At 39.0% G+C, this 57,671-nt stretch carries 46 protein-coding genes and 1 tRNA gene (1 of these 47 running past the window's edge); 19 read left to right on the top strand and 28 right to left on the bottom strand.

Going from position 1 to position 57,671, the window contains the following annotated elements; translation table 11 throughout:
- Positions 1–91: 91 nt before the first annotated feature.
- The 3 genes from C4F40_RS16960 to C4F40_RS16950 all read right to left on the bottom strand — a co-directional run bounded on the left by C4F40_RS16960 (position 92) and on the right by C4F40_RS16950 (position 2,630).
- The gene (locus C4F40_RS16960; RefSeq protein ID WP_196940607.1) at positions 92–718 is read right to left on the bottom strand and encodes a TlpA family protein disulfide reductase; all 627 of its coding nucleotides are present in this window, start codon (positions 716–718) and stop codon (positions 92–94) included.
- A gap of 261 nt (positions 719–979) precedes the next feature.
- Positions 980–1,162 carry a hypothetical protein gene (locus tag C4F40_RS16955; RefSeq protein ID WP_196940606.1) on the bottom strand — a complete coding sequence of 61 codons (183 nt, stop codon included), beginning with the start codon at positions 1,160–1,162 and terminating at the stop codon, positions 980–982.
- A 115-nt stretch (positions 1,163–1,277) separates the two neighbouring features.
- Positions 1,278–2,630, bottom strand: coding sequence for a hypothetical protein (locus C4F40_RS16950; RefSeq protein ID WP_196940605.1), 1,353 nt, complete (start codon positions 2,628–2,630; stop codon positions 1,278–1,280).
- Between the two features lie 330 nt (positions 2,631–2,960).
- Here C4F40_RS16950 and C4F40_RS16945 point away from each other — a divergent pair, with 330 nt between their 5' ends.
- The 4 genes from C4F40_RS16945 (at position 2,961) to C4F40_RS16930 (ending at position 6,025) form a co-directional block, all read left to right on the top strand.
- Complete coding sequence (locus tag C4F40_RS16945) at positions 2,961–3,350, top strand: VOC family protein (RefSeq protein WP_196940604.1); 390 nt, start codon at positions 2,961–2,963, stop codon at positions 3,348–3,350.
- 445 nt (positions 3,351–3,795) lie between these two features.
- Positions 3,796–4,920, top strand: a complete 1,125-nt coding sequence (locus C4F40_RS16940) for a lipid II:glycine glycyltransferase FemX (protein WP_196940603.1) — start codon at positions 3,796–3,798, stop codon at positions 4,918–4,920.
- Positions 4,921–5,104: 184 nt separating this feature from the next.
- Positions 5,105–5,629 (top strand): GNAT family N-acetyltransferase, encoded by a 525-nt coding sequence (locus tag C4F40_RS16935; RefSeq protein WP_196940602.1) that lies wholly within the window; start codon positions 5,105–5,107, stop codon positions 5,627–5,629.
- Positions 5,630–5,698: 69 nt separating this feature from the next.
- A complete protein-coding gene (locus C4F40_RS16930; protein WP_231390106.1) occupies positions 5,699–6,025 on the top strand; it encodes a DUF1456 family protein in 327 nt (108 codons plus the stop codon).
- A gap of 408 nt (positions 6,026–6,433) precedes the next feature.
- On the opposite strand, the gene C4F40_RS16925 is transcribed toward C4F40_RS16930, so the two are convergent.
- On the bottom strand, positions 6,434–8,281 hold the full coding sequence (locus C4F40_RS16925) for a rhamnogalacturonan lyase family protein (RefSeq protein WP_196940601.1): 1,848 nt from the start codon (positions 8,279–8,281) through the stop codon (positions 6,434–6,436).
- A gap of 339 nt (positions 8,282–8,620) precedes the next feature.
- Between C4F40_RS16925 and C4F40_RS16920 the strand changes: the two genes are divergently transcribed.
- A complete protein-coding gene (locus C4F40_RS16920; RefSeq protein WP_196940600.1) occupies positions 8,621–9,052 on the top strand; it encodes a putative signal transducing protein in 432 nt (143 codons plus the stop codon).
- A gap of 693 nt (positions 9,053–9,745) precedes the next feature.
- Here the strand turns inward: C4F40_RS16920 and C4F40_RS16915 are convergent.
- Positions 9,746–10,021: a hypothetical protein gene (locus C4F40_RS16915; RefSeq protein WP_196940599.1), complete on the bottom strand. Its 276-nt coding sequence runs from the start codon at positions 10,019–10,021 to the stop codon at positions 9,746–9,748.
- 224 nt (positions 10,022–10,245) lie between these two features.
- On the opposite strand from C4F40_RS16915, the gene C4F40_RS16910 reads away from it, so the two are divergent.
- The gene (locus tag C4F40_RS16910; RefSeq protein WP_231390105.1) at positions 10,246–10,614 is read left to right on the top strand and encodes a hypothetical protein; all 369 of its coding nucleotides are present in this window, start codon (positions 10,246–10,248) and stop codon (positions 10,612–10,614) included.
- A gap of 82 nt (positions 10,615–10,696) precedes the next feature.
- Here the strand turns inward: C4F40_RS16910 and C4F40_RS16905 are convergent, their stop codons facing one another.
- The 3 genes from C4F40_RS16905 to C4F40_RS16895 all read right to left on the bottom strand — a co-directional run bounded on the left by C4F40_RS16905 (position 10,697) and on the right by C4F40_RS16895 (position 12,871).
- A complete protein-coding gene (locus C4F40_RS16905) occupies positions 10,697–11,671 on the bottom strand; it encodes an ROK family protein (protein WP_196940597.1) in 975 nt (324 codons plus the stop codon).
- 136 nt (positions 11,672–11,807) lie between these two features.
- Positions 11,808–12,191 carry an iron chaperone gene (locus tag C4F40_RS16900; RefSeq protein ID WP_196940596.1) on the bottom strand — a complete coding sequence of 128 codons (384 nt, stop codon included), beginning with the start codon at positions 12,189–12,191 and terminating at the stop codon, positions 11,808–11,810.
- Between the two features lie 161 nt (positions 12,192–12,352).
- Positions 12,353–12,871 carry a DinB family protein gene (locus tag C4F40_RS16895; RefSeq protein ID WP_196940595.1) on the bottom strand — a complete coding sequence of 173 codons (519 nt, stop codon included), beginning with the start codon at positions 12,869–12,871 and terminating at the stop codon, positions 12,353–12,355.
- A 327-nt stretch (positions 12,872–13,198) separates the two neighbouring features.
- Between C4F40_RS16895 and C4F40_RS16890 the strand changes: the two genes are divergently transcribed.
- Positions 13,199–14,416: a metallophosphoesterase gene (locus tag C4F40_RS16890; RefSeq protein WP_196940594.1), complete on the top strand. Its 1,218-nt coding sequence runs from the start codon at positions 13,199–13,201 to the stop codon at positions 14,414–14,416.
- Between the two features lie 159 nt (positions 14,417–14,575).
- On the opposite strand, the gene katG is transcribed toward C4F40_RS16890, so the two are convergent.
- Complete coding sequence (gene katG, locus C4F40_RS16885; RefSeq protein ID WP_196940593.1) at positions 14,576–16,858, bottom strand: catalase/peroxidase HPI; 2,283 nt, start codon at positions 16,856–16,858, stop codon at positions 14,576–14,578.
- A gap of 331 nt (positions 16,859–17,189) precedes the next feature.
- On the opposite strand from katG, the gene C4F40_RS16880 reads away from it, so the two are divergent.
- The gene (locus C4F40_RS16880) at positions 17,190–17,942 is read left to right on the top strand and encodes a DUF72 domain-containing protein (protein ID WP_196940592.1); all 753 of its coding nucleotides are present in this window, start codon (positions 17,190–17,192) and stop codon (positions 17,940–17,942) included.
- Position 17,943: 1 nt separating this feature from the next.
- Here C4F40_RS16880 and C4F40_RS16875 read toward each other — a convergent pair whose 3' ends face one another.
- From C4F40_RS16875 to C4F40_RS16860, 4 genes are all read right to left on the bottom strand, one after another.
- A complete protein-coding gene (locus C4F40_RS16875) occupies positions 17,944–18,594 on the bottom strand; it encodes a Rossmann-fold NAD(P)-binding domain-containing protein (RefSeq protein WP_196940591.1) in 651 nt (216 codons plus the stop codon).
- A gap of 1,086 nt (positions 18,595–19,680) precedes the next feature.
- The gene (locus C4F40_RS16870) at positions 19,681–21,171 is read right to left on the bottom strand and encodes a RagB/SusD family nutrient uptake outer membrane protein (protein WP_196940590.1); all 1,491 of its coding nucleotides are present in this window, start codon (positions 21,169–21,171) and stop codon (positions 19,681–19,683) included.
- A 13-nt stretch (positions 21,172–21,184) separates the two neighbouring features.
- On the bottom strand, positions 21,185–24,727 hold the full coding sequence (locus C4F40_RS16865; protein ID WP_196940589.1) for a TonB-dependent receptor: 3,543 nt from the start codon (positions 24,725–24,727) through the stop codon (positions 21,185–21,187).
- Between the two features lie 108 nt (positions 24,728–24,835).
- Positions 24,836–25,999: a FecR family protein gene (locus C4F40_RS16860; protein WP_196940588.1), complete on the bottom strand. Its 1,164-nt coding sequence runs from the start codon at positions 25,997–25,999 to the stop codon at positions 24,836–24,838.
- Between the two features lie 293 nt (positions 26,000–26,292).
- Here C4F40_RS16860 and C4F40_RS16855 point away from each other — a divergent pair, with 293 nt between their 5' ends.
- Together C4F40_RS16855 and C4F40_RS16850 are read left to right on the top strand one after the other, a co-directional pair.
- Positions 26,293–26,904 carry an RNA polymerase sigma-70 factor gene (locus tag C4F40_RS16855; RefSeq protein ID WP_196940587.1) on the top strand — a complete coding sequence of 204 codons (612 nt, stop codon included), beginning with the start codon at positions 26,293–26,295 and terminating at the stop codon, positions 26,902–26,904.
- A 379-nt stretch (positions 26,905–27,283) separates the two neighbouring features.
- Positions 27,284–28,408, top strand: coding sequence for a Gfo/Idh/MocA family protein (locus C4F40_RS16850; RefSeq protein ID WP_196940586.1), 1,125 nt, complete (start codon positions 27,284–27,286; stop codon positions 28,406–28,408).
- A 14-nt stretch (positions 28,409–28,422) separates the two neighbouring features.
- On the opposite strand, the gene C4F40_RS16845 is transcribed toward C4F40_RS16850, so the two are convergent.
- Both C4F40_RS16845 and C4F40_RS16840 read right to left on the bottom strand, forming a co-directional pair.
- On the bottom strand, positions 28,423–29,487 hold the full coding sequence (locus C4F40_RS16845; RefSeq protein ID WP_196940585.1) for an AI-2E family transporter: 1,065 nt from the start codon (positions 29,485–29,487) through the stop codon (positions 28,423–28,425).
- Positions 29,484–29,717: a 4a-hydroxytetrahydrobiopterin dehydratase gene (locus C4F40_RS16840; RefSeq protein ID WP_196940584.1), complete on the bottom strand. Its 234-nt coding sequence runs from the start codon at positions 29,715–29,717 to the stop codon at positions 29,484–29,486. The genes C4F40_RS16845 and C4F40_RS16840 overlap by 4 nt, the downstream gene beginning before the upstream one ends.
- A gap of 245 nt (positions 29,718–29,962) precedes the next feature.
- On the opposite strand from C4F40_RS16840, the gene C4F40_RS16835 reads away from it, so the two are divergent.
- Together C4F40_RS16835 and C4F40_RS16830 are read left to right on the top strand one after the other, a co-directional pair.
- Positions 29,963–30,916, top strand: a complete 954-nt coding sequence (locus tag C4F40_RS16835) for a helix-turn-helix domain-containing protein (RefSeq protein ID WP_196940583.1) — start codon at positions 29,963–29,965, stop codon at positions 30,914–30,916.
- 152 nt (positions 30,917–31,068) lie between these two features.
- A complete protein-coding gene (locus tag C4F40_RS16830; protein WP_196940582.1) occupies positions 31,069–31,836 on the top strand; it encodes an SDR family NAD(P)-dependent oxidoreductase in 768 nt (255 codons plus the stop codon).
- A gap of 88 nt (positions 31,837–31,924) precedes the next feature.
- On the opposite strand, the gene C4F40_RS16825 is transcribed toward C4F40_RS16830, so the two are convergent.
- The 4 genes from C4F40_RS16825 to C4F40_RS16810 form a co-directional block, all read right to left on the bottom strand.
- A complete protein-coding gene (locus C4F40_RS16825) occupies positions 31,925–33,346 on the bottom strand; it encodes an efflux transporter outer membrane subunit (RefSeq protein WP_196940581.1) in 1,422 nt (473 codons plus the stop codon).
- Between the two features lie 25 nt (positions 33,347–33,371).
- Positions 33,372–36,578, bottom strand: coding sequence for an efflux RND transporter permease subunit (locus C4F40_RS16820; RefSeq protein WP_196940580.1), 3,207 nt, complete (start codon positions 36,576–36,578; stop codon positions 33,372–33,374).
- 23 nt (positions 36,579–36,601) lie between these two features.
- Positions 36,602–37,771, bottom strand: a complete 1,170-nt coding sequence (locus C4F40_RS16815; RefSeq protein WP_196940579.1) for an efflux RND transporter periplasmic adaptor subunit — start codon at positions 37,769–37,771, stop codon at positions 36,602–36,604.
- A gap of 112 nt (positions 37,772–37,883) precedes the next feature.
- Positions 37,884–38,483 carry a TetR/AcrR family transcriptional regulator gene (locus tag C4F40_RS16810; protein WP_196940578.1) on the bottom strand — a complete coding sequence of 200 codons (600 nt, stop codon included), beginning with the start codon at positions 38,481–38,483 and terminating at the stop codon, positions 37,884–37,886.
- 309 nt (positions 38,484–38,792) lie between these two features.
- Between C4F40_RS16810 and C4F40_RS21625 the strand changes: the two genes are divergently transcribed.
- From C4F40_RS21625 to C4F40_RS16800, 3 genes are all read left to right on the top strand, one after another.
- Positions 38,793–39,011, top strand: a complete 219-nt coding sequence (locus tag C4F40_RS21625; protein ID WP_231390104.1) for a hypothetical protein — start codon at positions 38,793–38,795, stop codon at positions 39,009–39,011.
- Between the two features lie 29 nt (positions 39,012–39,040).
- Positions 39,041–39,265 carry a VF530 family protein gene (locus C4F40_RS16805; RefSeq protein WP_196940577.1) on the top strand — a complete coding sequence of 75 codons (225 nt, stop codon included), beginning with the start codon at positions 39,041–39,043 and terminating at the stop codon, positions 39,263–39,265.
- A 64-nt stretch (positions 39,266–39,329) separates the two neighbouring features.
- Positions 39,330–39,406, top strand: a tRNA-Pro gene (locus tag C4F40_RS16800).
- A 231-nt stretch (positions 39,407–39,637) separates the two neighbouring features.
- Here the strand turns inward: C4F40_RS16800 and C4F40_RS16795 are convergent.
- Positions 39,638–40,084, bottom strand: a complete 447-nt coding sequence (locus tag C4F40_RS16795; protein WP_196940576.1) for a DoxX family protein — start codon at positions 40,082–40,084, stop codon at positions 39,638–39,640.
- A gap of 160 nt (positions 40,085–40,244) precedes the next feature.
- Here C4F40_RS16795 and C4F40_RS16790 point away from each other — a divergent pair, with 160 nt between their 5' ends.
- Positions 40,245–40,814, top strand: coding sequence for a YiiX/YebB-like N1pC/P60 family cysteine hydrolase (locus tag C4F40_RS16790; RefSeq protein WP_231390103.1), 570 nt, complete (start codon positions 40,245–40,247; stop codon positions 40,812–40,814).
- 56 nt (positions 40,815–40,870) lie between these two features.
- On the opposite strand, the gene C4F40_RS16785 is transcribed toward C4F40_RS16790, so the two are convergent.
- From C4F40_RS16785 to C4F40_RS16765, 5 genes are all read right to left on the bottom strand, one after another.
- Entirely contained in the window at positions 40,871–41,914 is a 1,044-nt protein-coding gene (locus C4F40_RS16785) for a ferredoxin--NADP reductase (RefSeq protein WP_196940574.1), read from the bottom strand.
- A 106-nt stretch (positions 41,915–42,020) separates the two neighbouring features.
- Positions 42,021–45,086 carry a translation initiation factor IF-2 gene (infB, locus tag C4F40_RS16780; protein WP_196940573.1) on the bottom strand — a complete coding sequence of 1,022 codons (3,066 nt, stop codon included), beginning with the start codon at positions 45,084–45,086 and terminating at the stop codon, positions 42,021–42,023.
- A 102-nt stretch (positions 45,087–45,188) separates the two neighbouring features.
- The gene (gene nusA, locus C4F40_RS16775) at positions 45,189–46,427 is read right to left on the bottom strand and encodes a transcription termination factor NusA (RefSeq protein WP_196940572.1); all 1,239 of its coding nucleotides are present in this window, start codon (positions 46,425–46,427) and stop codon (positions 45,189–45,191) included.
- A gap of 2 nt (positions 46,428–46,429) precedes the next feature.
- Complete coding sequence (gene rimP, locus C4F40_RS16770; RefSeq protein ID WP_196940571.1) at positions 46,430–46,894, bottom strand: ribosome assembly cofactor RimP; 465 nt, start codon at positions 46,892–46,894, stop codon at positions 46,430–46,432.
- A 98-nt stretch (positions 46,895–46,992) separates the two neighbouring features.
- Positions 46,993–47,769: an XRE family transcriptional regulator gene (locus tag C4F40_RS16765; RefSeq protein WP_196940570.1), complete on the bottom strand. Its 777-nt coding sequence runs from the start codon at positions 47,767–47,769 to the stop codon at positions 46,993–46,995.
- 101 nt (positions 47,770–47,870) lie between these two features.
- On the opposite strand from C4F40_RS16765, the gene C4F40_RS16760 reads away from it, so the two are divergent.
- On the top strand, positions 47,871–48,188 hold the full coding sequence (locus C4F40_RS16760) for a GIY-YIG nuclease family protein (RefSeq protein WP_196940569.1): 318 nt from the start codon (positions 47,871–47,873) through the stop codon (positions 48,186–48,188).
- 63 nt (positions 48,189–48,251) lie between these two features.
- On the opposite strand, the gene C4F40_RS16755 is transcribed toward C4F40_RS16760, so the two are convergent.
- Positions 48,252–51,431 carry a peptidase MA family metallohydrolase gene (locus tag C4F40_RS16755; protein WP_231390102.1) on the bottom strand — a complete coding sequence of 1,060 codons (3,180 nt, stop codon included), beginning with the start codon at positions 51,429–51,431 and terminating at the stop codon, positions 48,252–48,254.
- A gap of 37 nt (positions 51,432–51,468) precedes the next feature.
- Positions 51,469–53,826: a transglycosylase domain-containing protein gene (locus C4F40_RS16750; RefSeq protein ID WP_196940568.1), complete on the bottom strand. Its 2,358-nt coding sequence runs from the start codon at positions 53,824–53,826 to the stop codon at positions 51,469–51,471.
- Between the two features lie 225 nt (positions 53,827–54,051).
- Between C4F40_RS16750 and rpoN the strand changes: the two genes are divergently transcribed.
- On the top strand, positions 54,052–55,515 hold the full coding sequence (gene rpoN, locus C4F40_RS16745) for an RNA polymerase factor sigma-54 (RefSeq protein WP_196940567.1): 1,464 nt from the start codon (positions 54,052–54,054) through the stop codon (positions 55,513–55,515).
- Between the two features lie 24 nt (positions 55,516–55,539).
- Here the strand turns inward: rpoN and C4F40_RS16740 are convergent, their stop codons facing one another.
- Positions 55,540–56,517: a bile acid:sodium symporter family protein gene (locus C4F40_RS16740; RefSeq protein WP_196940566.1), complete on the bottom strand. Its 978-nt coding sequence runs from the start codon at positions 56,515–56,517 to the stop codon at positions 55,540–55,542.
- 142 nt (positions 56,518–56,659) lie between these two features.
- Here C4F40_RS16740 and C4F40_RS16735 point away from each other — a divergent pair, with 142 nt between their 5' ends.
- Positions 56,660–57,671 carry the 5' portion of a pyridoxal phosphate-dependent aminotransferase gene (locus C4F40_RS16735; RefSeq protein ID WP_196940565.1) on the top strand. 134 nt of this gene lie beyond the right edge of the window, so the window shows 1,012 of its 1,146 coding nt (coding positions 1–1,012); its start codon is at positions 56,660–56,662; its stop codon lies beyond the right edge, outside the window.

Genomic DNA, 57,671 nt, shown 5'->3' with positions numbered 1-57,671 from the left:
AAACCCATAAAAGACGCGGAAGAGTATAATACTCGTTATGCCGGTGTTGGCTCTGGAAAGACCACAACAGTGCAGGAAAAGAAAACCCACGCTATTCCTTTATCAGTTCTTCAATCTGTTTTAAGAATTTGTCTGATGCGTAATTCGCAAATCCCGCATTGTGATACCTGATTTTTCCGCTTTTATCTAGCACAACTGTTGTCGGCAATACTCCGGCGTAAACTTCTTTCGGAACATTTCCATTAACCGTAAACAAGGGTACTGCATATTTTTCCTTCTTCAGATATGCTCTGCCCGTGGCAAGGTCATCGTCTTGGTTGACTGTCAAAAAGAAAACATCAGGGTTGTCCTTGAACTTCGAATAAAGCGTTTCTATGGACGGGAATTCTGCCCGACAAGGGGGACACCATGAAGCCCAAAAGTTGATAAATACTACCTTACCCCTTAATGACGACGTATTTTGAACGCCTCCATTTTCATCGGAAAAGTCAAAATCAACATTAGCTGTTTTTTTGCTATCCGAGACTTTGGTATCTATACTCGCATTAAAAAAGCCTGTTGCCATTAACTGCCGAAGCATGAATGATTTTGCATTGGGGCTGACGAACACTACCCCGATTAAAATTACCATCAGTACCGTAAAACCGTTCTTTTTGATGTATTGCCACAGCTTATTTGCTGGGGCTGTTTCTTTGGAAACTTCTTTATTGTTCGACATCACTTGTTTTTATCTGTTAATTTCTTTTGATCAACTCACTAAGAGCTGTGATTATTTCTTGTATTTTATACTTCCTCCCTCTGGTTAGCGGAACCACAAAATTCAAGTGTAATTCTTTATTCGAACGCCGTGGCTTCGAAAGCCCACCCGAATGTAACGTATAAAACCTTTCAATTATAACAATCGTAATCGATATATACAACGGTGAGAATCCACGGCCGTCACCATGGACAGAGAAAACGATAAAAATTAATTTACACCTTAAGCATTAACCACAGCAATGCACATTATGTTGGAGGTCGTCACCTGTGTGTCGCTAATCGGATACTTCGCCGGTGTTGACGAATCGACCGGAAGACGGTTTTTACCAGACGAAAACTGCATTCCGTTATCCTGTCCACAATCGACTTCAGCGATTAATAGGAAAAAAAATAAAGTTTTCATCGTTATTTTTTCTTATTACAATCAGCTACGAAAATAAGCATCTTTACTACATTACAAAATAGTGGTTTTCCAGGATATACCAATATGGACAAACGAGAATATCCCTGCTATTCCGTTAATCCTGCTTATCAAAAACAACATCCAGGACATTGTTTCGTGTAAAATCCGTGCTCAGGTGAAATTTCTGTTCTTTCCCATCGGCATGGATAATCAACACGGCCGTGTTGGGCGGAATCCGTCCTAGGTTTTCCGCCCGGAAAACGATCCGGTTGCGGCCACGTTGCAGCGAAACGCCGAATCGCCTTCCTTGCCGATTTACTTCCATCCTTTCGGTAATCACCGCACCATTTACCTCCAGAGAAATGATATCACCATCTTCCATCTGCTCATCGCGAATCTCCATCATCAACGTTCTCGTGCTAGCCTTTAGTTGACCAATGCGCTGATCGCGCCGCCCTTTCACATATGTAGGCATCTTCTGTATCGGCGGTTCCTGTGAGTTGATACGTGGCACGTCGGGTACTGATGTAGAAGCAGCGCCGGACTGTGAAGTCTCACCCGCTACCGGCTGGTATTGGAAACGTGCCACCATGACCGTTGCATATGCATTAGCATGGGCACTGAAATTAAAGCCATACAACTGGCCGCTGTCGCCAGGAGTTCCAATGATAAAATTGGCCGTATTCGGCGGCATATCACCGTAGTTGTCCGCAAAAAAAGCAAGGTAGTTTTCTCCAGAATCCAACGTAATGATATCTAACGCAATCGCCTGCTCCAAAGGTATCCGATCGGCTAGGACATTGCCATTGTGTACAATAGTTACCGTATCCCGATCGTACCGCTCTTCATCCTGGATGGTCAAGCTTAACACCTGCCCTTCGCTCACGATCGGATCGTACACCCCGTAATAGATGGTATCCGTGTTTACGATACGCCAGGTATCCGGATGTGTCCATGGTGTACCGTCTACGCGCCTCAGCGCGATATCCTCCCGATACATGAAATCACGTAGAAAGACTTTTGTATTGGTATAAAACTCATTATCATAGAGTCCCCTCATGAAGATACCAAAATTATCCAACCAAAGCCGCTTTAACACCATTTCCGTTCCATCCTCTCCCTCTTGGTATTCCAATACGCCATTTAGGTACATCATCCATGGGCCGAGGCCAAACGGTTCTTCCAGCACCGGATATTTGTTTCGGCCGATCGCCAGTTGTTCCTCATTTTTCTTTACGAGGAGCAGCTCATATTCTCCTCTGAATGAACCGTATATCAACTCTAACTTCGCCGGATACAACATTTCAGCTGTAGGATCGGCGATACGAAGCTTCATATCAATTGCCGTGATATGCGGCCATGGCTTGTACTGCATAAACCAGGTTCCAGCCCACCGAGATTGCAACGAAGCCATCAATGGCAATGCTATCACCCAAATCAATAATAAACATATAACTCTAATACCCATTGTTCACAAAGTAATTGGCTGTCATTGAACCCAGCTCGTCGTGATGAGGTTGCTCCCTTGATTTATCCATCAGAGACCGAATCGCCCCTAAGCCCTTCGGCGGCAATAATGCCCAAAATGACGAATGTATGTTTACGCTACCCATAGTACAAAATTAAGTATTATTCAAGGAGAAGCATTGGAATAATCCAATCCTAAAGAAAACATTTCACGACAACCGACCAATCGAACGATTGTAAAATATGTTTTGCAAATAATCAATTTCCTGTCTTATGCCAAGTCGATAGCTATTGATTACGCGTAAATTTGTAACAACAATTAAAACAACATATGATAACAAAAGCAGCACAAATAACGATTTTAGTAAAAAATTTAGAGGAAGCAAAAGAATTTTACACGGAGAAATTAGGCTTTAGTGTGTGTGCCGATCAAATGTTTTCTTTAGACTGGCGTTACGTGACGGTAGCCCCACAAAACGACAATGCAACAGTATTTGAACTTGCTGTAGCGGAGACTCCCGAACAGCAAAAGCTAATCGGAAATCAATCAGCAGGGCAAATACTTGTCATGTTTCAATCTGACAATATCGAAGGCGATTTTATGAGGATGAGGGAGAAAGGCGTCATCTTTCACGGTACACCAACGACAGTGCCAGGAGGCAAAGGTGTGGGTTTTGAAGACTTGTATGGAAATCAATTTGATCTGTACCAGCCGGATTGAACGAATGATAGCAATATGATTCGAGTATTTTTGAGAAGTTGCTAATCAACAAGAATCAAACATGAATAGACTGGAAAAAAAACATGTGTTGACCCGTCAACGAAAAGTGAACATCTATAATTAACAAACTGTTAGCTCTGTACGCCGGAAATAAGGACTAAATATACCTATCTCACTATAAAAACAGACATGGATTATAAAAAACGCGAAAACTATTTAAACACGGGAGACCGGAAAAAATGCTTGAGTTTATTGCGGCGGAGACTTTTGAAACTGGGCTGGTACAACTACGTTACGAACTACAAAAATAAAAGACAAGCCACTGACACGGACTTTGTGCCATTGGAATGGAGTCAGAATTTTCTGTTCTTGCACGTTTTTGACAAATCAATATCAAAATATGGCTATGTTTGCCGCTTTTGGGGTATACTTAGTTAACAAGGGAATGATAACAGACATTGAGGAGAAAGATATCAAACAGGTTTATAAAACATCTGTCATGCAACAAACAGCTTACTGGTCTGAAGTGAAAAAACTTCAAGGATTACGATCAAGGGCTTTTAATTTCAAAACCAAACCATGCAACCTTTTCGTGGATGCTGTTGATGAATCATACTTCATTGGGGATTTACTGGTGATCATCCAATCCATCGACAAAACACACTGTATAGCTTACGTTCCTTATGGCCCGGAGGTCGAACCTTCCGAAGAGTTTCAAGGCTTCTTTCTGGAACAGCTTTCTGAAGGATTGAAAGATTTTTTACCAAAAAATTGTATTATGATCCGCTACGATCTCTCGTGGGAATCGTTGTGGGCAAAAGATGAAACGTGTTACCATATCGATGGCACTTGGCTTGGAGCTCCAGATTATAACATTCAAGAAATGCGGTTAAATTTTAATACCGAAAACTGGCGCCTCAAAAAAGCAAATACCAATATTTTGCCTTCCAATACCATTTTTATGGATTTGAAAAAGGAACAAGATATCTTATTGTCGAGGATGAAACCTAAGACACGCTACAATATCAAGTTATCGTCTAGGAAGGGTGTCGTAGTTCACCTTTTAGGCTTAGAAAGCTTGGATATTTGGTATAATCTGTATCGTGAAACTGCCGTTAGAAATAATTTTGTATTACACGATATCAGCTATTTCAAAATCATACTGTCGGCCAAAGCTAACGACACACTATCTCCTGCTGATGTCTACCTGCTAGTCGCCAAGGCGGATGATAAACCCTTGGCAGCTATGTTTTTGGTAATTTCTGCGCAAAGAGCAACTTATTTATATGGTGCGTCTTCGTCTGACAACAGAAACTATATGGCAACTTACTCTTTGCAATGGCAAGCTATGTTATTAGCTAAAGAGAAAGGTTGTACGGAATATGATTTTTTCGGGGTGTCTCCGCAGGCGGACCCTGCTCATCCGATGTATGGTTTGCACCGGTTCAAAACCGGCTTCGGCGGCACAATATTTCATTGTATGGGATGCTGGGACTACCCTCTTGATGAAAGCAAATACAGATACTATGCTTCGACGGAATTCCGAAACCAAAGCTATCATATGACATGATTTCGCGTACTTAAACGGGCTATTCGGTGGTTGCCATCTTCTTTCCTGCTTTACGGATTACAGTGAGAAGTTTAGGCACAACGGTCTGACTACATTTTGGTCTACTTGTATTTGAGTGAACAAGTGATTGAACCCTAAGCCGCGAAACCTTATGGACATCCAGAGAATAACACATAGACAAGAAATGAAAAGTATTGAAATAAAAAAAGTAACGATTAACGACATTGTCCAATTACAAAAAATTGGGAGACAAACTTTTCAGGAAACCTTTTCATTAGGAAATACCATAGAGAATATGACAAAATATTTAGACGAAGGATTTTCTATTGGGAAACTCACCACCGAACATAGAGATGACGACGCTGAATTTTATTTTGCAGCGCTTGACGACAAGGTAATTGGTTACTTAAAATTGAACTTTGGACAATCACAAACAGAACTTAAAGAGGACAAAGCTCTTGAAATCGAACGTATTTACGTATTGAAGGAGTTTTATGGAAAAAACGTTGGACAATTACTTTACAACCAAGCAATACAATTAGCGAGGCAGAAAAACGTTGACTATGTTTGGTTAGGTGTTTGGGAAGAAAATCCTAGAGCAATAAACTTTTACAAGAGGAATGGTTTCGTTGAATTTGACAAACACATTTTCAAGTTAGGCAATGACGAGCAGACCGACATAATGATGAGATTAAAACTGAAAGACTAATTCTATCACAAAGAGAACTAAATACAATTTATAAAACAACATTAGAAATCAATTCACGGCGATCCCAGAATGAGCGTAACGAACTCGACGCTCGTTAAATACAACAATCTGGCTTCTGTGATTGCAGCAGTAATTCCTTTTTCTTACATTTACACCATGAGCAACAATGATATTATGAAAAAGCTCCGCGTGGCTTTAAAATTCACTGATGACGATATTGTTGAAGTGTTATCATTAGTGGATTTCAGAGTGACTAAAACTGAACTGAGTGCAATATTCCGCAAAGAAGACCACCCAAATTTTAAACCTTGCGGCGACCAATTGCTCCGAAATTTCCTTAACGGGCTGATTATCTACAGGCGCGGGCCCCAATCCCGCTCTAATTCGAATGCTTAACTTTATTCCTAAAAAGATCTTCTCTAAACATATTTATTTGCTAAGCATATGCTATATAAAATAGCTTTGCAAATGACTATATCCATTTTTCTTGGTACTGCACGGATTCTACAATCTCTCCATCCTGTAATTAGTTCAACTTTTCTATCCCGCTATCGTATGCAAAATATAACTTTTAAGAACTGCCATTCTACCCTTTAACATTCAAATGAACGAACTGAAACAAATTGGTCTGCAAGTTGATATCATGAGAAACAAATATCTATTTCTACCCAATCACCTGTCCATCGTTGTTATCTGGCATTGACAAAGACTGGTAAACGAATTTAAATTTACACCTCTCCCCGGTACTCCCACGAAGTAAGGTGTAAAAAGAGCAAATAATATTATTGCTCGTTGGAAGCATCATTAATCTCCTAAATAATATGACGGGATTGGTGCTTGAGGATATCCTTGCGAGCGCTGAAGCACATAACTCCTGTAAATTGGATCCTGCATTAATGTTACTTTACGATCCTTCGCCGGAATATGGGTATGATAGATCCTCAGTTCACCGGGTAGCGCTGTAACGACCTCTTCACGCCAATCTCCAAACAGATCCGCAATCATAAGAATATCTCCGTATAGGCCATCTGTAATTTTCTTCCCTTTCCAATACCCTATGGACTGACTTCTTCCGCCCGACGTAGATTCTGCACCCCAGCGATTATCATCGCCGAAAAACAATTGACGAATATTTCCGGAGCCCCACCAAATCCAATTTCGACAGGGCGGAACATCTTCATTAGAAGCCAGTTTTTCTCCCTGTGCACTCAACAGATATTTATCTGTTGAACCTCCTTTTCTATCTTCTGTGGCAAAGCATTCTAATCCGGGGTTCGACGGATCGATATCTGCCACCATTCCATCACCAACATGAAATGTTTTATGCCCGATACCCCAAATTCGCTCTCCTGTATTGGCATCAACAGTTGAAACTCCGTAGCCGTTATCTAACCAAGGTTCGATGGCTAAAAAGACTTCTAATCCCTTTCTTTCGGGATCGATGTCTGTAAGATATGCTTTATCAGAATGTCCAAGACCGGTCGACCATCGCAAAGTTCCATTACTGTTTAGCATACAAGAACCCAATAAAATTTCGTCCTTTCCGTCTCCGTCGACATCGCCAGAAACCATGTTATGCGCTCCTTGGCTTCGAACAACCGGATTCTCCTCATCTCCATCCCATCGCCACAGTTTTTCTAACTTTCCATTATTCAATTGCCATGCATCTACTACCATTAATCTGTAGGTACCCCGAGCCGAAAGTATACAAGGTGTCTTTCCATCTAAATAGGCCATACCGATTTGATTTCGATTTTGACGATTCACATTGCCGTATCTATCATTTCGCTCCGGCCAATCGACACGGGCGATCTCTTCTCCAGTCATACCATCCCATATGGATAAATATTCGCTCCCTCCATACACACGACCTTCATCATTCTTCAAAAAGTCATCCCCTGCTGTTTTTAATGCCACTTCAGCTTTTCCATCCCCGTCAAAATCATAAACGATAAAGGGAGAGTACCATACGCCTGGTTCGATACCTGGTCCTAAATCCTTCGTCCATAAATACGTACCATCATGTAAATACGCTTCGATTTTATACGTTGTACCATCATTTGGATTAACAACTCCCGGATCCACATTGCTATTCGGATGGCGGATGATATAATCATACTGCCCATCACCATTTAAGTCAGCAACGGCTACACGACCAGCGGTAATATTTGGATCTTTCAGTTTTATACTGCGATAATTCGCTTCATTTACAGCACCTTGAGTTAATGCTACTTTTTTACTTAACGTTATTTCTTCACCTTGAATAATTTCTACCCAGTATAGCGCACTATCGTTTTCGATTTTAGTATCCACAAAATCAGTTGTTTCTGTTATAGGATTTTTATTCAGCTTTTTCGCTACATCATTAACGGAACGGTATACATTAAATGCCACAGTTTCATTATCTGACTTTAACAATCTCCAACTGACATGAACCGCATTACTATCTGTGACACGAGCTAATGTCAGTCCGCGATCCAATCGTTCTTCCACCCTTTTTCCCGCAAATCCCTTCACCTCGGGCTTTGTGGCATGGTTGGGGGTTAAGATCTCGTACATATAATTGCGTTCTCTGGAGTCTTGTGAGAAAGTGGGGGTATTCAACACAAAAATCAGTGTGAAGCTCCAAAGGATCATTATATAGTTCATCATCGGCATATTATTTAAGACTCATTTATATTCTTATCGTTTATACTGGTATTCACGAAGTTATTCTTTTACATATTCGAACGCAACCTGTACTATCCTGTTTTAACAATCAAGTAGGTGTTCGATTAATAGACAATATTTACCAAAATCACTTGAAAATTCACAGGATGGCGATTAAAGTTTTGCTTTAAGAAAAATTGATTTCGGTATTAGATACTTGTACATATGGACTAGGTGTTAGAAAAATTCGCTATTTTTAGAGAATATAGCACTTCGGAAGCGGAGGAAAAACGATAGAATAACGTGAACAACTGGCGAAACGACCTTATTATACGATAAAAAATGGGATTTATAACACTTAAAACATTTGATAGCTATGTCGACGCACACTTGTTGAAAACCAAGCTGGAGAGTGAAGGTATCCCAGCTTACTTATTTGATGAACACATAAATGCACTAAATCCACTGTACAGCATTGCTACCGGTGGAATCAAATTAAAAATTAATGAATCTGACATTGACAATGCTATACAGATAATCCGAGAAATCGAAAACACCAAATATAGTAATGACGACAATGAGATAATAAATTGTCCGTCTTGCGGTTCTGAAGAACTATATAACAGCTTTAAGTCCATGAAAGGAATAAGAGGTTTATTCTCCGCGTTGGCTTCTTTTCTGTTCATGATATTTCCGCTCTATTTTAGAGTTGTATATAGATGCAAAAGTTGCGAACATGAATTTAAGCCTGAGAAAAAACACATAGTTATATAGTGAATTCTATGGAATGGATCGACCGCTCTCGATATGTCCCATTAGACTACTGTTCCCACTATACAGGAATTTATACTTTTGAGACGAACAAAGTTAAAAGATTTGACTCTTTAGCTGTCAACAGCATCATTCCCCAAGTCTTAAAAAATCAAATCGAGCACTTGATTATTGACCTATTGAAGTCGGCGGGAATAGTTCCTATCTCTCACTGCCAAGGTTAACCTATGAAAACCCATTCGCTTTGCTTAGAGATTCCGTATATGCGGGTCTTGCGATGATACATCAATCAATATGAAAAATGCAACAGAAGGTTCCTTACAGGATGTTGAAACGATTCCGAAACCAAAAACTTATAGCCTGTTCTAAGAGAGGGACACGGATAAACATTAGACGGTCATTTTAATAGTTATTTTATATAAAACGCCGTATCATAATTTAAAAATATTACCTTACAAAAAAATCAACTCATACAAAACATTATGTCTAAAGATAAAGGAGCAAAGAACGATAACGGAAAAAAGACTGCAGTAAAAAACTTCAAAGAAAAAAGGGCTGAGAAAAAATTGAAACAGGCAGAAAAAAAACGAAAAGACTAGCATTACGATGTTTTGGAATGCAGGTTCTTTGGCTGTGGGGCTTTTAGTTGTTTAATTGATCTTTTTTTTGACACCTGCAGTCGTTCGCAACCAATTATCAATCCTGTTCTAATTCTTCTGCCAAAACCAATCTGCAAAATTTCAATATTGGACTATTTTCATCACCTATTTTCGTTTGTCTTTCTTCTTCCGTTGACGTGAAAGTAGGTTGATCTGAGTTATGAGATCGACTAACAAAAATATCGGGAATACTTTCCTCATCTTTTTTAATATTCGTTATTAAAAAGCTATTCGAACCTTTGTTCGCGATATCATACTCGAACAAAATCTCTTGGCCCGAATTTGTATAGATTGTATGTGATTTTCTTTCCATTTTTTAAAGTTGAGTTCCTTTTAGTTAAACAAAAAATATTTGCGTTAGTTTCTGAAATAATTCGTTTATTTTATACTACATCTGATTAATGTCACTCAGAAACATCTTATAATTAAATTGTAATAACAAACCTCTCTATATTTCCTAAATAATAAATTCTCAAAGGCGGAGGGGAGCCAATAAACAGCTTAGCCAGCATTCATACTATTAAAGAAAGGACATTGATGAACTTAAGCGAAGCGTTCTTGAATGCGGAAAACAGACACATCATGAAAAATAATTTGCATTTTTATTCGACAAATTTATTTAAGTTTAGCAATATGTCAGATCAAGAGAAAAATCCATATCAATTATTTACAAAAACCATTTTGTTAAACTGGAAATCACAGCATGTTACCTATATTAAAGTAGAAGAATTAACGTCTATAAATAACATCACAATGTACGAGTTAATTCCTGATTCAGAATTATTGGATGGCGATCAAGAGACGCTTTATCCTATTGAGTCAGAAGATATACTAGACATGCTGCTCCCGAATCCGAAAATCCGATTTTTAGTTCACAATGTCTATCTCGCTGACGACGAAGAGTAAAAATACAGGAAAAAGAATCTACCCTTCCCATGAAAGCGTGAGATTGTATAGCAGAGGCAGAATATGAAAAGATAATATCAATCTATTTCTTTAGTCCCAAAATTAACGCACTTGCCCCAAGGATTGCCGCGTCTGCCTCGGCAAGTTCACTGAAAACTAATCTCACTTTGTTTCTGAAGATCGGAAATAGATTTCTTTCCATATGAAGTTTAGTTGGTTTCAGGATAAAATCTCCCGCCTTGATAACTCCACCAAATAAAAGAATTGCTTCGGGAGAAGAGAACATCACAAAATTAGCCAAAGCTTCTCCGAGTTTTTGACCGGTATACCTGAATACTTCTATGGCTATCGGGTCTTCTTTAAGCGCGCACTCATAGACTGTTTTAGAATTGATAGCATCTTCTGGATATTGGTTGAGCATCGAACTTGGGAATTCTGCTCTCATCTTTTTTGCTGTAATAGCAATGCCTGTTGCAGAAGCATATGCTTCTAAGCTGCCTTCCGATCCTGTACTCCAGTGCTTTCGTCCACCTGGTTTTACTATGGTATGTCCCAGTTCACCGGCAAAGCCGTCATGTCCATAGACTAAGCTCCCATTGGCGACTATTCCGCTTCCTACGCCTGTACCCAGCGTAATCATTATAAAATCCTTCATTCCACGGGCCGCTCCGAAAAGCATTTCGCCAAGTGCCGCAGCATTTGCATCATTGGTAATAGCGCAGCGCATGTTAAATTTAGTATTCATCATGTCAGCAAACGGAATTACCCCTTTCCAAGGTAGATTGGCAGCTTGTTCAATTGTGCCGCTATAGTAATTACCATTGGGAATACCTACACCGATTCCATCAAAGTTTTCCGCTGTACCATATTTCTCGATTAAGGGGTAAACTGTATTATATAAGGCATCAATAAAATCTTCTACCTTATTGTATTTATCTGTTCTTAGGTATCCTTTTTCAAGGACTTCTCCTCTATGGTTTACCACACCAAATTTAGTGTTGGTCCCACCGACATCTATTCCGAGAGCAACACGTCCTGACAAATTTGTTAATGACATCTCTTTATTTAAAGTTCTAAATAGCCAAAACTATAAAAAAAAAGTATTAATGTTCTATTTAAAATAGTAAAAGCATCATTGTGAATGATTTTAAAGATAAATTAATTGGGTCAACCCACATAGTGGCAGATAGCTATTATGCAATAGGTTTTCTTTTTCGTTCCATCTCACTCTTCATTCGATTATCATTTTCTGTCAATCGGAATTTCACAATTCTTTCCACTAATTCATAAGGAATAGGTTGGTCAAGTGGAAATTGAACAGAACCTCTTCCTTGTTTATATGTTGAAAGTGCTTCGCTAAATTCACTATGTCCAGAGGGTGTTGCATAAAATCCAATATGATTTTTAAACGCTGCAAAATAAACCAATGGTCTTTTATTTGTCTTATAACCCGGCATGCCGTAAGCCATCAATTCTTCTGCTTCAGGAGCGTTATCTGTAATCAATTTTCGAATTTTCCTTAGGATGTCTTGAACATCTTTTGGAAACTGCAAAATGTACTTTTCAATTTCGTTCATACTCAAATATTTTAATCCTTCTTAAGCCGAGCATCAATTACCTTTAGAAATCGATCCATCGGGTTTCTCGTTCTACTGTTATTAAAACCGGATAATACCGAAAGGCTAATGGCAAACTTAGCAAATTGTGATTAGTTCTGCACTAGGTCAAGGTGGCTATATCAATATAGAATCTTTTCGTCAACATCGTATTTCATTGCAGGATAGTTTAACAGTCGTCTCATAAGCGCCATTTGTCCACATAGATAATCCTGTCGTCCAATGCACATTCCAATGAAATTGAGTTTATCTTCCCGTATGAAGGGAACATTCATATTTATCTGGAAAATTTCCGCTAATTGTTCATCTTTTACGTCTAGTAAGCTTTGATAAACTTTTGGTGATATTGCGTGAAAATTTTCCTGCAATTCATTCAGACTTGGATAAGAAAAATGTTCATCCAATGTTTTTCCCATATAAAATAATTCGTGGTAAGGATCCTCTTCCTGAAGTCCTAACACATGTGCTATTCCATAGCGTACATTGACGAAATTGCCAGCCATCCAGATGATATGATTGGTACGACCATCGATTCGTTTCATCGCATCCTCCTCGGAAAGTCCATCCAAAACATCCAGAAAACTCTGCGTATGCATTCGGTAAGCCGGGATAATGACTTCTAATTTTGTTGATTTTGGCATGTCCATTTTTTAATAATTTTAAAACCTGTTACTACTTACCTTATTTTTATTAAAATTAGCGTATTTACCATAGCCTATACTTATCCTATGGCAAGAAATTATTATTTCAAATATGAAAGATTGCTCTTCCCATTCTTAAATTTTACTTTACCCTGAATTAATTATGTATTTTGTTGCCTATTTTTCTCCACAAAGCAGAAAAACATAAGAATAGAATTAAGTGGATCTAAGTAAGTTGTCCGTCAGGCCTCAAATCTCAGTTTTAAGAAAACATGTTATTTAGAGCATTGTTACATGAGCTCGTCTGCTTTTTAAAATAAATTATATATGACAAAACGGATTATTCTCATATTATCGCTTTTCCTGATAGGTGATATCTATTTTTATCAGGCTATCATCACCATTACACAGAACCCACTGTTTCATATCGGTTATTGGTCTGTAGATATCTTATTGATGGCTGGGATAATATCTATAATATTCATACGAAAGACAGGTGATAGCGCACAACGCTTTATAGCAATACTGATTACGGCAATGTTACTCCTGTTCATTCCTAAATTATTTTCTTTTCCCATTCTATTGGCGGAGGACATCGTCCGTCTGTTTCGTGGCTTTCCGACAAGAAGCATTTACGTAAGCGAGGCTACGCTGGCACTTGGGGGAGTGATCTTTCTAGTTATCGTTTTTGGTTTAACGCGTGGAAAGCATTTTTATAGAGTAAGAAAAGAAACGATTTATTTTCCTGACCTACCCGAGGCATTTGACGGTTTTACCATCACACAGTTATCGGATATCCATTCTGGAAGTTGGACCGATACCAAAGGCGTGCAAAAAGGTATTGATCTGGCCAATGACCAAAACAGCGATTTACTATTATTTACCGGTGATCTGGTCAATAATATGGCTTCAGAAATGGATCCGTGGATACTTAGTTTCACAAAACTAAAAGCGCCGTACGGAAAATATGCTGTTTTGGGCAACCATGATTATGGCGACTACATTAAATGGGAGAGCAGAATAGCCAAGGATGCAAATCTTAGACGTCTAAAGGAAATTCACGCTGAAATGGGTTTTAAATTATTGCTCAACGAGACCGTGATAATAAATAAACAGGGCCAAAGTATTGCGCTAATTGGTGTGGAGAATTGGGGGAAAAGTGGCTTTCATCAATATGGTGATTTGAAAAAAGCAACGGCTAATATACCCGATGACTCGTTTAAACTACTCATGTCGCACGATCCGTCGCACTGGGATGAAGTAACTATTCACAAGCAACATGTGCATCTTACGTTGGCAGGACATACACACGGTATGCAGTTCGGTATTGAGCTATTTGGCTTTAAATGGAGCCCTATTCAGTACTTCTATAAGCAATGGGCTGGCCTCTATACAAAGGATGGCAAGTATCTCTATGTAAACAGAGGGTTCGGATATCACGGATTAAAAGGTAGAATAGGTATGTGGCCTGAAATAACAGTACTTACGTTGAAACGTACGAATGACGGAATCCCCGGTGTAACGCCAAAAGATATTCTGACGTAAATGGCTGCCCGAAACTGCAACAAGGCTACAGGACGGATACCACCCTATAAAAGAAGAGGTTGCTTCCTATGTTCGTATTCAACAAACGTAGACAACAACTTCCTCTACTAGCTACCTAAAGTACTATATCTTTCTATCGTAATGGATGATTCAATTATATCAAGCTAAATCAAACCGGTCTAAATTCATCACTTTATTCCAAGCGGATATAAAGTCGTTGACAAATTTATCCTGCGCATCTGCACTTCCATAAACCTCAGCAAGAGCTCTCAATTCTGAGTTGGAACCAAACACAAGATCCGCACGAGTACCGATCCATTTTGATTCGCCGCTGCCGCTGTCGTTGCCTTCATAAACTTCCTTGTCATCGTCTAAAGCTTTCCAAACTGTATTCATTTCGAGTAGATTTACAAAGAAATCATTGGTAAGCACTTCTGGACGGGATGTAAAAACTCCATGTTTGGATCCGTCAGTATTTGTGTCCAATACACGTAATCCTCCTACCAATACGGTCAACTCTGGTGCCGTAAGTGTCAGCAGCTGTGCCCGATCAATCAGCAACTCTTCGGTAGATACATGTAGATTTGATTTGCGGTAATTCCTAAAGCCATCGGCAATAGGCTCTAGGTAACCAAAGGACTCAACATCGGTTTGTTCTTGCGAAGCGTCCATGCGCCCCGGTGTAAAAGGCACGATGGTAGCGTGTCCAGCGTCTCTGGCAGCTTTCTCAACACCGGCACAACCAGCTAGCACGATTAAATCTGCGAGCGACACTTTCTTTCCGTCTTCTTGCGCAGCATTAAATTCGCTTTGAATATCCTCCAATATGTTTAATACTTTTTGCAGTTGCGCAGGATTGTTGACCTGCCAGTCTTTTTGAGGAGTCAAGCGGATACGTGCACCATTTGCACCACCACGTTTGTCAGACCCCCGGAAGGTGGAGGCTGACGCCCATGCCGTAGAAACTAATTCCGACACCGTTAAACCAGATTCCAATACATTTGTTTTTAGGATCGTAATATCATGGTCATTTATCAATATATGGTCAACTGCAGGAATAGGATCTTGCCAAAGCAATTCTTCTTGCGGAACATCCGGGCCTAAGTAGCGTTCACGGGGCCCCATATCGCGATGTGTTAATTTAAACCACGCACGAGCAAAAGCATCCGCAAATTGATCTGGATTTTGAAGGAAATTTCTTGATATTTTTTCGTAAATGGGATCAAACCTTAGCGCAAGATCTGTCGTAAGCATGGCTGGTGCGATTCGCTTTGAAGGATCGTGGGCATGTGGCACCGTATCGGCACCCATGCCGTGCTTTGGTCGCCATTGATGTGCACCAGCCGGACTCTTCGTTAGCTCCCATTCATACCCGAACAGATTCCAGAAAAAATTATTGCTCCATTTCGTCGGAGAAGATGTCCAGGTAACTTCCAAACCACTGGTCGTCGTATCTGCTCCTTTTCCTGTGCCAAAACTATTCTTCCAACCCAAACCTTGCTCCTCGATGGAGGCTGCCTCAGGCTCAGCTCCTACTAGGTCCGAATTACCTGCACCGTGGGTTTTGCCGAAAGTATGCCCCCCCGCAATCAGTGCAACAGTTTCTTCATCATTCATCGCCATGCGACCGAAGGTATCACGTATATCTTTGGCAGCTGCGATAGGATCAGGATTTCCATCAGGACCTTCAGGATTCACGTAGATTAAGCCCATTTGCACAGCGGCAAGTGGCTTTTCTAAGTCTCGGGAATGGATAACACCATCAGCATCATCGTCCGAAACTAATACGCCTTCTTCCTTTGGCACACCTTCGGAGCCATGGCCATAACGAAGGTCGCCACCTAACCAAGTGGTTTCAGAACCCCAATAAACAGATTCATCCGCCTCCCAGACATCTTCACGTCCGCCAGCAAAGCCAAACGTCTTAAAACCCATAGACTCCAATGCCACGTTACCGGTTAGGATCATCAAATCTGCCCATGAAATTTTCCGGCCATATTTTTGCTTGATAGGCCAAAGCAACCGGCGGGCTTTATCGAGGCTCACATTGTCCGGCCAGCTATTCAGTGGGGCAAAACGTTGCAATCCTGCACCTGCACCGCCACGACCATCGCCTACGCGGTACGTGCCTGCACTATGCCAGGCCATACGAATGAACAAAGGACCGTAATGACCGAAATCTGCTGGCCACCAATCTTTTGAATCGGTCATGAGTGCATGAAGATCGGTCTTCACAGCTTCCAAGTCAAGGCTTTTAAAAGCTTCGGCATAGTTAAATTCCTCTCCCATTGGATCTGATAAAGAAGAGTGTTGACGTAGGATATTCAGTTTTAACTGATTAGGCCACCAATCACGGTTTCTAGTACCACCACCGCCTACATTCTGTTTCATACTTCCATTATGAAACGGGCATTTACTGATATCGCTTGATTTTTTTTCCATTTTTAGCAGGTTTTTATTGAATGAACGGATGTTTACTTTTTACCGTCAGATTGGACCTTTGACGATTAAATATTGCATTTTTCCTGTATGCTTAATATTTCTATCATCTCGAGCTCACTTATATCGGGCTTACTTGACATATAAAGTTAACATATTAAAAAGTGTCATCAAAATCAATTAACCCTATATTACGATAGTTAAAATCTATTATAACATTATACGTCATCACAGAGTTTCTCCATCGAACCGGTTAAACAACATAAATATATTTTGATTGTTATATCTATACAAACTTTTTTATTTACTCATAGATATATAACGACAGCTTATAATGAATCCATTATATTTCTCTGGCACGAGCGGCATTCTTTTACCATACAAAAACAAGAGTTTTTATCCTGAAACTTTGCGGCATAAAAGTAGGCTCGCTGTCTATAGTATACTATTCAACTCATTGGAAGTAAATAGTTCATTCTACAAGGTTCCGCTTTCGGCGACCGTACGCAGATGGTCGGAGGATGTAACAGACAACTTCCGATTCACGTTCAAACTATGGAGAGGGATTACCCATACGAAAGGACTTGTCTTTAATCCAGATGATATTACGAGTTTTATGAAAACCATCGATGCTGTTGGCGAAAAAAAAGGCTGCTTATTGGTGCAATTGCCCCCGTCGACCGGATTTCCTTCCTTTGCCCGCTTACAACAATTAATGGAAACAATCTCAGCAAGCAATCCTAAACAAGACTGGAAGGTATGTGTTGAATTTAGGCAAGCATCATGGTACCGAGCGGAGACATATAAATTACTGGATGCGTATGGAGTTTCGATTGTTTTTCACGATAAAAGCAGTACAGGTTTAAATATAGAACAGATGGAAACAGAATTTATTTACTTACGTTTCCACGGTCCGGATGGTGATTTCAAAGGAAGTTATGATGATGCTTTTTTAATGGAATACAGTTATTATATCAAAGATTGGCTATCATCTGGGAAAGAAGTCTTTGTTTATTTCAATAATACTATTGGCGAAGCAATTGCCAACGTGAACCTGCTGAAACATTATGTAGGGAATAGCGATTAAATTACGCCAACGCTTTAATGTCTTTGACATTAATAATCTTTTTTTGAAAATCGGCATGAACGAGACGAATCATAGCCTTAGCGACTTGTTGAAGTGTACTCGTACCATTCGGAACCAACACTATCAATAGAGGGTACATCCAACCGATATACTGATAAAGTGGTAGCAGATGTTTTTGTCCGCCTGTTGCTTTCATAAAACCGGGACGGAAATTATACACCTTTTTAAACGGCATCATTGCCAGTGTATTTTCTGTCTTTCCCTTCACACGAGCCCACATACTGCGGCCATTTTCGGTACTATCGGTACCGGCACCGCTTACATAGATGAATACAGCATTCGGATTTTGCGCCAACACCACTTCCTCAAAACGGATAGTCGTGTCGAAGGTAATCCGTGTATATTCTTCTCCCTTAAGTCCCACGCTACTAATTCCGGCACAAAAAAAACAGGCATCATATCCGTTAAGCCGTTCGTGTTCCGTCCTTAAATCCAAAAATTCAGGCACGATGTATTCTTTCAGTTTGGAATGCACGTAGTTACAAGACTTACGGCTTACACTCAGCACTTCGGTAACATATGGATTGGTAAGACATTCCAAAAGAACGCCCTCGCCTACCATTCCGGTTGTTCCTGTTAAGATAATCTTCATAAAGTTAAATAAACCAGTACTATTTAGTTAAACATTGCAAAGGCATTAAAGTTTTAATTTCCATAGAGATACGTTCCTATTTAGCTCGAGTCATTGATCAAGTGGATGCTTTTATAATAAAAAATAGCTAAGTTCGTATGATAGAAAAGAGCCGTGAATAGCATGACAAAACAGCAAAACCTTATCATACCATTAACTTTACTTTTATTACCGCTCATATCAATTACTGCCTGGTTCCTCCTAGATGGCGGTATTTCGCATGGATACAATTTCATATATTATTGGATCTGGATCATTGGATTTCTCATTGTATTTAACACCGTTGTTGCCGTTTTGCTTATTTATAAAAGTATAAAACGAATAAATACATTTGAGTATAGTCGAATATTTTATATTGGTCTAGCACTTTTAATCGGTTCAACGCTATATTTTATGGTTAATCTAAATTAGTTTTACTACTTAAAAGAGGAAACACTTGGCAATTCCACATTTGGCAAAGATGATGATGAGCACCGCTCCCACCATATTATTAAATTAAATCCAAAAAACAATCGTTAGACTAATTAAAAATCCCTAAAAAATTAAAACTATTAGACAAAAAAAATACTACAGACATCCATGTCAATACATTTTCACCATTAACATACATAAAGAAAGCTTTAAAACACACAAAATATGTTAAAAAACTGTTAAATTATTTTCATTAGACATAATAGCGCAAAAAAAACACCTCATAAACAGCATTTTAAATATAAATTCAGTTATTTTTAAAAAAAAATAAAAATTACTTGGAGTAAGTGTACGGAATACACTACCTTTGTTCTAGGTTTATAATTGGTTAGTAAAGGTCTTCAGTCTCCCCGGCTGAAGGCCTTTCATTTTTATCGACTAATTATTAAAACCAAAAAACATCAATTTGCTTTATAATAGGGCACTGCTTATTCTAAAAAAGGAATAATATCGAAATACACCATTTTGCCGGTATTATCCTATTTATCAGGGAGCTATTCTATGAAGTAGACTCCCTGAGAAAAACAAATTTGCTACCTTTTAGACACAACAACAATTATTAGACAAGACAGGACTTTAATTATAACCCTCGTTTTGTTCGTATAAATCGGGATTGATATTTAGTTCAGTTTGGGGAATTGGATATATGATATAATCCGCCTTCATTTGATTCATCGCTCCTTCATTATCTTCTATTGTAGACCAGCGATTCAGCAAGTCAATGGCTTTTCCAGATCTAACTAAATCATGCCAACGTAGGCCTTCTCCAATAAACTCTCTTCGACGTTCGGCCAACAAACCATCCAGATCGACAGCGGTTACCAGTGGAATATTTGCTCTTCTTTTAACATCGTTTACGAAGGTTATCACATCTTCTTGAGAGCCCGAAGCACCATTTAATGTACATTCTGCACGCAATAATACAATATCAGTATACCTCAAAACTATAAAATTAAGTGGCCAATCTGTCCAACGTGTACCTCTTTTAGCAGCATCTATATATTTCACCAATAACGGTCTCGCATCATATCTCCCACCAACTGTATATCCTTCTTGTACCGCAAAAGTTTTACGATTATCTTCTGCAGGATAAGTAGAAAGCAAATCCGCAGATGGAGGCCGCACCATTACCCCTCCAGCAAAGCCTGCAATTTGTTGAACATAGAGATCAGGAAGGAATAAGGATGGATATTCTCCACCTAAGCCTAGCCCACCTGAAATATATTGCACGTCAAAGATAACTTCCGCATTATTTTCATTGTCATAAGCGAAAATTTCATCATACGTATCGAGTAATCTAAACTTTTCACTTTTAATGATATCATCAAGTAAGGTAGCAGCGAGCGACCATTCATCAGTTCCAAGTCCAGGACCTTCAATACCGTATGACGGTCCAGATCTTGTCATATAAACCAATGCTAATATTCCTTTCGCTGCATAACGAGTGGCATGTCCCACCATGTTAGCATTATAGGCTTCCGGCAGATTTTCAGAAGCAAATTTTAAGTCTTCAATAATCAAAGCGTAGATGTCTTCTGCTTTACTTTGAGATGTGTTTTCGGCCTCTACCGCTGTCATCACTCTGTCGATAAGTGGAACTTTACCAAATGACCTTACGAGATCAAAGTAATAAAATGCACGCAGGAAACGCCCCTCAGCCTCCAGCCTTAGTCGAAGTGGCTCATTTAGTACTTCTGCACCATTTTTTGACAATTGATCCAGCAAGGTATTTGCCTTAAATATCCCGCTATAGTTGTCACTCCAAGACGATAGTACTTTAGAATTTGCTGCCAGTCCTGGAGAAAAATTATTGATTTCATCCCAGTAGCGTTTCCCGTCATCGGAAACCCCGTAAATATTATCAGATCGCGTTTCTGACAGATCCAATACTCTTGTAGGATAAGATTTTAAGTCTGCATAAACGGAATTAATAGCTTGTAAGAAATCACTTTCCGACTTATAAAAAACTATAGTCGTTGCATTAGATGGTGGTATTAATTCCAACTGATCTGTACAACTGCTGCTTAGCAATAGCGCAAACAGCATCATCATGTATCTTATTTTCATATTGTTTACGTTTTTAGAATGTAACATTAATGCCTGCAACAATTGATTTCGGCAACGGCATTCCACCATAATCTGCGGCAACAGGGAATTTGGAATCGCCGCTGACATTGGAAGTCTCTGCTTCCGGGTTATATCCACCATAATATTTATCTTGACCAAACCAATTCTCGATTGTTAGATACAGCCGAAGCGATTCGAAAAAGTTAGATTTACTTTTCATATTATACCCTGCAGTGATATTTCGTATACGCCAATAATTCGTTGAATACAACCAATCGGTATTATTTACCGGTGCAAAGTTGGAGGAAGCGGCTTTCCCTCTCTCTGCAGAAGCATCTGGATTTTCTGAAGTCCATCTATCGCGATGAATTCCTAACTGATTATCAGTATACACTACGCCGGTTACATCTATCGCACGTCCTAGTAAAGAATAAAGGGATCCTCCTGATTGTCCTTGAACCAACACGGATAGGTCGAAATTCTTATAACGAAAATTATTGGTAGCACCCCAAACATAAGTTGGATTCGGCTGGCCAGATACCTGCCGATCTGCAGCATTGATTACACCGTCATTGTTAACATCGACGTATCTGGGGTCTCCAACTTGTTGCCCCGGAACGATAGCCACTCCATCATCAATATCGCCCGGGGTTAAAATACCGTCTCTGTGAACTACAAAAATACTATTAATCGGTAATCCTACTTGAAGAATGGTAAATGCATTTCCACTATAATTGGAAGGTAGCGGAATTTCGATCGTAGAATTGGCTCTTCCAAGTTTAAGAATCTCATTGGTATTGTGGCTAAGATTCAAAGAAGTATTCCATTGAAATGCACCCGTAAAATTTCGAGTACTTAATTCTGCTTCCCAACCTTGATTTCTTACAGCACCAATATTCGTGAGCATGTTCCTAAAACCGGAAGCTGCAACCGTAGGAACATATAATAATAAATCCGTATTCTCTTTGGTATAATAATCGAAGGTCGCATTAATTCTATTTTTAATAAAAGCAGCATCGATACCAATGTTAAAGGTATTCGATTTTTCCCAGCTTAAGTTTGGATCTGCAATTATATCTGGTGCCAAACCTCCTACTTGGGTTCCTGCAAAACTATAATTATAACTACCAAGTGTAGAAATACTGGTATAATCGCCAATATTATTATTACCCGATTTACCCCAACTGGCCCGAACCTTTAAATCGGCAATAGCACTGATATCCCTCATAAAATGCTCTTCGGAAATCCGCCATCCAATTGAAGCTGAAGGAAACCAGCCCCATTTTGTATTTGTTCCGAAGCGCGAAGAGCCATCTCGCCTCACACTGGCAGATAATAAATATTTGGAATCATAAGCATATTGCAAACGACTGAACCACGAGAGCATGGTGTTCTCACTCTCTGTTGTATTACCGGTAATTGCAGCCGCTCCATTTAGGGTTGTGACATAAATATTTGTGTATCCACCGGCCGACGCCATGTTGGAAGTATTCAAGGAGGTATAATTATAGGAGAATCCCCCAAGTGCTGAAATATCGTGCTTATTGTCCAAAAGGGTATTATAAGTCAACGTGTTCTCATTTACAAAGGTTTTTAGCCTATATGTAGCATAGGTACCCCGCGTGATTTCTCCAGGTGTGTTCGTCCTCGAAGTAAGGTTTCCATTTACGGTATGTGGGGTGAATTTTTTGGTGCTTGCATCGGTATTATCAAGATTTAAAGAGGTTCTAAATCTAAGCTTGTCTATTATTTCGTAGTCACCAAAAAGGGTTGCTAATGTTCGGAAATTTTTCGTTAAACCAATTGTTTCTTCTGCAATTGCAACCGAACTGTTATTGGATGTACCCCACCGATAACTGTCATTATCAAATGCATTTACATTGACGCCCATATATTCTTCGGCCACTGGACTGAAGATCAAGGAACGATGAAGGAAAGCATCCTTTCCTTCTGTTGAGCCGTTACCATGCCCTGGTTCATGGAGCTCGGAATAAGTAGGGGCAATATTCATTCCTATTAATAATTTACGGGTAGGTTTAACATCGATATTCGCCCGTGCCGAGATGGGTTTGTATCGTTGGTTGATGATCGTTCCTTCTTGGTCAGCATAGTTTGCCGATACATAATATTTTACAATGTCGGTTCCGCCGCTTACGCCCAATTGATAATTTGTTGTCCTGGCCGTACGGAATAACTCATCTTGCCAGTCGATAATTCTCAATCCTGGATACCCGGGCAAGGACCACCGATCATCCAACATATACTGCGTATTAAAGCCCCCCGCTGGTAAGCCTAGTATTTCACGTCGCTCTTCCGTCGTTTGTGATGCTGATCGACCCGACCCGGATGCTTCCCACTGAGCGTTAATAACTTCTGTGGCTCTCGACATCCATTCTTCTCCACTAAGTAGGTCTATTTTTTTTACTGCCTGTGATATTCCGCCGAAAACGTTAACATTAATTTTAGGCGTCCCGGATTTACCTTTCTTTGTGGTAATTAGGACGACACCATTTGCAGCCCGTGAACCATAAATAGCTGCTGCGGAAGCGTCTTTCAAAACCTGAATTGATTCAATATCATTGGGATTGATATTATCTAATGGATTTCCATTAGTGTATCCACCATTTGAATTCTGGCTATTAACGGCCAATGGAAAACCATCGATTACATATAGTGGTTCGCTCCCTGCCGTAATAGATCCTGAACCTCTTACCTTAATACTAAATCCCTTGCCAGGTACTCCTGTCGTTTGCTTGACGTGTACACCTGCCATCTGTCCTACGAGTGCCTGATCTACACGGGTAATGGGGCGTTCGTCTATTCCTTCGGCATTAAATGTAGAAACTGGGGCAATTACGTTTGCGCGTCGTTGTGTACCGTAGCCAATAACAACAACTTCATCAAGATCTGAATTGACGGATCGTAACTTAACATTGATTTCATTCCTACCCTGAAGAGATACTTCCTGTTTCTCGTATCCTATCATAGTAAAAATCAAAATCGCATTCTCATTAGGTAATTGAAGGGCAAATCTTCCTTGTACATTAGTCGTAGTACCTAAACTTGTATTCCCTTCAATTGTTACAGAAACACCTTGCATTACGCCAATAGAATCGGTAACGATTCCGCTCACGGTAAGCTGACTAGTCTGCTCCTTTTTAGTTATTGGTGGATCAGTATTTATAGTGTGAATAGGTTTTCTTTTAATCACAATAGTTTTCTTCCTAATCGTATAATTTACAGGTTGATTAATAAAACACAGTTCCAACGCGTCTTCTAAGGACATGTTCTCGACATTTAATGAAACCCGCTTTGTTTTATTCATCGCAAACGGGCTGTAAAGTATGTGGTGGCCACTTTGTTTACCGATCTGCTCAAGAGCATTTTCCAATGAGGAATTTTTGAGAGATATCGTAACACGCTGCGCATATGTTGACGCATTTACACACAGCGTACCCAGCACTGTAAAGAAGGCTATAAGCTTCATGATCTTCCATGTTTTTAATCCGTCCCAATGGCTCCATAGCCTTGGTCGCACATCATAATTTTTGTACATTTGGTGTGTTAAGTTTAATGTGATTGTAACTCGGTTTATTCTTAATTGCATTAGCTTAATCGCCAGGAGCGCTGCAATCGTTCCTGGTATTTGCTATAAAACGACAGTTTACTCCATTACATAAATCCTCCTTCCTTCTATTTTAAAGGTAACAGTTTCTGTTAGAGCAAGCATATCTAATACTTCTTCGACCTGACCAAAACGGGATATTGTCCCAGAGAAAAGCTTTTCTTTCATATCTCCTTTATATATCACTTCCACATCGTACCACCGTGATATCTTACGCATAACACTTTGTATATCTTCCATGTTAAACACGAAATTCCCGTTCTGCCAAGCCAATACGGCATCGGGGTTAAAAGTGGCTTTGTCCACAGAATTGTGTCTTTTATCATAAATTGTACATTCTCCAGGTGTAAGGGAATATTGTTGGTTTACAACATTTAACACCACACTTCCTTCGATTAAAGACGTTTGAACCTCTTCCTCATCTGGATAAGCTGCGACATTAAAACGAGTCCCTAAAACGGTAATTTCTTGTCCGCTACTTTTTACCACGAAAGGATTTTCTGATTGCTTTGCTACATCAAAGTATACTTCGCCTTCGATTTCTACCGTACGTTTTACACCGCTAAATCTCGCTGGAAAACGAATCGATGAAGCAGCATTTAGCCATACCTTTGTTCCATCTGCCAATTCAATGTGGTATTGTCCTCCTGGGGGCGTACGAATCGTATGATAGCTTATTTTTTCGGAAGAATGGGATAATGAATTATATCTTAATTGACCTGGAGTATCTTTATGAGCTACTGCTTCGCCATCAATCGAGAAGTCGCCAATTATCAAGTCATTTAAATTAACTTCCGTACCATCCTCTAATACGAGCACAGCTTTATTCCCTCCTGGTGCAATTACCCGGTGATCATTTACGTTGCTCTTCTTATCGATAAAGATGTGAGATTCTGAAACCCAATATATGCCAAAACACATGAGAAATACGGCGACAGCGCTGTATTTGATAATGGAATAGATACGTTGGCGGGAGAAAAATAAATTTGGTGATGCGCATATATCTTGTCTTAGTTCTTCGTTTAGCAATTTTTGAAGTCTTGTTTTTACTTCATCTTTACGTCCCATCCTTGTTTCATCCCAAGAACGATCGCTAAACTCAAAGGTATCGTGATACGCCTCCAATTGTTGCAATTCGGTTGGCGTGCAATTTCCTGAATTACACTTTTCATATAATATGATATATTCTCCCTCGGTTAGCATATTCAATGGGTTTATACTTATATAGAGATTTTTTTTAGCCGTAACACACATACAAATTCTATATTTTTTTGAATCTATTTCACAAGCTGGCTTATAACAAGTTATAATCTAACCATGAGGAAGGCTGAAGGAAGATTTATCGATAGCAAGCAATTTAATTGGAAACTAATACTTGTGATAAAAATCAATTTTATCTAAGTTTGCCAATATCGCGTGTGGTAAACGCATATTTTTCTAAGCTTTTAGCACCAAATATAGATCAGCTACAAAATGAATTTACATAGGGAATGAGCATGAATGCACGTAAAAAGAAGCTTCCTGAAAATTCGACACAAACAGACCAGGAATTGTGGCATGAGGTGCAGTTCAATAACTGTGCGTTGTCTTTTTCGACGCTGTTCGATCGTTATTGGAGCACCTTATATACTTCTGCCTTTTTCTATATTGAAGATAAAGAAAAAAGTGAGGAAATTACGCACGACATTTTGCTTAATCTTTGGCAAAAAAGAGAAAAACTTCACATTCAATCATTTTCTGCTTACCTCCGTGCTGCGGCTAGGTATCATGTATACAAAGTTCTTAAAGCGCAGAAATCATCGGTAATAACTTATACCGCAGACTGGGAGCAGATAACAGTCCCACTGGTGTTAAACGAAGGGGAAAACAACATAAGACATGAAGAAACAAGTAAGTACATACTTGGAATCGTCCAAAATCTCCCGGCACGATGCAGGGAAATATTCTTACTTAGCAGAATGGACAATATGACCAATGAGGAGATTGCAGTAAAACTTGGAATTTCGAAAAGGACGGTCGAAAATCAGATTACAACTGCCTTACATTATATTAGAAGGCAACTACACGTTCTAGCAACCATAATAATACTTTTATTGAACTATTATTAGCACATCAATTTTCCGTATTCTCATGCTTCCATAGAAGTATAATATTATATTTTGGTTATCTAGTGAATAGTCCTCAGACCCCATGTCATGACACATATTACCGCCAAAGCTGTCCTAAAACGATAGAGACTATGCAAAGGATGTGATCATAGATCGTTCATATTTATCAATATCTGGTTAAACACAATATAAACATAACAAATGCACTAAAAGATTTAAGCAACAAGGGTATCATATCTGCTAAAACGGAGTAAAGAAAAGTTAAGCGATTTTGATCTGCACGTTATTATTTTACAAATAAAAACAACATATTTGCGTAGTGGTCAAAACTATCTATTGAGCACTTTGTTTACCAAATAGTTATGTTAAACCCACAAATATGAGCAATTCACGTCGTAACTTTCTCCAAAAATTAGCCTTATCGGCTATCGCTTTGCCCCTTTTACCTTCTTACGCTACTTCACATCTTGATCAGTGGTCAACAATAGATCCTCAAAAACCTGTCTTACGCGTTGCACTCATGGGATTAGGAGGTTACGCTCAGCACGTTGCCGACGCTATGCAATCCTGCAAGAGGGCTAAAATAACGGCACTGATCAGTGGCACCCCTTCTAAACTAGAAGAATGGGGCAAGAAATATAATGTACCAGAGCAAAATCATTATAATTACGCAAACTTTGATGACATCAAGAATAACCCCGAAGTCGACGCAATATATGTCATTACACCTAATTCGCTGCACCACGATCAGGTTATACGGGTAGCTAGGGCCGGTAAACATGCCATTTGTGAAAAACCAATGGCCATTAATGCAGAAGAGGGCCGCGAAATGGTCGATGCATGTGAAGCTGCGGGTGTGAAGTTATTGATTGGTTATCGTATGCGTTTTGAGCCCAATACACTTGAGGTCGTCCGCATGAGAAATAATGGCGAATTCGGAAATATCAAGTTTTTTCAAGGCCTGTCTGGATTTCGCATTGGAGATCCAAATCAATGGCGTCTTAATAAGGAATTGGCGGGCGGAGGTTCTCTTATGGATATCGGCATCTATGCAATAAATGGTGCCCGATATATGATAGGTGAAGATCCAATTTGGGTGACAGCGCAAGAAACAAAAACTGATCCGATCAAATTCAAGGAAGGAGTGGACGAAACTATTCAATTTCAGTTAGGTTTTCCCAATGGTGCCGTAGCCTCCTGCCTATCTACATACAATATGGGTTCTTTGGATCGTTTTTTTCTAAACGGTGAGAAGGGTTTTGCCGAAATGAGACCATCAACAGGATACGGTCCCATAAAAGGGCGTACAAACAAGGGGGAATTAAATCACCCACATGTGCCACACCAAACCATTCAGATGGATGAGATGGCGAGCATCATCCTGGATGGCAAAACACCCATTTTGTCGGTAGATGGTAAAGTCGGCCTCCAAGATATGAAGATTATAGATGCCATATACCGTGCCTGTGCAATCGGCCAGCGACAAGAATTGGATCTGACTTAACAGACCAAAAAAATCTACGTATCTCCAATTAAATAACCATAAGGCTTCAACGGATCTACATTGTCAAAAATCACTTTAAAAATTCCCAGTATTGGAATAAATAAGATCATTCCTGCAGCTCCCCAAACCATACCTCCCAAAAGAAGAACCATTATGGTAAATAAAGGTCCTAAACGGACTTTACTACCGGTAATATTTGGTGTAAGTACATAGCTGTCCAATTGCTGCACAACTGTAAAAAATATAGTCACGATGATTGGGACTGTGAGAGTATCTCTCGTGATCAGCGTGTAAAGCACGACTATTATTCCGCCTACTACCGATCCGATATAGGGAATCACGTTGATTAGCGCTGAAATGATAGCAAAGAATAACGCATTCTCGACACCAATTATAGTTAGGCCGGTAAAATAGATAATAGAAAGTATGAGTACTACTAAAAATATTCCGCCTACATACAAGCTGGATATCTGTGTAATTTCATCAACAATAAACTTAGTGTGAGCCACCTCTCCTGTTCCTGCGTACCTGTTTACCAATTGAAGAACAAAATTCTTGATTCGACTTCTATAAATTAGAATCAAAATCGTGTATACGGTGATAATTAGCAGATTACCCAATAAGGAAACGACGGAAAAAACCGCTCCGCGGACGAGTTTTCCAGCTGAATTAGACCATTCGGAAACTTGACTCTGTAAATACTCTTTCTGCTTTCCTTTGGATACGTTGAAATGTTCGGAAATAAACTCATGTCCGCGACCAAGCATTGTATTTAAGCGCTCGCCTAAAACCGTCATACCTGTACCTAAATTGACTAGCTCATTTATCAAGACATAAATGACTCCACTAATCACAAAAAATGTAAGCAATACCGCTATTGTCGCCGCCAGAGCTCGCTTTATCCTCCATTGTTCGAGTTTGCGACATACAGGAACCAAGAGCATTGCCATCAGACCACTTATTGCGATAGGAACTAGAAAAGCTTTTGCATAGTGGAGGATAAAAAAAATCAGCACCAGCAATAACAGCACTTGATTGAAACCACCTAAAACCGTAAATTTCTTCGTATCGGCACTCATGGCAATAACCTGTTTATCGATTCTGCTAATTTTTGATCCTTATTTGTTACTCGGTTGCCTGCATCGTGTGTAGTCAGCCAAATCTCTACTTTATTGTATTCATTTTTCCAGGTAGGATGGTGATTTTGCGATTCTGCGAGAATCGCTACACGTACCATAAAAGCGAATGCTTCCGAAAAATCGCTGAAGGTAAAAGATCTGTACAATTTGTTATCCGACTCGTTCCACATGATGAATGATTTTAAAGTCAGAACAACGAATTCGGCATAATTGTTTTAGGATATAGCTTCGTATTATATATCATCGACGTTAGCGGAATATTTATGATTTATATCTATTGCAAAACTATCTTTGAATAATTCCGTCATTTCTTTTTATTTCCTTTATAAATAAGTTTAATAATTTGCCTTTATATCAAAACGCGATTATAATTGCACCGAACGGAAAATTCATCTAAATTTGAATTTTACAAATTATGCAAACAAATCTGATTACTATACAAGATTTTTACAATGACATTTTTGGTGAATATTGTCCTCAAATAGCACGTTATCTAAAAGATCAGAACAATGTAGATATCGGACATTTTAACGTGTTTGATATTGCTACACTCTATGATAGAAAAAAAGCATCGTCAACAAAACCGACAATGCCTTACAATAGACGCACGTACTATAAGATCAGTTTGATAAAAGGTAAAAATACAGTGGAATATGCCGACAAGGTAATTACTATAGATGACTATGCCTTGCTATTTGCCACGCCAAGGATCCCGTATTGTTATGTTCCTCAAGACGTAAATCAAGCTGGTCATTTTTGTGTATTTACCAAAGATTTTTTGGCTAAGGCTAATAGCGGAATGCGTATAGACGAGTTACCTATTTTTCAACCGAATGGGGAATTCATCTATCGCATAGGTGCTAATCAGTTTAAAGAGGTAAAGCTTGTTTTCGAGAAAATGCATCAGGAAATCAATTCCGATTACATCTATAAATATGACCTCCTCCGTAACTACGTGATGGAACTCATTCACTACGGTCAAAAGCTCACACCCCTTGAAAGTGTCTCAAGTGGTATCGATGCATCTGCAAGAATTTCAACTCTTTTTATTGAATTATTGGAGAGACAATTTCCTATCTCATCGCCCTCTCAAAGCATACGATTAAAGTCGGCGATTGACTATGCACAAACGCTTGGAGTACATGTAAATCATCTAAATAAAGTGTTAAAAGAACGAACAGGAAAAACCACCACCGAAATTATAAAAGCAAGAATACTGCAGGAGGCACGAATCTTATTGAAGCAAACACCATGGAATATTTCCGAAATCGCTTACGGATTGGGATTTGAAGAAGTAGCTCATTTTTCAAATTTCTTTAAAAAGAATACGAACATATCGCCACTGTCGTATAGAGATGTAATGGATTAAAGCGCAATAATTAGATAAATCAACCCGTTCTATTAACCCAATAGCTTTAGCAAGAATACAATATTTGATTTTCGCAAATAATCCATTGAATTTTGCAACTACTTTTATTAACTAGCCACGACATTTGTATTATAAATTTTAAAACGAAAAAAATGTCAGACAACAGGAAAAAACTGGCCCTTATTACGGGAGGAAGTCGCGGATTGGGGAAAGATATGGCTTTGAAAACTGCAAAAAAAGGTTTTGATGTGATCATTACTTACAACAGCCAACAAGCCGAAGCGGAAAAGGTTGTAGCCGATATAAAAGCAGGTGGTAACAAGGCTTTTGCATTACAACTGGATGTTTCGCAAAGCAAAACATTTGATCTATTTGTAGAGAATCTAAAAACCCTATTAGAAACTGAATTCCATTCGCAGTACATTGATGCATTGATAAACAATGCTGGGTTTGGTATTCACGCTGATATGGGTAATACTACTGAAGAACAGTTTGATACAATGGTAAATGTACATTTGAAAGCGCCATTCTTTTTAGTACAAAAACTGTTTACAATCATTTTCAACGGTGGCAGTATCGTAAATATTTCGTCAGGATTGGCAAGATTTACCACTACGGGTTACGATGCATATGCTATTATGAAAGGTGGTGTAGAAACCCTTACTCGCTATCAGGCAAAATTTTTAGGAGATAAAGGGATTCGTGTAAACACATTGGCACCTGGAGCAATAGAAACAGATTTTGGTGGCGGTGCTGTGCGGGATAATGAAGATGTAAATGGAATGATAGCAGGAGTTACTGCTTTGGGTAGAGTCGGTTTACCCGATGATATTGGTAGTGTAGCCGCCTTTCTGGTTTCCGATGATTCCAAATGGATCAATGGACAACGGATCGAAGTCGCTGGTGGCGTCTATCTTTAATCTGAATAATTTGACCATAAATAACCCGATAACAAATATACTATCGGGCTATTCTTTACCAAAAACTTGATCATCTCTTCTAGATAAGTTAGAAAGCAGACCAACCACCGCCTAACGATCTGTAAAGATTCACTACTGCGGATAATTCCGCTTTCTTAATCTGCGTAAGCTCTAATTCACTTTGAAGAACATTGCTTTGCGCCGTGATTACTTCCAGATATGTAGCCATCCCTGTTTCAAAAAGTAGATCTGCATGTTGTATGGCATTCTTTAATCGATTTGTTCTATCTTGGGCAATTTGTTGTTTTTGTTTCAGTTTTTGAATGGAAATCAGTGCGTCAGAAACTTCTCCTACAGCGTTAATAACAGATTGTCTAAATACAATGACGCTTTTTTCTTGCTCTACACGAGCGATTTCATATTGTGTTTTCAGTTCCCTACGTTGCAAGACCGGTTGTGTAATACTGCCTGCTACGGCGCCAAATACAGAGGCTGGTATATTGAACCAATTGCTGGCTTTGAGTGCATTGACACCTGCTTCCGCACTTATCACTATCGAGGGATACATTTTAGCTTTTGCGGACTGTTGATATGCCTGTGCTGCAGTGGCAGCAAGCTCAGCCTGCTTAACATCAGGTCTTTTACTCAATAGTTCTGCAGGTATACCAACATCCACGTAAGAAGGTAAAACAACCGTATTAAGCTTTCCCATAGTATGGATTCCCTGCGGTAATCTTCCACTGAGAATTTGGATAGCATTTTCCTGAATCTGAATCTGCTGTTCAAAATCCGGTATCAATGATGCGGCTGCTAATTTTTGAGCTGCAACTTGCTCTACCGCAAGTAGGCTGATATCACCGACCTCATATTGATGTTGCACAATGCGAAGGGTACTATCATTCAGGTTTAGATTTTGTCGGGCAATATCATGAAGCTGGTGAAGCATAAGAAGCTGGTAGTAACCCTGTGCGACTTGTGCAACAAGCTGTGTCTGTACTGCTTTCCTTACCTCCTCAGTTTGAAGGTAAGATGCTAATGCAGATGCTTTTTGATTTTTGATCTTTCCCCAAACATCTGCTTCCCATGAAAGGGAAAGCGCCGCAGTGTAATCTTCTACATGATTTTGTCCTAAAAATTCGCCAAGACTTAGTCCACTCATAGTGTTATTAGAAGGATTGGTACTATTAGCGGCTACCTTAAGTTGAAGGTTTGGAAGATATGCGGCTTTAGCTCGACGAAGCATTAATTGCGAAGCTTCTATATTTTTGATGGCGAGCTGCATATCAACGTTTTGATCTATTGCGATGTCAATCAACTCTTTTAATACGCTGTCCTGAAAAAAATCGCGCCATGGTATGGATGCCATATTGGCTTCCGATTCCGTGCTATCTCCCGCCCTATATTGATCAGGAAGCCCCGGAGGTAGTGTGTTTACCACCTGTTGCGTCTGGCAAGCCATTAACGCCAGGGATAAAAATAATGTAATAATGAAGTTAATTTTTATGTTCATGAATGTATTTTTTAAAAATGTTGTATCACTCGGTGTAGGTCTGAACAGATGCTGTCTCAAATTCCTGACGTGCTCTCGGAGCCAACGGTATATGCTGTTCTTTGGAAGAGGATTTTGATATTTTTTCGTGTAAATACTGAAATATGATAAAAAGTACAGGAATAATAAATAGCCCCAATACAACTCCAGATAGCATACCGCCCGCTGCCGCTATACTGATCGAATGATTACCTTGAGCAGATGGCCCTACTGCCCCCATCATCGGTATCATCCCTACAATAAATGCCAAAGATGTCATGATGATAGGCCTCAATCTAAGCTTAGCAGCTTCAAGTGCAGCATTTGCGATTGATTCCCCGCGTTTACGTCCTTGAATAGCAAATTCGACGATAAGAATAGCATTCTTGGCCAATAATCCAATCAGCATGACAAGTGCTACTTGTACGTAGATATTATTGGAGATTCCGGTAAGTCCAATAGCAGCGAATACACCGAATATTCCTGTTGGAATGGAAAGAATGACCGCGAGTGGTATAATATAACTTTCATATTGGGCTGCCAGTAAGAAATATACAAAAATCAAACAAAGGATAAAGATCAGGGTGGACTGACCTCCTGACACAATTTCTTCTTTTGTCATACCCGAAAATTCATACGTATAGCCTGTAGGTAAATGCTGAATAGCAACCTCTTCAACGGCACGAATTGCATCTCCGGAACTAAACCCAGGGTTGGGAATCGCGTTGATGCCGATAGAATTAAAGAGGTTGTAACGAGAAGCTGTTTCGGGACCGTATACTCTATCCAATTTGACAAGGGTATTGATCGGAACCATATCGCCTGACCTGTTCTTTACATAGATGCCATCCATAGATGATGGTTCGGTACGATCTGCAATATCAGCTTGTACCATCACTCGGTAATATTTTCCAAATCGATTAAAATCGGACGCTTGGGCACTACCAAAATAGGCTTGCATCGTCTGTAATATATCTTTTGTGTTCACTCCAAGTTGTTCCGCCTTAATGTCATCTACCTGAAGTTCATATTGTGGGTAATCAGCTTTGAACGTTGTAAATGCCATTTGAATTTCGGGACGCTGCATCAGTTGTCCGATAAATCCCTGACCGATTTCACTGAATTTACCCAATTGCCCACCCGTACGATCTTGTAAAACCATGTCTAATCCATCTACGTTACTAAAACCAGGAACAGTAGGAAAGGTAAACACAAAGAAATTTGCCCCCTTTATATTTGCTAATTTTTGATTAACATTCCCCATGATGGCATTAATATCTTTAATGTCACCCCGTTCTTTATGTGGTTTGAGCAAGATGAAGGCTACACCCGCAGACGGACTTGTTGACTGGGTCAGAATATTGAAACCAGCGAGCACGTTCAAAGTTTTCGTAAACGGCGCTGTTTGTAACTGTCTCTCAGCCTCTCGTAGCGCCTCAGAAGTTCGATCCAACGATGCTCCAGCAGGCATGGAAAGTGAAATTGCAATAAATCCCTGATCCTCTGACGGAATAAATCCCGTTGGTGTTTTCCGGATCATAAATATGCTAAGAATAAGTACCAAGGCTAAACCCGACAATGCTACCCATTTGTAGCGAATCAAAAATTTAAGACTGCCTAGATAGTTTTTAGTAAATCGATCGAAACCGACATTGAATCCGGTGAAAAACTTTTCTTTAAATCCTATTTCTTTACCTGTCGCTCCTCCATGATGTGAAGATTTAAGAAATAACGCACAGAGTGCCGGACTAAGTGTCAACGCATTAATTGCGGAGATAACTATCGCTATAGCCAACGTAAACGCAAACTGCCTATAAAATACGCCTGTAGATCCTTCCATAAACCCAATAGGTAAAAATACCGCCGACATGACCAGCGTGATTGAGATAATTGCTCCTGTGATCTCACTCATAGCTGATGTAGTGGCTAACTTAGGCGGGAGGTGATCATGTTCCATTTTAGAATGCACCGCTTCAACGACCACAATGGCATCATCAACTACTATACCTATAGCGAGAACAAGTGCGAATAGGGTTAACAAATTGATCGAGAATCCAAAAAGCTGCATAAAAAAGAACGTACCAATGATGGCGACGGGAACAGCAATTGCCGGAATAAGTGTGGATCTAAAATCTTGAAGAAATAGAAATACAACCAGAAATACCAGAATGAATGCTTCCACAAGCGTATGCTTTACTTGATCAATAGATTGATCTAGGGCATCCTTAGTATTATACAATACCAGATATTTAACTCCTTTAGGAAAACTGAGCGATGCTTTTTCCATAAATTCCTGGATAGCTATCTGGATTTCATTCGCATTAGACCCTGCGAGTTGCATGACCCCAATATTAAGTCCTGCTTTGCCGTTTATACGGGTGTGACTTGCGTATGTGTAGGAACCAAGCTCTACTCGTGCAACATCCCTAAGTCTTAAGATCGAACCGTCTGCATTTGAGCGGATGATGATATTTTCATAGTCACTTGGTTGATTTAATTTTCCTTTGTATTTAATAACAAATTCAAATGCTTCTGTGCTACTTTCTCCAAATTTTCCTGGCGCAGCTTCTACATTCTTATCCTGAATAGCCGCCATCACCTCCGCTGGGGTAAGTTTATAAGTGGCCATTTGATTAGGGTTGAGCCACACCCGCATAGAATAATCTTTGCTACCACCAAATGCAACGGCTTGTCCTACACCCGAGATCCGTTTAAGCTCTGGGATAATATTAATTTGCGCATAATTCGTGATAAAAGTTTGATCATACTTCCCTTCATCCTCTGTATACAGATCCAAAACCATGATCAAGCTGTTCTGTTGCTTTGCTGTAGTGATACCCGCTTGAATAACCTCAGCTGGAAGCTGACTCGTTGCTTGGGAAACACGATTCTGAACATTGACAGCGGCTTGATCAGGATCTGTTCCTAATTTAAAGTATACTGTGATCATTAAGGATCCATCATTACTAGCTGTTGAGCTCATGTAACTCATGTTCTCAACCCCATTTATAGATTCTTCTAATGATGGGGCGACTGCGCGTAATACGGTTTCAGCGTTAGCACCCGGATATAAAGCAGTTACTTGTACTGCAGGAGGGGCAATATCGGGGAATTGTTGTAGCGGTAATTTCAAGATTCCGATGATACCCAAAATAACCAGCAGTATCGAAATAACGGTAGCCAGTACGGGTCTTTCTATAAATTTTTTGAGCATTTTATGTTTAACGTTATAGTATATTAATTGATGCTATCTTTTGATATTAACTGAGGAGTGATAAGCTGTCCATCTTGCAAGAGATCGATTCCTTTGTACACAATTTTATCCCCTTGTTTTATGCCGCTTTTCACCAAGTAGTTCGCCCCACTTTTACCGATAATTTCTATAGGCTGCTGACTAACTTTGTGTTCCTTGTCTACCGTATAGACGAATATTTTATCCTGCATTTCTACAGTTGCCATCTGAGGAATAAGAAGTGTCTGACTATATTTCTTTTCAATTCTGATTTTTCCGGTATTGCCGCTACGTAATATACCCTCGGGGTTACTAAATGTAGCTCTAAGCGTTATAGAACCGGTGTTTTTGTCAAATTGACCATCTACCATATCAATTCTACCTTCGTGCTCATAAATACTCTGATCCGATAGAATCAATGTTATTGGCGGAAGATTGTTGAGTTTCTGCTCTATGCTAGCTCCTTGGACATTATTTTTAAAATCAATGAAATCATTTTCACCTAAAGAAAAATAAACGTGTAACTCTTTTACATTGGATAACTCCGTGAGTGCTTCTTGATCAGTAGGAGCAACTAAGCTTCCTTGTTTTTTCTGCAAACGACCGATATATCCGTCTACAGAAGCTTTTATAAGCGTATACCCGAGATTAATCTTAGCCGATTCTACAGCAGACAATGCTTGCTGTACGCTTGCCTTTGCAGCGTTTCTACTACTAACAGCCGTCTGTAGTTGAAAATCTGTTAATACTTTGTTGCTAACTAAGCGGGTCTTCTTTTCTACTTCTAGTTCTGCATTATCCAGCGCGGCTTTTGCTGCCTGTAGATTGGCATGTGCTTGATTCAATTGCTCTTGATAGGGTTGATCATTAATCTTGAAAAGAAGTTGTCCTTTGCTGACTTTTGCCCCCTCGTCGATGTAGATACGCTCGAGTGTACCATTTACCTGTGGGCGGATTTCGATATTAGCCAAAGCTTCTATAGACGCAGGATATTCCCGATAAAGTGTTTCATCTGCGCTCTCGATCGTCATCACGGGCAAACTTGGAGAGGGGAGTCCTCCTGGCTTACTCGTACCTGTAGAACAACTATAGAGCAATATAGCGGATAGGAAATAACTCGTTTTTACAAAATTAAATTGTTTAACAGTGTTAAGTTGTTGCGTTAATGTTTCCATGAGATCATTTAATGATTTTTTATGTGTTGAGAAAAATTATGATGTGTATTGTAGTATTACGTATTTAACATCGTTAAATAGTCTAACAATGTATTATTTTAGACAAAAAAAATTACCCGGTTAGGGATCTGGTGATACCGTAAATGGCATCTTTAAGCACTTGTTGATTGGTAACATCACCGTTGCCTTGGTTGACCAAGTTAATCGAAATAAGCCCGTGAATAACTGACCAATAGGTGAAGTATTTTCGGCAGACCAATTCTTCGGACGGTTGTTGGTCCTTCATTACTTCGCGGATAACGTCACTAATAATTTTACCATGGGATTCGACACACGTATACGTCTTTTCAAGTCCGCAACAAGCGGTCCCCACACCAAACATAAGTTGGTAAAGTTCTCTTTCTTCAAAAGCAAAATCCCAATAGCTAAACCACATTGCTTCCAACTGTTTTTCCAAATCTCTTGTTTCATCCTTGGCATTTTTCACCTTTTTAGCAAGTAGCAGATATCCTTGATTGGCCAGTTCTGTTAAGATCGCCTCTTTATTAGCAAAATATTCATAAATCATGGGTGCAGTATATTCGATAATATCCGCTATCTTACGCATACTTAACGCCTGCCATCCCTCTTCTTTAACAATCTGAAGAGAGGCATCGAGGATTTTATTTCTGTTGTCGTCTTTTAGACGTTGTATACGTTCTTTACTGCCCATTGTTTAAAAATATAAAATCATTTAACAGTGTTAGGCAAAGTTCATTTTTTTTATATTATTTAATGACACGTTAATGTCATTAAATAACATAAAATCTCCACCTGTTTAGTAATTAGATGAACATTAAAAGCGCCAGCAGCCCGCAATGGACATCGAAGTTTCATCCTACTTCTAGATTTATGAAGGTAAGTGGCTAAAAGCGCGAATCTAGTTTACCCCGACTAACGAAACCTAGAACGTTATAGGTGATAGCTCAAATCGCAGAATATATTCCAAACGAATATATCTCCATCCGTCATTACGGTATATTTGATTACGATATCGAGATTACCGGGGGCCACATCGGCAGGCAGGGTATCGTGCACCGGCGAATATATGTTCGGGGGAAATGACGGTATTACGACCGTGACTATAGCGGTAGATAAGAATGAAGAATATGCTGATTACTTTGAAAAACGTGGCGCAAAATTCAAAAGTTTAAAGGAAATTGAAATTGGACGATTGGGAATTCTTAGATTCCTTCAATGAAAAATAATAAATTTTAGTACTTTTATCCGATGCAAGAACAACTCAACAATCCTTTACACGGCAAAAGGTTAGATACTATCATTGAACACCTCGTTGACTATTATGGAGGATGGGAAGGTCTGGGTAAACGAATAAACATTAAATGTTTTAATGAAAACCCAAGCATAAAATCTTCGCTTACCTTCCTGAGAAAAACACCATGGGCACGTCAAAAAGTCGAGGAATTATATCGGCAGATCATCGATAAAAAATAGGTGTTTGCGTTAAAATTTAGTGATCTATTTTTATTTATTGTTTTTTATTATATTTTTGCATTATCGGGATGTAGCGTAGCCAGGTATCGCGCCAGCATGGGGTGCTGGAGGTCGTAGGTTCGAATCCTGCCATCCCGACCACTGTATTCATACTTTTTACAACTATAAATAGCGTCGACGCCAAATACCGGTAGTGTCATGCAAAAAAAATTGGTATCCAACTAAAATAAGGTTCGAAAAATCAATTAACTCTATAATTGAACATCAATTAAGCATCTACATTTAACCGATTGTTAATCCACTACGAGACTGCGACCATCATTAGCGACAAAACAACACACCTTACAATATATATGGGGGCTCTTTGTTCCGTTATATCTTACGCAAGTAGCCTGGTTTACGCATTACATGGTCTAAAGAATACTTTCCAGAACCAACAATCAAGAACAAAACCAACAAGAGTAACACGAGTGAAGATAACCAAAACTCGGAGTTCAAAAAACTAAAACCATTGGTGATATTAACGAAGAATACGGCTCCGATCAAAATGGGAATCTGTATTAATACTGCCAATCGTGTAACTAATCCAAAGGCGATAAATATACCTCCAACCAAATGTGCAAAAGCGACATAATGCACTGCACCCCAAATCGACAGTTGAAAATTAGTGAGGGCAATTAGCCTTGCGACAGCATCCGTATCTGAAATAAAACTTATTCCTTTAAAAAAAATCAGAATACCCAAGACAATTCTTAAATAATCAAGCCAGCGGGGATGATGAGTATCTCCCCAATGTTCTATTTTGTACAATAGATTCATAACAACCTCCTTTTTAATTGATTACCTCAATTACCTATCTAAACGACAAAAAATGGCTTATTATTGTAGTATCTATAATTATCTTTATCACATGAAGAATCTTTGTCTGTTAATCTGCATTGTTTTGAATACCATCGCGTGCTATGGCCAGAAGATATCGATGACAACTCTAAAAAATGGAGACTTGGTATTTGTCGGTGCTCAAAAAGAGAATCTTTCCGGGGCTATAAATCGTGTTACACAACGAGAGGAAGATGCTTCATTTGATCATGTAGGTATTATTGAAGTCACTTCTGATTCAGTATTTGTGCTGCATGCTTCTACTCAACAAGGATCCGTCAAAGAAGAAATAAATAGTTTTTATACATGTAGATATTCCAAAGAAAGTACTATTGCTATCTACCGCATAAAAGAAGAATTTCAATCATGTGTACCGGAAGCAATTTCACACGCAAAATCGATGTTAGGAAGACCCTATAATTGGACATATATTTTAAACGATAGTTCTTATTACTGTTCAGATTTTGTTGAGCGAGCATTTCGAAAAAACTCGTTATTTATATTAGAACCGATGACTTTCATTAACCCGGCAACACAAAAAACAGACGTTTACTGGTTGGAATTTTATAAAAAACAAAATTTAGCGGTACCTGAAGGTAAATTAGGTTGCAATCCGAATGGACTTGCAACCTCGTCTAAATTATTTTTTGTAGGATACCTAAAAGAATAAAAATATTTCTCTTCGCTAAATCTCTACATCGCCTAATTTTATCTATCGCGTGTTATTTAAATCACTTCGATTGTAGTACCACTTGACAAGGGGTGGGAAGTGCAAATCAAGCATCTACCATTTTCCACTTCCCGATCCGTAAGTACCTCGTTATAATCCATACGCACCTCTCCTTCCGTAACCTGAGAAATACAAGTACTGCACATACCCGATTTACAGGAGTAGGGCAATTTTATTTTATGTGCTAAACCTACGTCGAGAATTGTTTTATTATACGGAATAATCAAATCGTATTCTTGCCCTTGGAATTTCAACTTAACCTCGTAACTTGTCTTATCTATTGGTTCTTCCTTTTTCTCATCTTCGTCCTCTCCCTCTTCTGGAAAATGAAATGTTTCCCGTTTTATCGTGTTATCTGGAAATCCCATACCTAAAAGGGTAAAACGACAAAGATCCATATAGAAAACAGGTCCACAAGTATAGAACACCGCTTCCTCTCCTTCACTAAGGTTCGATCTTACCAAATCAATAATATAATCTCTGTTGAGGCGAGCGCGTAATAAGTTCTTGGTATTGGACCAGATAAATTCAATCTTCAAACGATTTAGATGCTGCGTTTGCCAAGACAACAATTCCTCGTAAAAAATCGTATTTTGTTGTGCGTTATTACTATATATCAATACCACTTTGCTCTTCTTTTCGACCGTTAATGCCGTTTTCAGAATAGAATATAATGGCGTAATTCCCACACCTGCCGCAAAAAGAAAAATAGTTCTTGAACTATCTTCCTGAGGTTCATACACAAATAATCCCTGCGGATCCATTACATGGATAACATCGCCTACCCTAGTCTTATGATGTAGTAAACGGGATATTTCACCGTTATCGACACGTTTCACCGTGATTTCGGGCTTCTCATCTAACGCCGGAGAGCTACTAAAAGAATATGATCTACGTACTTCCCTATCTCCAAACAAAAACGATAAGGTCAAAAATTGACCGGCTTTGTAGGTTGGAAAAGCGTTGTCAATATCATCAAAGCGTATGGTAATATTATGATTGGGTTGTTGGATAATTTCAGATACTCTAAACTTATGCATGTTTTAAAGATAAAGTCTTCGCAGAAAATAATCAAATAAATATTATAGGATATAAAAAATCCTGACACTAAGGTCAGGATTTCACTATACTATTGTTAATAAGTTATTACAACTTACGTTTTACTTCTACTTGTTCGTATGCTTCCACGATATCGCCTACTTGAATATCATTGTATCGGTCAATATTCAGACCACATTCATATCCGAAAGAAACTTCTTTAACATCGTCCTTAAAGCGTTTCAATGAAGCTAATTTACCGGTATGAATTACAACACCTTCACGGATAATACGGATATCATTGTTACGATTGATTTTACCGCTCAATACCATACAACCTGCAATTGTACCGACTTTAGAGATTTTAAATGTTTCGCGGATCTCAACTTCAGCAACGATTTTCTCTTCAAATTTCGGAGCCAACATACCTTCCATTGCAGATTTAATCTCTTCGATTGCATCGTAAATGATGGAGTAAAGACGGATATCGATCTGCTCACCTTCGGCTAGTTTACGTGCACCTTGTGAAGGACGAACCTGGAAACCAATAATAATTGCGTCTGATGCAGATGCTAACAATACATCGGATTCAGAAATCGCACCTACAGATTTGTGAATGATATTCACTTGGATTTCGTCGGTAGATAATTTCAATAACGAATCGGACAACGCTTCGATAGAACCATCCACATCACCTTTAACGATAATATTAAGTTCCTTAAAGTTACCGATAGCCAAACGACGGCCAATTTCATCCAAGGTAATGTGTTTCGTAGCACGCATACCTTGTTCACGTTGTAATTGAAGACGTTTATTTGCCATTTGACGAGCTTCTGACTCACTCTCCATTACATATATCTTATCTCCAGCAGTCGGCGCACCAGCCATACCCAAAATCTGTACTGGCTGAGATGGTCCTGCTTCTTTCACACGTTCGCCACGCTCATTAGTCAAAGCTTTCACCTTACCAGAATGTGAACCCGCTAATATTGGGTCTCCGACACGGAGTGTACCACCCTGAACTAATACCGTAGTAACGATACCACGCCCTTTATCTAAAGCTGCTTCAATGACTGAACCTACAGCACGTTTCGTAGGATCCGCTTTAAGGTCAAGCAATTCAGCTTCTAATAACACTTTTTCTAATAAAAGTTCAACATTTAAACCTGTTTTAGCAGAAATCTCTTGCGCCTGGTATTTACCGCCCCACTCTTCCACTAAAATATTCATTGCGGATAATTGTTCACGAACACGGTCTGCATTCGCTCCTGGTTTATCCACCTTCGTGAAGGCAAATACAATCGGTACGCCAGCAGCCTGAGCGTGATTAATTGCTTCTTTCGTCTGAGGCATCACGGCATCATCTGCTGCAACGACGATAATAACAATATCTGTCACCTTAGCACCACGTGCACGCATAGCAGTAAAAGCCTCGTGACCCGGAGTATCTAAGAATGTAATCTTTCGACCATCTTCCAATTTAACGGCATATGCACCAATATGTTGCGTAATACCGCCAGCTTCACCCCCTGTTACATTTGCCTTACGGATATAATCCAATAATGACGTCTTACCATGGTCTACGTGGCCCATTACTGTCACAATAGGTGCTCTCGATATCAAGTTTGCTTCGGTATCCGGTTCTTCCAGCTCTGCAATCTCTTCATCCTCTGGCTTGATAAATTCTACTTTATATCCAAATTCATCTGCCACAATAGTCAATGTCTCCGCATCCAATCGCTGGTTGATAGACACAAACATACCCAAACTCATACATGTGCCTATTACCTGTGTAACTGGAACGTCCATCAGATTTGCCAATTCGTTAGCTGTAACAAACTCTGTTACTTTTAACACTTTGGACATCATTTCTTGTTCCAATGCTGCTTCTTCTGCAGAAGTAGCTATATCATCACGTTTTTGACGACGCAATTTGGCGCGCTGTGCAAATTTACCCGATTTACCTGCACCACTTAAACGAGCAAGCGTTGCTTTGATCTGATCTTGGATCTCCTTTTCTGATAATTCTTCCTTGGGAGCATCTTGTCTTCCTCTATTTTGAAAATTTGGTCGCCCTTTACCAGGATGATTACCTCCTGGACCTCCAGGTCTGCTGTGGTTTCTGTTGTCAGGACGTTGCCCTGCACCAGGTGCATTTGTATGGGTACCAGGACCTCTATTTTGACCGCCTTGACCTTGTTGGTTATTTTGATCATTTGGAGATACCGGTGTATTTGGTTTATTTGTACGCTTACGTTTACGTTTGTTGTCGGCATTTGCGTTAGAAGAAGATGCCACAGGCTTTTCCTTTGGCTTGAAAGTAGGCAATACAATCTTACCAATAACCTTTGGTCCTTCTAATTTTTCTGAACGGGCACGAATTACATCGTCTTGAGGTTTCGCTGTAACTTCTGTCTTAGTAACGGGTGCAACCGTCTTAGGTTCTTCTTTTTTCTCCTCTGTCTTTACCATGGGAACCGGTCTTGCTTCCTCTTTGTTAGGCAGTTCCACTTTAGGAGTTTCCACCTTTGGAATTTCCACTTTCGACGCTTCTACAACAGACTCTTCAATCTTAGACTCTTCAATCTTAGGCGTTTCAACCTTAGGAGTTTCCACTTTCGGTTCTTCCTTCTTCGGTTCTTCCGCTACAACCTTAGGTTCTTCTTTCTTCTCCTCAACTTTTTCAGGTTGGGAAGTCTGCTCTGGACTAACTATTTCTTCTTCTTTCTTTTTCGACTTACCTCTACTCAAGCTATCCAAATCAATTTTACCTACTACTTTAAGCTGATTTCCAGCATCTTCTTCTTTCTTCGATTCGGATTTTGTTGGAGATTCAAGCGCAGCATTACTTACATTCTTGATTAAGATTTCCTTAACCTCTTTTGTATCGTCGTTCTCAGAGGCATTAGAATCCAGAGAAGGTGTGTTCCCTCCTGTTGAAGGTGATTCATCGCGACGAATTTTGCCAATGACAATTTGCTTAGCCTCGTCTTTAACGATCTTATCACCCCGGAATTCATGCAAAAGAACATTGTACATATCCGAAGATAATTTAGTGTTAGGTTTTGATTCTACCTCAAATCCCTTTTTTGCCAAATATTCAACGGCAGTCCCAATACCTATATTAAGTTCTTTTGCTGCTTTAAGTAAGTTTATACTTTTACCTTCTGTCATCTATTATTAACCTCTAAAAATTTTAGTCTTTACAAAAATATGTTTTTTTTACACGCAAATAACAAATATTTACATTTTGTTTTTGGTAATGCAGGCACATCGCTATTCAAACTCAGCCTGCAATATGCGAACTATCTCTTGGATAGTATCTTCTTCTAAATCCGTACGACGAACTAATTCCTCATGCGATAGTGTTAAAACAGATTTTGCACTATCCAATCCAACTCGTTTTAATTCATCGATGATCCAGCTATCGATTTCATCTGCAAATTCTTCGATATCCACGTCTTCCTCGATTTCATCATTTTCACGATATACGTCAATCTCATAACCTGTCAATTTTCCAGCCAACTTGATATTATGACCACCACGTCCAATTGCTAAAGAAACTTGATCCGGCTTTAAATACACTGCAGCCGCTTTACCATCTTCATCAATTTTGATTGAGGAAATTCGTGCCGGACTCAAGGCGCGCGTAATATATAGCGAATGGTTTGTCGTAAAATTGATTACATCAATATTCTCATTCCGCAATTCGCGTACGATACCGTGAATACGAGATCCTTTCATACCCACACAAGCACCTACAGGATCTATACGGTCATCATACGATTCAACTGCAACTTTAGCACGTTCTCCTGGTTCACGAACAATTTTCTTAATCGTAATCAAGCCATCGAAAATTTCAGGAACTTCCAACTCAAATAAACGTTGTAAGAATTCTGGTGCAGTACGTGAAATGATGATCTTAGGGTTACTATTCATCATATCGACTTTAGAAACTACTGCACGAATATTATCTCCCTTTTTAAAATAATCGGCAGGAATTTGTTCTGCTTTGGGAAGAATAAGTTCATTGCCATCTTCATCCAATACTAAAATTTCTTTTTTCCAGATTTGATATACTTCCCCTATTACTAATTCACCTTCACGATCCTTATATTTTTTGAATACTTCGTCTTTTTCCAATTCCAATACTTTAGAAACTAATGTCTGACGAGCAGCTAAAATAGCACGACGCCCAAAACTTTCTAATGTAATTTGCTCGATATATTCGTCCCCAACCTCCAAGTCTGGATCGTATTGATGCGCTTCTGCAAGTTCGATTTCAAGATCGTCGTCTTCCGAAAATCCGTCTTCCATTACAACACGGGTTCTCCAAATTTCCAAATCCCCATTATCTGGATTTACAATAACGTCTACGTTTTCATCTGTACCAAAACGTTTACGAATCATACTACGAAATACTTCTTCAAGCACTGTGATTACCGTCGGACGGTCAATATTTTTGAACTCTTTAAACTCCTGAAAAGAGTCAATCAAATTGATATTGCTGCTCATTTTTATTTAAATGAAATTAAAACCTTTGTTTCTTTTATTTGGCTTAAGGAAAATACCGCTTCTTTTATTTCAGCTTTCTTTCCTTTTTCTTTTACTTTTTCTTCAATTGTAAGTTCTTGCTCTGTGGCAGCGATCAATTTACCTTCTTTTGCAGTCCCATCCTCTAGCTTCAATCGTACATCACGTCCTATATTTTTCATATACTGACGCAACAACGCAAGTGGAGAATCAATACCTGGAGAAGAAACTTCTAAGCGATAGGCGCTTTCTATTACATTCTCCTCTTCAAGATGAAAACCAACATGCCTGCTTACTTTCACACAATCATCTATCGAAATCCCCTGATCGCCGTCTAGCAAAATCGCCAGCACTCCATTACTTTGCATTTTGATGCTTACGATAAATAAATCATCACGATCTCCAATTTTCTCTTCTACTAACTCCTTTACCCGTTGTTCAACTTGCATATTCTAATATTGAATTAAAAAAGGGGGCATATGATGCCCCCTTCCTTTCAGATACCACAAAGGTATAAAATTTTTCACAGAAACAAAAATCCGTTCTATTATTTTTTCGTATCTACCACTGAATTAATAGTTTTCTGCATTTGAGCCATCATAGAAGTTAACGTTTCCATCGTAGGTTCTGCTACAGGTTCCGGAAATTCAGTCGATATAAAAGCTTTAGCTTTCCATATTTCCAAAATATCAGCTGGCCCAACCCAATACGATTCGTAGACCTTATTATCTGAAACGAGTTTAAGGCCTTTATCTTCTTTATATTTAAAAGCGATACGTTTGTAAACCACCCCTTCATCTTTTGAGATCACTACATATGTCTGACCCGGCTTTATATCATTCCAATTCTCAACATATTCACCTATAATGACACTGCCCGACGGTAACGGTAGCATCGAATCCCCTTTGATCTCGAACGCCCTAAACGTCCCCTGATTGAACATAGGAAGATTGAATTTCGGCAACTCCTTTACATACTCCGGATCTGCATATCCATTTAGGTATCCTGCACTCGCTTTTACAGGCACTAACTCGATATTCTCCCGATCTGATTGATCCACTGTAATGCTCAGTACCCTTAAGTTAGAGGCGTTTCCTTTAGGGGTAGGTTTCCATTTTTCATCGATTACATCATTAGCCAACTCATCCATAGAAAGTGCATAAAAATCAGCTATTTTTTTTAGTAACTCATACTTAGGCTCTGCCCTATCTTCTTCATATGCTCCCACTGAAGCACGTTTAATATTCATCACATCAGCGAATTGCTGCTGAGTAAGCCCTTTATTTTTCCTTAAATACTTAAGATTAGAAGCGATGTTTGACATAATTTTTCAAATATTTTTTTTAAATACTAAAATTATTAGTACTATTGTGCCAATAAAATTAGTGAAGAAAAAATATAAAACCAAATAATTTAGCAAATAACATGAAGAAACACAGCATTTATATGATAACGGATAGCAATAGACTGTATTTAGAAGTTGAATACTGCACGGATGTATCCTTAAAACTTCACGAAATTGAACAGGCTGGCTGGTCTTTATTTTCTACCGGCCCTAAATTCAACAGAATAGTATATAGCGAAGATTTCCCTTCTTTTGATGCAGCACTGAAACGTGTTGATGAGATTAAACACTTTACACGTATGCAAAAAGAAAGGCTTATTCGAAAACATAATCCAAATTGGTTAAATATCATCCCGAAATCAACACCTCGAACAAAAAAAGTCGTTGTTTATGCCTAAGCTTAAACAACGACCTTAACAACCTCAACACGCATCATCTTACGTGCAAACTCAAAGATTAGACTACCATCCTGGCGCAAAGTTTAATCCGAATGTACCAAACTCTGAACGAGCTTTTTGAAGCGGAACTGCATAATAAGGTTCAAGTATCATTGCGCCAAATAAATTTATTCTCAAGGAGACCCCCATACTCATAGCTGGCACACGCACATTTTCGTTATATTTCCCGATGTAATAAACCTGTGTATCCGTTTCACTAATTTTATTTTCAATCCTTTCTCTATCTACAATATCCTTTAGCCCTCTCTCCCTTTTAATGACAGAGTTGCTTCGCCAACCAAGACCAATGTCAAAAAACAAATTCAAATCCGAGAACAAAAATGAAGATTTAACCGCTGCCAGCTTTTCTGGTCCTGTAAAAGGCAACCTAACCTCTAAATTCGCAACGGCCATCCTTGTCCCGCTTAATCCCATAAAATCCCGTTCATACGTAGAACCTATCGGCTCTGTCGAGGTCTCACTAGCAAATATATACCGTTTCACCTCCTCTCCCCGTTCAAACCCTCTGATTAGATGAGGATAGCCAATATGCAGGGGGTACAAACCATTTTCATCTTTACCTATACGCATATAAGAGTAAACACGACCTGCCAGCGTAAACGGTTTGAAACGCTGATATTTACGAACATCCACATTCACCGTTGAAAAATTGAACCCTCCAAAGACCCGGCCGTATTCGAGTCGATAACGAAAACCCTGTAATGGTGCAGCGATACCAAAAACAGCATTATCACCAACAAAGCCAACACTAGCTTGTTGGAGAAAAGCAGCCTCTAAGTTGCCAAGTCCTAAATCTCTAGCTTCCTCCCTCGACAACTTTTCACGATCTCCGTATCGTCCAAAATAGCTTTGACGCCACTTTTCGACTCTATAGTTATATTGCGAAACAGCTCCACCTAATTCGAACCGATGGTGTCTATTGAACGGATAAGCTACAAATGCATCAAACTGCGTCTGAAATTGGCGAATCATATAGGTATTGATCGAATATTCGTCTCCCCCTCCAAAGTCTTCAAGTTCAAACCTATTGAAACCATACCGAAAAGGAATATGCGAGAGAGACCCACCCCAATTCCAGCGGCTACGTTGGTTAATATAAGCCAACTGGCCTCCAAAATCATAAATCTCTCCGTTAATGTTGAGTGCGGCAAAAATTTGGTTATACCCTAAGATATCCGAAAACATCCCCTGTACACCGCTCGAAATACCTGCACCATAACGAGATCCAACAGACATTCCCACACCACTATTCGCTAGATAATCTAATTTAAATTTAGGCTGATAGGCTATATTATTTATCTGCGAATCGTCAATCCGTTGGAACACATTAAAGTTTTGTAAGTTCGTATTGACGACATTGATCCCGCGATTTACATTCGGAGGAAGCATAGCTGCATTAAAATCACTTACATTACCATCCACCACCTGAGCTTCAAAATCCGTACTTTTTGCTTTATAAACAGTATATTGGTTCTTTTTAAAATAGGAATATACGATTTCGTCGTTAGCGGAAATGCTCATAGCAGGAGAATATTCTGTAATACCGCTTATGCCCGTAAAGTAATCCGTCAATTTCTCCACCCTATTTGAATTAATAAGATAACGGTACATATTCCTAAAACCGTCTCCATTAGAAAGGAAATAGATTTCTTGGTCGTTCGATGAAAAATGTGGATTCAAATTATTTGCACCGGGGAATATTTCAATATTTCGAATCTCCTTACTGACGACATTAATGATGGCCAAATTCATCGGAATATCTACCGAACGCGAGTCCGACTGTAAAGCGATCCGATCTGTACTGAATACGATATACCTACCATCACGAGAAAAGCTGGGCTGAAAATCGGAGTAAAGATCATTGGTCAATTGATTAAGTTCTCTCGTTTTAAGGTTATAAATATAAATGTCACTATGTCCATTCTTTAAACCCGAGAAGGCCACTTTATCTCCATCAGGCGACCAGGTAATATTTGTAAATTCTACGATATCAGCCATGGGTTCGACAAATACAACCTTCCCGGTTTGTACATCTACGGACATCAATTTGTTTTTACCATCGCTAAAAACACTAAAAGCAAACTGCTTAGAATCTGGAGAAAATGTTCCCGCTGATTCTAAAAAGCTAAATTCATCGATATCACTATTCGTCAATTTGCTCCCCAATTTCCGTATCGTTTTTCCTGTGTTGGCATCCGCCAAAAAGAGATCGATACTAAAGAGATCCTGTTCCGAAAGATAAACGACATATCTCCCGTCAGGGGAAATTGTAGGTGAAACATTCATTCGGCCTCCATTTGTACGATTTATCAGACTAACACCAATCGGATTAGAAGTTGTATCTTTATTCAGGTTACGATACGTATTTTCCATGCTATTCTTCCATAAAGTGGAAATAGTCTGCGCATCATAACCAAATACACGACGAATAGCATTTTCATAGCCATATTTCGCAGTTTCAATAAATAAAGGCATAATTACGGTATCTCCATAGGTAGATCCGATATACGACCAAAATGCCTGTCCGTATCGATAAGGAAAATAATTATACGACTGTTCCGTCATCTGCTTAAGCGAGGGAATATCTTTATTTACATAAGCATCGCGCATCCACATAGAAGTAAAAGCATCTTTTTTACCAATCGAAAAGTATTCGGCCATACCTTCTATCATCCATAATGGAATATTACCGATACTTTCTAAGCGAGTAGAGTCTGTCCCCTCCATCAACACACGATATTGAAAAGCATGCACCAATTCGTGCCCCAAAACATGCCTTGTCTGCTGATTGATCTGCATAATAGGCATTACTACTCTTTGTTTGAATGCCTCTGTCACTCCCCCTGTTCCTACACCTATTTCCCCCGAGATAGCAGTAGTTTGCTGGAATTCCGGATGATTGTTATAGATGATCAACGGATTCTTACGCGCGAATGTATCCTGAAATACCTGCTGATGTAATTCATACCATACTTCGCTCTCCTTAGCTAGCCATTTGACCACTGTATCGTTATCTAAATAATAATACATATTAAAGTGCGGTGTATCATAAACTTTAAAATTCAGCTTTTTATAACGCATTTTATTCTGTCCAAAATATTGGGCAGAAGCTGGTATCACTACCAATAACATTAAAAATGTTATAAAAAAGTGGCTAATCGTAATGGTTAAATTCTTTTTCATAATTACTTAGCAAAGTGCCTAAAAATAATAAATCCCCTTATTGTATCAATATCTGAATATTTTCCTCCGGATTAGAGTTCGAACTTTGTGGCAAAATTGGTTTTATCTGAGGTAACGCAGGTAACATATTAATATCGATATCTCCCACTGAATCACGTTGAGTGTTTACGGTATCTTGCTGCACACGAATTCGAGGACTAGGACATTTATATTCTTTTTTAATATCCACCGTCGCTTCTGGAAATTTACCGAAGGTTACTCCCAGGTTAGGATTTTTATATATTTCTTCCATAAAAGATGCATAAATAGGTAACGCTGTTTTCGATCCTTCTCCGGTTTGAGAATTTTTAAAATGTATACTTTGTTCATCACATCCCACCCATACTCCCGCTACTAAATCTTTGGTTACGCCCATATACCAGCCGTCTACATAATCTGAAGAAGTCCCTGTTTTACCTCCGATTTCATTATTATTTTGGAACAGATCCCATTCCCAAAGTGCTTGCGACGTACCTCCCGGTTCTTCTACTGTACCTCTAAGCATATACGTCATCAGCCACGCATTCTCGGGGTCTACCACTTGCTTTTGATCAGACTTAAATTCAGCTATTGTATGCCCCTCCATATTCACAATTTTGGAAACTAAAATTGGCTCCGTTTTTTTACCAGCATTCATAAATGTGCTGTATGCACGCACCATTTCGAATACCGATACATCGCTGGACCCTAATCCTACAGAAGGAACGGGCTCCAATTTGCTTTCTATACCACATTGATGCGCAACCTCTACTACTTTATCCCACCCCACATCTTGCGTGATCTGCGCCGTAATAGAATTAAGCGATCTAGCCATCGCCCAACGTAGCGACATATTTTGATGTGAAAATGTCCAGTCCGCATTCTTAGGTTCCCAAATCTCAGGCTCTCCTTTCAAATTAACAAAATCAATTTTAACGGGTTGATCGACATATTTATCACACGGCGTCATCCCTGATTCCAACGCAGCCAAATAAGCAAAAGGTTTAAAAGTAGATCCTGCCTGACGTTTGGATTGGTTGACATGGTCAAATTTGTAGAAAGAATGGTTAATACCCCCTATCCACACTTTTATTGCACCATTATACGGATCCATTGCCATCATCCCTGTATTCAGCATTACAATGTAATGTCTTAAAGAATCCATAGTAGAATAATTTACATCTTCCATACCATCCCAGGTGAATACTTTCATTTTCTTTTTCTGTTCCAATATGGAAAATACGGAATCCTCATTATGATATTGCTTCATCAATTCTTTATATATGGGAAGCTTACGTGCGTGGTTTTCTAAAAAATCAGGCAATACTTCTCCTGCCTTGTCGCGCCAAGGTTCTTGATTACGCCAAGTATTTTCCAGTTTACGCTGCAACCCCTTCATCTGTGCCTCAACTACATTCTCAGCGATTTTCTGCATCCGAGAATCAATAGTAGTATATATTTTTAAGCCCGCTTTGTAAATATCTATCTCATTATCTTGACTCCATTTATCTAACCACCGCTCTACCGCCGTACGTAAGTAGGAATCGTTTGCGTCCCTATTATCTTGGTGATTTAAGTTGAGTTTCAGCGAATCCTGGCTAAGTTGTGCGACTTCGAAAGAAGAAATAAAATTTGCTTTTTGCATTTGACTAAGCACCACATTTCTTCGTTGAAGTGCATTTTTCGGATTACGAGTCGGATTATAAATAGTGGTACCCTTTAACATGCCGATTAATAATGCACTCTCATTCACCTGAAGAGCACTCGGTAATTTATTGAAATATCGAAGAGACGCAGACTTGATTCCGTATGCATTATTACTAAACGAAACAGTATTCAAATACATCGTAATGATTTCATTCTTTGAATATTTCCTTTCCAGCTTATAAGCAGTCATCCACTCCTTATATTTGGTGATGAGGATACTGACTCCTGGTACGCTGCTTAAATAACCCTGCGAATGTGCGTAGCGCGTGCGGTATAAATTTTTGGCCAGCTGTTGCGTAATCGTGCTGGCCCCTCGAGGATCTCCTTTTAACGTTGAAACAGCTCCCGAAATTAATCCCAAAAAATCAATTCCATTATGTTTATAAAATCTAATATCTTCTGTTGCTATTAGCGCTTCCAAAACAGTAGGTGCAATACTATCATAAGGTACCGGGTCTCTATCTTGTTCAAAATAACGACCAATTAACACAGAATCGGCCGTATATACTTCAGAAGCTACATTTAAGGTAGGCATAACAATATCTTTTTCGGTAGGGGTATAACCAAAAAGACCTAAGAAATTGAGTTGAACAGCACATGTGAATAATACGATGCTATAGATAGCAATGAGAAAGTAACGGAGGGGCTTGTTTTTAACTCGTGTAAACATGTGGTAAATATGAATAAAATGTTTGAAAAAACTACATATTAATGGACTAATTGACGTTGGTGATTAAAAAAATTAACGAATTTTAACAAATGATAATAACGGGTAAAAATCACCCCGTTACTTCTTAAATTATCATCATTCGGTGACAAAGACATCCTCACCACTTTCTAAATGTAAATTATTTCAATATTATTGACTAAATTTACATTTGTAATTAACTTAAACATGTTAAAACAAACATTACAACAAAAATTATTACAAAAATTATCTCCTCAACAAATACAGTTTATAAAATTGTTGCAGGTTCCTACTGCTTCATTAGATACCCGAATAAAAGAAGAACTGGAAGAAAATCCAGCACTGGAGGATGGAAGCTTAGCAAACATGAATGATCCCATCGAAGAATATCCAGACAAGGATCCAGATGAAAATTTCGAAGGTAGTGATGATTCATTTGACGAAGAATTTAGCGTAGAAGAATATATACAGGAGGATGATTTTAATGATTACGGAAGTAATTATTCTAATGATGATGAGGATGATCGCAAGGAAATACCCATAGCCATACAGGATTCATTCTTCGAAAAGCTCCAAAACCAGTTAGACTTGCTTGCTTTATCCGATAAGGAATATCTTGTTGGAAACCAAATCATTGGAAGTTTAGACGACGACGGTTATTTAAGACGCCCTGTTCCATCGTTGATAGACGATCTTGCTTTTTCTCAGAATATAGTAACAGACGAAAAAGAAGTAAAAGAAATGCTGGCAATCATTCAAGAGTTCGAACCCGCTGGTATCGGGGCCAGGGATCTGCAAGAATGCCTCCTTATTCAACTTCGAAAAAAAGATCAACACAATTTGATCGTAAAAAAGGCGATGCAGGTAGTGGAAAATTATTTGGATGAATTTATAAAAAAACACTACGACAAAATTGAGAAACAATTGGGAGTAAATTCAGAAGAACTAAAAGAAATAATTAATGAAATTCTGAAATTGAATCCTAAGCCTGGCGATTCTGGGGCGATAGCCGGGAAACAGCTACATGTAATTCCGGATTTTCATATCATGAATAATGATGGCGTATTACATTTAACCCTCAATGGCCGAAACGCTCCCGAACTACGCGTTTCCCGATCTTATCAAGATATGTTCGAACATTACGAAAAAACAGAAAAATCAGATAAGAAAATGAAAGAAGCTGTTCAATTTGTCAAACAAAAATTGGACTCTGCAAAATGGTTTATCGATGCAATCAAGCAACGTCAACAAACTCTCTTAAAAACGATGAATGCCATTATGGAATATCAATACGACTATTTCCTAACGGGTGACGACCGCATGCTTAGACCGATGATTTTAAAAGATATCGCGGACAAGATCGAAATGGATATTTCAACCGTATCCCGCGTAGCCAATTCGAAATATGTACAAACGGAATTTGGAACATTTTTACTGAAATCGTTTTTTTCCGAAGCTATCCAAACTGACTCTGGAGAAGAGGTATCGAATAAGGAAGTAAAAAAAATTCTTGAAGAGTGTATAGCCAACGAAGACAAGCGCAAGCCATTGGCAGATGAAAAATTAACTGACATTCTTAAGGAAAAAGGCTATACCATTGCCCGCCGTACTGTTGCAAAATACCGGGAAGCCATGAACATCCCAGTTGCCCGACTTCGTAAAGAACTATAGAAGAAAGCCAATAGTAAATATTTACTATTGGCTTTCTTCTTCCTTTCTACGATGATAACGTCGTGCGATAATAGTCACGAGAAAGATCTGAAAAGCATGATAAATCATAAGCGGTAAAAAATAAAGACCAGCGCTAGGATTATTGAGAAACAAAAATTTCCCGAAAACGCTACCGTGCGTCAATGATTTTTTAGACCCACAAAAGATCGCGGTTATTTGATCCACGACAGAGAATTTCAGAACATATTTCGTCAACACGTATAATATGCCATAAATCAGCGCGAATAAAACACTAACACCAATAAAAACATAAACCAGATAAGACGTACTTATCGTGCGAAATACACCGGAGCTAAAAGAATCGGCGAAGCTACTATAAACTATTAGAAGAATAACCGTCTTATCAAACTGTGCTAGCCGTATGCTATATTTAGACGCCCACCCGCCCAAATAACGCTGTAATAGTAAACCCAAAATTACCGGTATGATGATTTCACGTATTAATCCCCAATACACATCACCAAACACATTTTCCGTGTGAAAATCTAAAAACAAACTCATCCATAGCGGCGTGACGATCACGCCGATTAACCCGGAAACACTTGCATTAAAAATGGCCGCTGGTACATTGCCTTTAGCAATAGAAACCATCACCACGGATGATGAAACCGTAGAAGGTAGTGCTGCTAAAAAGAAAAATGAAAGCCAAAAATTTTCTTGCACAGCATTCGCAACAAAAGATTTGAATGGCAATACCAGCAAAGGAAACAACATAAAAGTTGTCAATTGCACCACTACATGAAGTTTCCAATTCTTTAGCCCATACTTTATATCTGTGATACTTAATTTCAAACCGTAGAAAAAAAAGATGAGGGATACCCCTACTGTAGTAACTGCTTCGATGAATTTTCCATCTTGAAATAAAACTGCTTGAGGAAAAAAATAAGCCAAACCAATCGCAATCAACAATGCAAGTAGAAAACTATCAAATTTCAATTTCATATGTAAATAGTTATATTTTTTACAATTTATCAAAATTTTAGCGTTATAAATGAAGGTTATATAATATATTTGCACTACCATGAGCACAACATCATTTTTATCAAACAGGATTAACAATCTATCCGAGTCAGCGACTTTAAAAATGACCAAATTAGGTCGTGAGCTGGCTTCAAAAGGTATCAACGTCATCAGTCTTAGTGTTGGCGAACCTGACTTTAATACGCCAGTACATGTAAAAGATGCCGCAAAAAAAGCATTAGACGACAACTACACGCGTTATTCGCCAGTACCGGGATATCCAGATTTACGCCAAGCAATTGTCAATAAACTCAAAACTGAAAATGGACTTGATTACGACATTTCACAAATTGTCGTGTCTACCGGTGCTAAACAGTCACTATCTAATGTAATATTGACGCTAATAAATCCAGGAGAAGAAGTAATCATTCCTACCCCATACTGGGTATCTTACTCCGAAATGGTAACCCTAGCGGAAGGAAAATCCGTTTTCATCGACACCGATATTGAAAGTAATTTCAAAATTACTCCAGAACAGTTAGAAGTGGCTATCACACCGAATACCAAGCTTTTCATGTTCTCTTCCCCTTGCAATCCGACCGGATCTGTATATAGTAAAGATGAGTTAGCTGCTCTTGTTACCGTATTTGAAAAATATCCTAATATTTTCATTCTTTCGGATGAGATATATGAGCATATCAACTTTGTTGACCAACACGAGTCCATTGCACAATTTGACAGTATCAAAGATCGTGTAATCATCGTAAATGGTTTTTCAAAAGCATTCGCAATGACAGGATGGCGTTTGGGTTATATCGCAGCAAATAAAGAAATAGCAGCTGCTAATGATAAACTCCAAGGACAAACGACCTCCGGAACATGCTCCATCGCTCAACGCGCAGGAATTGTAGCTTACGAACAGGGACTAGAGAGCGTAAACAAAATGAAAGAAGCATTTTTACGCCGGCGCAAGTTGGTCTACGAATTACTTAATGGCATTCCAGGTGTAAAAACAAACTTACCGGAAGGCGCGTTCTATTTCTTTCCTGAAATCAGTTCATTCTTTGGTAAAAAAGATCCAGATGGTAATGAAATTAAAAATTCAGCTGATCTGGCTTTATATTTACTAAACTTCG

Origin of the sequence: Sphingobacterium pedocola (assembly GCF_015209965.1) — a bacterium.
Lineage (GTDB): Bacteria > Bacteroidota > Bacteroidia > Sphingobacteriales > Sphingobacteriaceae > Sphingobacterium > Sphingobacterium pedocola.
The sequence above is the reverse complement of the archived record's forward strand: the minus strand, read 5'-3'. Positions and strand labels throughout refer to the sequence as shown.

Excerpts from the sequence above, each read along its gene's own strand:
- C4F40_RS16945 (WP_196940604.1), top strand. The coding sequence starts at position 2,961 with ATGATAACAAAAGCAGCACAAATAACGATTTTAGTAAAAAATTTAGAG.
- C4F40_RS16840 (WP_196940584.1), bottom strand. The coding sequence starts at position 29,717 with ATGTGGAACGAGTCGGATAACAAATTGTACAGATCTTTTACCTTCAGC.
- rpoN (WP_196940567.1), top strand. The coding sequence starts at position 54,052 with ATGTTAAAACAAACATTACAACAAAAATTATTACAAAAATTATCTCCT.
- C4F40_RS16955 (WP_196940606.1), bottom strand. The coding sequence starts at position 1,162 with ATGAAAACTTTATTTTTTTTCCTATTAATCGCTGAAGTCGATTGTGGA.
- C4F40_RS16910 (WP_231390105.1), top strand. The coding sequence starts at position 10,246 with ATGAACTTAAGCGAAGCGTTCTTGAATGCGGAAAACAGACACATCATG.
- C4F40_RS16930 (WP_231390106.1), top strand. The coding sequence starts at position 5,699 with ATGAGCGTAACGAACTCGACGCTCGTTAAATACAACAATCTGGCTTCT.
- C4F40_RS16760 (WP_196940569.1), top strand. The coding sequence starts at position 47,871 with ATGAAGAAACACAGCATTTATATGATAACGGATAGCAATAGACTGTAT.
- C4F40_RS16920 (WP_196940600.1), top strand. The coding sequence starts at position 8,621 with ATGGGATTTATAACACTTAAAACATTTGATAGCTATGTCGACGCACAC.
- C4F40_RS16825 (WP_196940581.1), bottom strand. The coding sequence starts at position 33,346 with ATGAACATAAAAATTAACTTCATTATTACATTATTTTTATCCCTGGCG.
- C4F40_RS16895 (WP_196940595.1), bottom strand. The coding sequence starts at position 12,871 with ATGCCAAAATCAACAAAATTAGAAGTCATTATCCCGGCTTACCGAATG.
- C4F40_RS16950 (WP_196940605.1), bottom strand. The coding sequence starts at position 2,630 with ATGGGTATTAGAGTTATATGTTTATTATTGATTTGGGTGATAGCATTG.
- C4F40_RS16790 (WP_231390103.1), top strand. The coding sequence starts at position 40,245 with ATGACAACTCTAAAAAATGGAGACTTGGTATTTGTCGGTGCTCAAAAA.
- C4F40_RS16765 (WP_196940570.1), bottom strand. The coding sequence starts at position 47,769 with ATGTCAAACATCGCTTCTAATCTTAAGTATTTAAGGAAAAATAAAGGG.
- C4F40_RS16860 (WP_196940588.1), bottom strand. The coding sequence starts at position 25,999 with ATGCTAACCGAGGGAGAATATATCATATTATATGAAAAGTGTAATTCA.
- C4F40_RS16740 (WP_196940566.1), bottom strand. The coding sequence starts at position 56,517 with ATGAAATTGAAATTTGATAGTTTTCTACTTGCATTGTTGATTGCGATT.
- C4F40_RS16925 (WP_196940601.1), bottom strand. The coding sequence starts at position 8,281 with ATGATGAACTATATAATGATCCTTTGGAGCTTCACACTGATTTTTGTG.
- C4F40_RS16850 (WP_196940586.1), top strand. The coding sequence starts at position 27,284 with ATGAGCAATTCACGTCGTAACTTTCTCCAAAAATTAGCCTTATCGGCT.
- C4F40_RS16805 (WP_196940577.1), top strand. The coding sequence starts at position 39,041 with ATGCAAGAACAACTCAACAATCCTTTACACGGCAAAAGGTTAGATACT.
- C4F40_RS16935 (WP_196940602.1), top strand. The coding sequence starts at position 5,105 with ATGAAAAGTATTGAAATAAAAAAAGTAACGATTAACGACATTGTCCAA.
- C4F40_RS16880 (WP_196940592.1), top strand. The coding sequence starts at position 17,190 with ATGAATCCATTATATTTCTCTGGCACGAGCGGCATTCTTTTACCATAC.
- C4F40_RS16905 (WP_196940597.1), bottom strand. The coding sequence starts at position 11,671 with ATGTCATTAACAAATTTGTCAGGACGTGTTGCTCTCGGAATAGATGTC.
- C4F40_RS16960 (WP_196940607.1), bottom strand. The coding sequence starts at position 718 with ATGTCGAACAATAAAGAAGTTTCCAAAGAAACAGCCCCAGCAAATAAG.
- C4F40_RS16845 (WP_196940585.1), bottom strand. The coding sequence starts at position 29,487 with ATGAGTGCCGATACGAAGAAATTTACGGTTTTAGGTGGTTTCAATCAA.
- C4F40_RS16875 (WP_196940591.1), bottom strand. The coding sequence starts at position 18,594 with ATGAAGATTATCTTAACAGGAACAACCGGAATGGTAGGCGAGGGCGTT.
- C4F40_RS16820 (WP_196940580.1), bottom strand. The coding sequence starts at position 36,578 with ATGCTCAAAAAATTTATAGAAAGACCCGTACTGGCTACCGTTATTTCG.
- C4F40_RS16830 (WP_196940582.1), top strand. The coding sequence starts at position 31,069 with ATGTCAGACAACAGGAAAAAACTGGCCCTTATTACGGGAGGAAGTCGC.
- infB (WP_196940573.1), bottom strand. The coding sequence starts at position 45,086 with ATGACAGAAGGTAAAAGTATAAACTTACTTAAAGCAGCAAAAGAACTT.
- nusA (WP_196940572.1), bottom strand. The coding sequence starts at position 46,427 with ATGAGCAGCAATATCAATTTGATTGACTCTTTTCAGGAGTTTAAAGAG.
- C4F40_RS16900 (WP_196940596.1), bottom strand. The coding sequence starts at position 12,191 with ATGAACGAAATTGAAAAGTACATTTTGCAGTTTCCAAAAGATGTTCAA.
- C4F40_RS16835 (WP_196940583.1), top strand. The coding sequence starts at position 29,963 with ATGCAAACAAATCTGATTACTATACAAGATTTTTACAATGACATTTTT.
- katG (WP_196940593.1), bottom strand. The coding sequence starts at position 16,858 with ATGGAAAAAAAATCAAGCGATATCAGTAAATGCCCGTTTCATAATGGA.
- C4F40_RS16915 (WP_196940599.1), bottom strand. The coding sequence starts at position 10,021 with ATGGAAAGAAAATCACATACAATCTATACAAATTCGGGCCAAGAGATT.
- rimP (WP_196940571.1), bottom strand. The coding sequence starts at position 46,894 with ATGCAAGTTGAACAACGGGTAAAGGAGTTAGTAGAAGAGAAAATTGGA.
- C4F40_RS16795 (WP_196940576.1), bottom strand. The coding sequence starts at position 40,084 with ATGAATCTATTGTACAAAATAGAACATTGGGGAGATACTCATCATCCC.
- C4F40_RS16810 (WP_196940578.1), bottom strand. The coding sequence starts at position 38,483 with ATGGGCAGTAAAGAACGTATACAACGTCTAAAAGACGACAACAGAAAT.
- C4F40_RS16870 (WP_196940590.1), bottom strand. The coding sequence starts at position 21,171 with ATGAAAATAAGATACATGATGATGCTGTTTGCGCTATTGCTAAGCAGC.
- C4F40_RS16815 (WP_196940579.1), bottom strand. The coding sequence starts at position 37,771 with ATGGAAACATTAACGCAACAACTTAACACTGTTAAACAATTTAATTTT.
- C4F40_RS16755 (WP_231390102.1), bottom strand. The coding sequence starts at position 51,431 with ATGAAAAAGAATTTAACCATTACGATTAGCCACTTTTTTATAACATTT.
- C4F40_RS16785 (WP_196940574.1), bottom strand. The coding sequence starts at position 41,914 with ATGCATAAGTTTAGAGTATCTGAAATTATCCAACAACCCAATCATAAT.
- C4F40_RS16855 (WP_196940587.1), top strand. The coding sequence starts at position 26,293 with ATGAATGCACGTAAAAAGAAGCTTCCTGAAAATTCGACACAAACAGAC.
- C4F40_RS16940 (WP_196940603.1), top strand. The coding sequence starts at position 3,796 with ATGATAACAGACATTGAGGAGAAAGATATCAAACAGGTTTATAAAACA.
- C4F40_RS16890 (WP_196940594.1), top strand. The coding sequence starts at position 13,199 with ATGACAAAACGGATTATTCTCATATTATCGCTTTTCCTGATAGGTGAT.
- C4F40_RS16750 (WP_196940568.1), bottom strand. The coding sequence starts at position 53,826 with ATGTTTACACGAGTTAAAAACAAGCCCCTCCGTTACTTTCTCATTGCT.
- C4F40_RS16865 (WP_196940589.1), bottom strand. The coding sequence starts at position 24,727 with ATGTACAAAAATTATGATGTGCGACCAAGGCTATGGAGCCATTGGGAC.